The organism is Fontimonas sp. FW305-C-3 (assembly GCF_058783185.1).
Genome location: NZ_JBYSYK010000003.1, coordinates 569,536 through 627,206 on the forward strand (window position 1 = coordinate 569,536; position 57,671 = coordinate 627,206).

The 57,671-nt window shown below is 64.8% G+C and carries 47 protein-coding genes and 3 tRNA genes (2 of these 50 only partly in view); 18 read left to right on the top strand and 32 right to left on the bottom strand.

The window, feature by feature from the left end; translation table 11 throughout:
- The 8 genes from rseP to rpsB all read right to left on the bottom strand — a co-directional run.
- On the bottom strand, positions 1-161 hold the beginning of the coding sequence (gene rseP / locus AC3WUF_RS14105) for an RIP metalloprotease RseP (RefSeq protein WP_492426625.1). The gene continues 1,195 nt to the left of window position 1, outside the view; only the first 161 of its 1,356 coding nucleotides appear in the window; its start codon is at positions 159-161; its stop codon lies beyond the left edge, outside the window.
- On the bottom strand, positions 154-1,335 hold the full coding sequence (gene ispC, locus AC3WUF_RS14110; protein WP_492426627.1) for a 1-deoxy-D-xylulose-5-phosphate reductoisomerase: 1,182 nt from the start codon (positions 1,333-1,335) through the stop codon (positions 154-156). The genes rseP and ispC overlap by 8 nt, the downstream gene beginning before the upstream one ends.
- On the bottom strand, positions 1,335-2,171 hold the full coding sequence (locus tag AC3WUF_RS14115) for a phosphatidate cytidylyltransferase (RefSeq protein ID WP_492426629.1): 837 nt from the start codon (positions 2,169-2,171) through the stop codon (positions 1,335-1,337). The genes ispC and AC3WUF_RS14115 overlap by 1 nt, the downstream gene beginning before the upstream one ends.
- On the bottom strand, positions 2,171-2,890 hold the full coding sequence (gene uppS / locus AC3WUF_RS14120) for a polyprenyl diphosphate synthase (protein ID WP_492426631.1): 720 nt from the start codon (positions 2,888-2,890) through the stop codon (positions 2,171-2,173). The genes AC3WUF_RS14115 and uppS overlap by 1 nt, the downstream gene beginning before the upstream one ends.
- A 14-nt stretch (positions 2,891-2,904) precedes the next feature.
- Complete coding sequence (gene frr / locus AC3WUF_RS14125) at positions 2,905-3,462, bottom strand: ribosome recycling factor (protein ID WP_492426632.1); 558 nt, start codon at positions 3,460-3,462, stop codon at positions 2,905-2,907.
- A 43-nt stretch (positions 3,463-3,505) separates the two neighbouring features.
- Complete coding sequence (pyrH, locus tag AC3WUF_RS14130) at positions 3,506-4,228, bottom strand: UMP kinase (protein ID WP_492426634.1); 723 nt, start codon at positions 4,226-4,228, stop codon at positions 3,506-3,508.
- Positions 4,229-4,365: 137 nt separating this feature from the next.
- A complete protein-coding gene (tsf, locus tag AC3WUF_RS14135) occupies positions 4,366-5,409 on the bottom strand; it encodes a translation elongation factor Ts (protein ID WP_492426636.1) in 1,044 nt (347 codons plus the stop codon).
- Positions 5,410-5,412: 3 nt separating this feature from the next.
- Positions 5,413-6,249: a 30S ribosomal protein S2 gene (gene rpsB, locus AC3WUF_RS14140; protein ID WP_492426638.1), complete on the bottom strand. Its 837-nt coding sequence runs from the start codon at positions 6,247-6,249 to the stop codon at positions 5,413-5,415.
- 168 nt (positions 6,250-6,417) lie between these two features.
- On the opposite strand from rpsB, the gene map reads away from it, so the two are divergent.
- From map to AC3WUF_RS14165, 5 genes are all read left to right on the top strand, one after another.
- Positions 6,418-7,200, top strand: a complete 783-nt coding sequence (gene map, locus AC3WUF_RS14145) for a type I methionyl aminopeptidase (protein WP_492426640.1) — start codon at positions 6,418-6,420, stop codon at positions 7,198-7,200.
- A 79-nt stretch (positions 7,201-7,279) separates the two neighbouring features.
- Positions 7,280-9,964: a [protein-PII] uridylyltransferase gene (gene glnD, locus AC3WUF_RS14150; RefSeq protein WP_492426642.1), complete on the top strand. Its 2,685-nt coding sequence runs from the start codon at positions 7,280-7,282 to the stop codon at positions 9,962-9,964.
- 41 nt (positions 9,965-10,005) lie between these two features.
- Complete coding sequence (dapD, locus tag AC3WUF_RS14155; RefSeq protein WP_492426644.1) at positions 10,006-10,821, top strand: 2,3,4,5-tetrahydropyridine-2,6-dicarboxylate N-succinyltransferase; 816 nt, start codon at positions 10,006-10,008, stop codon at positions 10,819-10,821.
- Positions 10,821-11,945, top strand: a complete 1,125-nt coding sequence (gene dapE, locus AC3WUF_RS14160) for a succinyl-diaminopimelate desuccinylase (RefSeq protein ID WP_492426646.1) — start codon at positions 10,821-10,823, stop codon at positions 11,943-11,945. The genes dapD and dapE overlap by 1 nt, the downstream gene beginning before the upstream one ends.
- A gap of 13 nt (positions 11,946-11,958) precedes the next feature.
- A complete protein-coding gene (locus AC3WUF_RS14165) occupies positions 11,959-12,948 on the top strand; it encodes a YheT family hydrolase (protein ID WP_492426648.1) in 990 nt (329 codons plus the stop codon).
- A gap of 55 nt (positions 12,949-13,003) precedes the next feature.
- Here AC3WUF_RS14165 and AC3WUF_RS14170 read toward each other — a convergent pair whose 3' ends face one another.
- A complete protein-coding gene (locus AC3WUF_RS14170; RefSeq protein WP_492426650.1) occupies positions 13,004-13,891 on the bottom strand; it encodes a fructose bisphosphate aldolase in 888 nt (295 codons plus the stop codon).
- A gap of 138 nt (positions 13,892-14,029) precedes the next feature.
- Between AC3WUF_RS14170 and AC3WUF_RS14175 the strand changes: the two genes are divergently transcribed.
- The 8 genes from AC3WUF_RS14175 (at position 14,030) to AC3WUF_RS14210 (ending at position 22,724) form a co-directional block, all read left to right on the top strand.
- Positions 14,030-14,117 (top strand) — tRNA-Ser (locus tag AC3WUF_RS14175).
- A 96-nt stretch (positions 14,118-14,213) separates the two neighbouring features.
- Positions 14,214-14,289, top strand: a tRNA-Thr gene (locus AC3WUF_RS14180).
- A gap of 322 nt (positions 14,290-14,611) precedes the next feature.
- Positions 14,612-15,166, top strand: coding sequence for a GspH/FimT family pseudopilin (locus tag AC3WUF_RS14185; RefSeq protein WP_492426652.1), 555 nt, complete (start codon positions 14,612-14,614; stop codon positions 15,164-15,166).
- The gene (gene pilV / locus AC3WUF_RS14190; protein WP_492426654.1) at positions 15,144-15,611 is read left to right on the top strand and encodes a type IV pilus modification protein PilV; all 468 of its coding nucleotides are present in this window, start codon (positions 15,144-15,146) and stop codon (positions 15,609-15,611) included. The genes AC3WUF_RS14185 and pilV overlap by 23 nt, the downstream gene beginning before the upstream one ends.
- The gene (locus AC3WUF_RS14195; protein ID WP_492426656.1) at positions 15,608-16,654 is read left to right on the top strand and encodes a PilW family protein; all 1,047 of its coding nucleotides are present in this window, start codon (positions 15,608-15,610) and stop codon (positions 16,652-16,654) included. Before pilV ends, AC3WUF_RS14195 begins: the two co-directional genes overlap by 4 nt.
- 58 nt (positions 16,655-16,712) lie before the next feature.
- Positions 16,713-17,237: a pilus assembly PilX family protein gene (locus AC3WUF_RS14200; RefSeq protein ID WP_492426658.1), complete on the top strand. Its 525-nt coding sequence runs from the start codon at positions 16,713-16,715 to the stop codon at positions 17,235-17,237.
- 49 nt (positions 17,238-17,286) lie between these two features.
- A complete protein-coding gene (locus tag AC3WUF_RS14205) occupies positions 17,287-22,227 on the top strand; it encodes a pilus assembly protein (RefSeq protein WP_492426660.1) in 4,941 nt (1,646 codons plus the stop codon).
- 5 nt (positions 22,228-22,232) lie between these two features.
- Entirely contained in the window at positions 22,233-22,724 is a 492-nt protein-coding gene (locus tag AC3WUF_RS14210; protein WP_492426662.1) for a type IV pilin protein, read from the top strand.
- Between the two features lie 4 nt (positions 22,725-22,728).
- Here the strand turns inward: AC3WUF_RS14210 and AC3WUF_RS14215 are convergent, their stop codons facing one another.
- From AC3WUF_RS14215 to murJ, 6 genes are all read right to left on the bottom strand, one after another.
- Positions 22,729-23,295 (bottom strand): GspH/FimT family pseudopilin, encoded by a 567-nt coding sequence (locus AC3WUF_RS14215; protein WP_492426664.1) that lies wholly within the window; start codon positions 23,293-23,295, stop codon positions 22,729-22,731.
- Between the two features lie 105 nt (positions 23,296-23,400).
- Complete coding sequence (gene ispH, locus AC3WUF_RS14220; RefSeq protein ID WP_492426666.1) at positions 23,401-24,366, bottom strand: 4-hydroxy-3-methylbut-2-enyl diphosphate reductase; 966 nt, start codon at positions 24,364-24,366, stop codon at positions 23,401-23,403.
- The gene (lspA, locus tag AC3WUF_RS14225) at positions 24,366-24,863 is read right to left on the bottom strand and encodes a signal peptidase II (protein WP_492426668.1); all 498 of its coding nucleotides are present in this window, start codon (positions 24,861-24,863) and stop codon (positions 24,366-24,368) included. Before lspA ends, ispH begins: the two co-directional genes overlap by 1 nt.
- A gap of 43 nt (positions 24,864-24,906) precedes the next feature.
- A complete protein-coding gene (gene ileS / locus AC3WUF_RS14230) occupies positions 24,907-27,720 on the bottom strand; it encodes an isoleucine--tRNA ligase (protein ID WP_492426670.1) in 2,814 nt (937 codons plus the stop codon).
- Positions 27,721-27,768: 48 nt separating this feature from the next.
- Positions 27,769-28,713, bottom strand: a complete 945-nt coding sequence (locus AC3WUF_RS14235) for a bifunctional riboflavin kinase/FAD synthetase (protein WP_492426672.1) — start codon at positions 28,711-28,713, stop codon at positions 27,769-27,771.
- A 7-nt stretch (positions 28,714-28,720) separates the two neighbouring features.
- Entirely contained in the window at positions 28,721-30,271 is a 1,551-nt protein-coding gene (gene murJ, locus AC3WUF_RS14240; RefSeq protein WP_492426674.1) for a murein biosynthesis integral membrane protein MurJ, read from the bottom strand.
- Between the two features lie 191 nt (positions 30,272-30,462).
- On the opposite strand from murJ, the gene rpsT reads away from it, so the two are divergent.
- A complete protein-coding gene (gene rpsT, locus AC3WUF_RS14245; protein WP_492426676.1) occupies positions 30,463-30,726 on the top strand; it encodes a 30S ribosomal protein S20 in 264 nt (87 codons plus the stop codon).
- A gap of 344 nt (positions 30,727-31,070) precedes the next feature.
- The gene (locus AC3WUF_RS14250; RefSeq protein ID WP_492426678.1) at positions 31,071-33,719 is read left to right on the top strand and encodes a TonB-dependent receptor plug domain-containing protein; all 2,649 of its coding nucleotides are present in this window, start codon (positions 31,071-31,073) and stop codon (positions 33,717-33,719) included.
- 62 nt (positions 33,720-33,781) lie between these two features.
- Here AC3WUF_RS14250 and proB read toward each other — a convergent pair whose 3' ends face one another.
- From proB to rplU, 4 genes are all read right to left on the bottom strand, one after another.
- Positions 33,782-34,912 carry a glutamate 5-kinase gene (gene proB, locus AC3WUF_RS14255; protein ID WP_492426680.1) on the bottom strand — a complete coding sequence of 377 codons (1,131 nt, stop codon included), beginning with the start codon at positions 34,910-34,912 and terminating at the stop codon, positions 33,782-33,784.
- Between the two features lie 44 nt (positions 34,913-34,956).
- Positions 34,957-36,165, bottom strand: a complete 1,209-nt coding sequence (cgtA, locus tag AC3WUF_RS14260; RefSeq protein ID WP_492426682.1) for an Obg family GTPase CgtA — start codon at positions 36,163-36,165, stop codon at positions 34,957-34,959.
- 90 nt (positions 36,166-36,255) lie between these two features.
- Positions 36,256-36,513: a 50S ribosomal protein L27 gene (gene rpmA / locus AC3WUF_RS14265; RefSeq protein WP_492426684.1), complete on the bottom strand. Its 258-nt coding sequence runs from the start codon at positions 36,511-36,513 to the stop codon at positions 36,256-36,258.
- A 45-nt stretch (positions 36,514-36,558) separates the two neighbouring features.
- A complete protein-coding gene (gene rplU, locus AC3WUF_RS14270; RefSeq protein ID WP_492426686.1) occupies positions 36,559-36,873 on the bottom strand; it encodes a 50S ribosomal protein L21 in 315 nt (104 codons plus the stop codon).
- A 243-nt stretch (positions 36,874-37,116) separates the two neighbouring features.
- Here rplU and AC3WUF_RS14275 point away from each other — a divergent pair, with 243 nt between their 5' ends.
- Together AC3WUF_RS14275 and AC3WUF_RS14280 are read left to right on the top strand one after the other, a co-directional pair.
- Complete coding sequence (locus AC3WUF_RS14275) at positions 37,117-38,085, top strand: polyprenyl synthetase family protein (protein ID WP_492426688.1); 969 nt, start codon at positions 37,117-37,119, stop codon at positions 38,083-38,085.
- Between the two features lie 18 nt (positions 38,086-38,103).
- Positions 38,104-38,180, top strand: a tRNA-Pro gene (locus AC3WUF_RS14280).
- A 49-nt stretch (positions 38,181-38,229) separates the two neighbouring features.
- Here the strand turns inward: AC3WUF_RS14280 and greB are convergent.
- From greB to AC3WUF_RS14305, 5 genes are all read right to left on the bottom strand, one after another.
- Positions 38,230-38,733: a transcription elongation factor GreB gene (gene greB, locus AC3WUF_RS14285; RefSeq protein WP_492426690.1), complete on the bottom strand. Its 504-nt coding sequence runs from the start codon at positions 38,731-38,733 to the stop codon at positions 38,230-38,232.
- Positions 38,734-38,756: 23 nt separating this feature from the next.
- Positions 38,757-39,605, bottom strand: coding sequence for an SDR family oxidoreductase (locus tag AC3WUF_RS14290; RefSeq protein WP_492426692.1), 849 nt, complete (start codon positions 39,603-39,605; stop codon positions 38,757-38,759).
- An 86-nt stretch (positions 39,606-39,691) separates the two neighbouring features.
- Positions 39,692-42,406 (bottom strand): MMPL family transporter, encoded by a 2,715-nt coding sequence (locus tag AC3WUF_RS14295; protein ID WP_492426694.1) that lies wholly within the window; start codon positions 42,404-42,406, stop codon positions 39,692-39,694.
- Positions 42,407-42,409: 3 nt separating this feature from the next.
- Positions 42,410-43,204: an outer membrane lipoprotein-sorting protein gene (locus tag AC3WUF_RS14300; protein WP_492426696.1), complete on the bottom strand. Its 795-nt coding sequence runs from the start codon at positions 43,202-43,204 to the stop codon at positions 42,410-42,412.
- A gap of 36 nt (positions 43,205-43,240) precedes the next feature.
- Positions 43,241-46,513, bottom strand: coding sequence for an adenylate/guanylate cyclase domain-containing protein (locus AC3WUF_RS14305; RefSeq protein WP_492426698.1), 3,273 nt, complete (start codon positions 46,511-46,513; stop codon positions 43,241-43,243).
- Positions 46,514-46,689: 176 nt separating this feature from the next.
- Between AC3WUF_RS14305 and AC3WUF_RS14310 the strand changes: the two genes are divergently transcribed.
- Complete coding sequence (locus AC3WUF_RS14310; RefSeq protein WP_492426700.1) at positions 46,690-47,688, top strand: ketopantoate reductase family protein; 999 nt, start codon at positions 46,690-46,692, stop codon at positions 47,686-47,688.
- 105 nt (positions 47,689-47,793) lie between these two features.
- On the opposite strand, the gene gor is transcribed toward AC3WUF_RS14310, so the two are convergent.
- The 8 genes from gor to fadB form a co-directional block, all read right to left on the bottom strand.
- Positions 47,794-49,173 carry a glutathione-disulfide reductase gene (gene gor / locus AC3WUF_RS14315; RefSeq protein WP_492426702.1) on the bottom strand — a complete coding sequence of 460 codons (1,380 nt, stop codon included), beginning with the start codon at positions 49,171-49,173 and terminating at the stop codon, positions 47,794-47,796.
- Between the two features lie 36 nt (positions 49,174-49,209).
- Positions 49,210-51,195, bottom strand: a complete 1,986-nt coding sequence (locus AC3WUF_RS14320; RefSeq protein WP_492426704.1) for a DEAD/DEAH box helicase — start codon at positions 51,193-51,195, stop codon at positions 49,210-49,212.
- A 199-nt stretch (positions 51,196-51,394) separates the two neighbouring features.
- On the bottom strand, positions 51,395-52,024 hold the full coding sequence (locus tag AC3WUF_RS14325) for a PqiC family protein (RefSeq protein ID WP_492426706.1): 630 nt from the start codon (positions 52,022-52,024) through the stop codon (positions 51,395-51,397).
- The gene (locus AC3WUF_RS14330) at positions 52,021-53,736 is read right to left on the bottom strand and encodes a PqiB family protein (RefSeq protein WP_492426708.1); all 1,716 of its coding nucleotides are present in this window, start codon (positions 53,734-53,736) and stop codon (positions 52,021-52,023) included. Before AC3WUF_RS14330 ends, AC3WUF_RS14325 begins: the two co-directional genes overlap by 4 nt.
- Positions 53,733-54,383 (bottom strand): paraquat-inducible protein A, encoded by a 651-nt coding sequence (locus tag AC3WUF_RS14335; RefSeq protein ID WP_492426710.1) that lies wholly within the window; start codon positions 54,381-54,383, stop codon positions 53,733-53,735. Before AC3WUF_RS14335 ends, AC3WUF_RS14330 begins: the two co-directional genes overlap by 4 nt.
- Positions 54,380-54,946: a paraquat-inducible protein A gene (locus tag AC3WUF_RS14340; RefSeq protein WP_492426712.1), complete on the bottom strand. Its 567-nt coding sequence runs from the start codon at positions 54,944-54,946 to the stop codon at positions 54,380-54,382. The genes AC3WUF_RS14335 and AC3WUF_RS14340 overlap by 4 nt, the downstream gene beginning before the upstream one ends.
- A gap of 168 nt (positions 54,947-55,114) precedes the next feature.
- Positions 55,115-56,275, bottom strand: coding sequence for an acetyl-CoA C-acyltransferase FadA (gene fadA / locus AC3WUF_RS14345; RefSeq protein WP_492426713.1), 1,161 nt, complete (start codon positions 56,273-56,275; stop codon positions 55,115-55,117).
- A gap of 31 nt (positions 56,276-56,306) precedes the next feature.
- Positions 56,307-57,671, bottom strand: partial view of a fatty acid oxidation complex subunit alpha FadB gene (gene fadB / locus AC3WUF_RS14350; RefSeq protein WP_492426715.1) — the 3' portion only. The gene runs 786 nt beyond the window's last position; 1,365 of the gene's 2,151 nt are visible here — the last part of the coding sequence; its start codon lies beyond the right edge, outside the window — the gene reads right to left on this strand; its stop codon occupies positions 56,307-56,309.

The window sequence follows — 57,671 nt, forward strand, 5'->3', positions numbered from 1 at the left end:
CGGTCGCGCCGCGTCCACAGCGGGTTGCCGAAGCCGATCGAGAAACGCAGCACCTTGACGCCGCAGCGGCGCGCCACCCAGTAGTGGCCAAACTCGTGAAAGGCGACCAGCAGGCTGATCGCGACGACGAAGCCGGCGACGGACCACAGCAGGTCAAGCATGGATCAGTGCTCCCGCCGTGCGCCGTGCCCAGGCGTCGACAGCCAGAATCGCGGCGAGGTCTGCACCCTCCGCCAGCGATTCGCGTCCTGCCACGTCCAGCACTCGTTCAATCAATTCAGCAATCCCCGTATACGGCAAACGATCGCCCAGAAACGCTTCGACAGCCACTTCATTCGCCGCGTTCAATACATTCGGCGCATTGCCTCCGACCCGCAGCGCCTCGCGCGCCAGGCGCAGGCAGGGGAAACGCTGCAGGTCCGGCGCCTCGAAACGCAGGCGACCCAACGCGGCAAGATTCAGGCCAGCCACCCCGGAACTCCAGCGCTCCGGCCAGGCCAGCGCATGCGCGATCGGCACCCGCATATCCGATGCCCCCAGCTGGGCGAGCATCGAGCCGTCGGTGTATTCCACGATCGAGTGGATCACGCTTTCTGGATGGATGACGACCTCAAGCTGCGACTCGGGCACTGCATAGAGTACGCAGGCCTCGATCAGTTCCAGACCCTTGTTCATCATCGTCGCCGAATCGACCGAGATCTTCGGCCCCATGACCCAGTTCGGGTGGGCAACCGCCTGCGCCGGCGTCACTGCGGCCAGCTGCTCCAGCGGCGTCTCGCGGAACGGCCCGCCGGACGCGGTCAGGATCAGCTTGTGAACACCCTTAGGGGCGGCTCCGCAGCGGCTGCCGGGCGGCAGGCACTGGAAGATCGCGTTGTGCTCGGAATCGATCGGCAGCAAGGTCGCACCGTGCTTCGCGGCCTCGGCCATCAGCAGCGCGCCGGCCATCACCAGCGGCTCCTTGTTGGCGATCAGCACGCGTTTGCCGGCGCGCACCGCCGCCAGCGTCGGCAGCAGGCCGACCGCACCGACGATGGCCGACATCACCTGATCCGCCTCCGGCAGCGCCGCCAGCGTTGCCGCGGCATCCGCGCCGGCCAGCACTTCGGTCGCAATGCCGGCGGCGGTCAGCTGGCCGCGCAGGGTTGCGGCAGCCGTCTCGTCGGCCAGCGCGGCATAGGCGGGCCTGAATTCACTGCACTGGGCGAACAGGCCGTCGACATCGCGCTGCGCGCTCAGCGCCAGAACCTGCAGGCGGTCCGGATTGCAGCGGACCACATCGAGGGTGTTGCGCCCGATCGTTCCGGTTGCGCCGAGGACGACGAGCCTTTGCATCAGATTTTGAGCAGCCCCAGTCCCAGCGCCATGACCGGCGCCGCCGCGAGGACGCTGTCGAGGCGGTCGAGCATGCCGCCGTGACCCGGCAGGATCGCGCCGCTGTCCTTGACGCCGGCGTGGCGCTTGAACATCGACTCGGCCAAGTCGCCGACGATGCTCGCCGCCGCGGCCAGCATGGACAGCGCCAGCAGGCTGAGAATCTGCGCCATGCCCTGCAGCTTGAAGACGAACATGCCCGCCGTCAGCGCCCAGGCGCCGCACAGCAGCAGGCCGCCGATCGCACCTTCAATCGTCTTGCCCGGCGAGATCGCCGGCGCCAGCTTGTGCTTGCCCAGATTGCGGCCGGCCAGGAACGCGCCGGTATCGGCGGCAAACACCAGGAACAGCACGTACAGCAGCCGCAGCGCGCCGTCGGCATGGCCGTGAATCTGCGCCAGCGCGAGCATTGTCGAAACGATCAGCAACCAGCCGAGCAGCGCCATGCCCAGCGCCGGCGGCGGGTGACGCTGCAGGTTGCCGGGGAAGCCGCGAAAGATCGCCGGCGCCAGCAGCCACCACAGACAGGCCGCGCCGAGCAGCCACGGCAGCCAGGCGGCGCGCTCGGGCAGGAACCAGATCAGCGCCATCAGACCGGCGGTCAATGCCGCATAAAGGCCGCGCAAACCGGACGACAGCAGCGCATTGCCGTGGCGGATCAGGCCGGACCACTCCCAGGCGACGATGGCAGCAATCGCGGTGAACGCGGCATAGATGCCCAGCGGCGGCGCGTACCAGACCAGCGCCAGCAGCAGCGGCAGCAGCACCAGGGCGGTCAGGACGCGCTGAACAAGCACTATGCGGACTCCGGCACGCGGCCATAGCGACGCTCGCGCCCGGCGAACCAGCGCAATGCATCGGCCAGTGCGGCGTCGTCGAAATCGGGCCACAGGATGGGCGAGAAATACAGCTCGGTGTATGCCAGCTGCCACAGCAGGAAATTGCTGATGCGGCTTTCGCCGCCGGTGCGGATCAGCAGATCCGGATCCGGCAGATCGTGGGTATCCAGCGCGCCGTTGATGCTGTCGGCATCGATCGACAGGCCTGCGGCCGCGAGCCGGCGCGCCGCCTGCACCAGATCCCACTGCCCGCCGTAGCCCACCGCAATGACCAGCGTCAGCCGCGTGTTGTCCCGCGTCAACGCCTCGGCGCGCGCCATTTCCGCGCGCAGCTCGGGCGCGAAGTCGGAATGGTCGCCGATGAACCGCAAGCGCACCCCATTGCGATGCAACGTCGAAATCTCGCGGCCCAGCGTCGTGATGAACAGCTGCATCAGCAGCCGCACTTCGAGCTCCGGGCGTTTCCAGTTTTCCTGCGAGAACGCAAACAGCGTGACGACTTCGACGCCGGCATTGCCGACGGCGCGGATGATCTTGCGCGCGGCGCGCAAACCGGCGCGATGGCCGGCGGAGCGCGCCTTGCCCTGGCGCTGCGCCCAGCGGCCGTTGCCATCCATGATGATGGCAACGTGGCGCGGCACGTTGGTGTCGCGCGGTGAGGGCGGTTGCTGGGTCATTGGAATGGCGCTGCTTAAAGCTGCAGCAGATCCTTTTCCTTCGCGGCGGCGACCTTATCGACCTCGGCGACGAACTGATCGGTCAGCTTCTGGATCTCGGCTTCGCCGCGCTTGACGTCGTCGGCGCTGATCGTCTTGGCCTTCTCCAGGTCCTTGACCGCCTGATTGGCATCGCGACGCACATTGCGGATCGCCACCTTGGCGGTCTCGGCCTCGTTGCGCACGACCTTGCCCAGATCGCGGCGGCGCTCTTCGGTGAGCGGCGGGATGATAATGCGGATCACCGGGCCGTTGGTGTTCGGCGTCAGGCCGAGGTCCGAGATCATGATCGCCTTCTCGATCGGACCGACCATGCCCTTGTCCCAAGGCGTGATCGAGATCGTACGGGCGTCTTCGACGGTCACCTGCGCCGCCTGCGACAGCGGCACTTCGGAACCGTAGTAATCGACCTTGACGTGATCGAGCAGCGAGGCGTTGGCGCGGCCGGTGCGCAGCTTCATCAGCTCGGACTTGAGCGTCTCCACGCTCTTCTGCATGCGCTTGCTGGCGTCGTTCTTGATGTCGTTAAGCATTTCGAGTTTTCTCCGGGTGCGAAGCTGGCAAAGGGTCGCGCGATCAGACGTGGACGCGGGTGCCGATGCTGGCATCGCCATTGATGATTGCATGCAGCGCACCGGGGCGCTCCATGTCGTAGACGCGCAGCTGCATGCCGTGGTCGCGGCACAGCACCATGGCGGTCTGGTCCATGACGCCGAGTCGCTTCGACAGCGCCTCGTCGTAAGTCAGTTCGTCGTAGCGGCGTGCGGTCGGATCCTTCTTCGGATCGGCGGTGTAGACGCCGTCAACCTTGGTCGCCTTGAGCAGCAGGTCGGCGTTGATCTCGACGGCGCGCAGCGCGGCGGCCGAGTCGGTTGTGAAGAACGGATTGCCGGTGCCGGCCGAGAAGATCACGACGCGGCCCTTCTCGAGGTGGCGCACGGCCTTGCGGCGGATGTAGTCCTCGCAGACCTGATTGATGCGCAGCGCCGACTGCACGCGGACCGGGATGCCGATGCGCTCGATGGCATCCTGCAGCGCCAGACCGTTGATCACGGTCGCCAGCATGCCCATGTGGTCGCCGGTGATGCGGTCCATGCCGGAACGGGCCAGACCTTCGCCGCGGAAGATGTTGCCGCCGCCGACCACCAGCGCAACCTGCACGCCCTGATCGACGATGCCCTTGACCTCATTGGCCAGGAAGCTCATGACCTCGGGGGCGATGCCGAAATTGAGCGGGCCCATCAATGCTTCGCCGGAGAGTTTGAGCAGGATTCTCTGGTAAGCAGGTTTGGCGCTCATGGTCGCTCTGGCTCGTCAATGTGGGTTACTGGACCGGCCTGACGCCTGTGCAAACCAGCTGGCGTTTCGACCTTCACCTAAAAGAAGGCCCCGTTGTCCGGGGCCCTCAGCAACATACCGCTAAATGGTAACGCGATTCAGACCTTGATGCCTGCCTGCGCCATCACTTCCGCAGCAAAATCGACCTTCGCGCGCTCGATGCCCTCGCCGACGCCGAAGCGAACGAACTGGGCCACCTTGGCGCCTTTCTCCTTGAGCATCTGCTCGACGTTCTGGTCAGGATTCTTGACGAACGGCTGGCCCAGCAGCGTGTTCTCGGAGATGAACTTGGCGACCTTGCCGTCGATCATCTTGGCGAGAATCTCGGCCGGCTTGGCCTTGAAGCCGCCGCCGAGCTTCTTCTTGATCGTCGCGTACTCGTCGTCCCAGGTCTTCTTGTCGTCGGCGGACAGGCCATCGTAGGTGCCGTTCTGCTTCTCGGCATCCATTTCCTTGAGAAAACCGGCCAGCTTCTCGGACTCGGCCTTGGCGTCGGCCTGTTCCTGCGCCACCGTGGCCTCGATGATGCGACGCTCGTCGGCGATCGCCTCCGGCGAGAATTCGGCGGCGCTGAGGAAGCGCGGGCTCATCGCGGCGATGTGCATCGCCACGTCCTTGCCCGTCACCTCGTCGCCGGCTTCCAGCGCAACGATCACGCCGATCTTGTCGCCCTGGTGCATGTAGGTGACGATCGGGCCAGCGGCCTTCGGCACCACCAGGAAGCGACGGATCGTCATGTTCTCGCCAAGGCGGGCGACCATCCCGCGACGGGTTTCGTCGAGGGTCTCGGCGCCATCCTTGATGTTGGCGAGCGCGTCGATGTCGGCCGGCTTGTGGGCCAGCGCTGCAGCGGCGGCACGCTTCGCCAGATCGCGGAACTCATCGCCCTTGGCGACGAAGTCGGTTTCGCTGTTCAGCTCGGCGACGGCGACAGCCTGCGGACCGACGGCGAAGGCGAGCACGCCTTCGGCCGCGGTACGGCCAGCCTTCTTGTCGGCCTTGGCGGCACCGTCCATGCGCAGCTTTTCAGCGGCCTGGTCGAGATTGCCGTCGGTGGCCTCAAGCGCCTTCTTGCAGTCGCCCATACCGGCACCGGTACGGTCGCGCAGCTCCTTGACGAGGGCGGCGGTGATCTGCGCCATCAATTACTCCTTGGTCTGTTCAGCGGCGCCACGGCCGCCGCGGGAAGGCTTGCCGCCATCACGACCACCGTCGCGGCGCGGGCCAGCCGGACGCGGACGGCGCGGCGCAGCGCGCTCTTCGGTTTCCTCGACGAATTCCTCGGCGCGACCGGTGGTGTTGGTGCCACGGCCTTCGATGATGGAATCGGCGATGCACTGGGCATACACGCGGATCGCACGGGTGGCGTCGTCGTTGCCGGGGATCACGTAGTCGACCTGCGCCGGGTCGTTGTTGGTATCGACGACGGCGATGACCGGGATACCGAGCTTGCGGGCTTCGGCAATCGCGTTCTTCTCATAGCCGGTGTCGACGACGAACAGGCAGTCCGGCAGGCTCGGCATCTGCTTGATGCCGCCCAGCGACTTGCGCAGCTTCTCGATTTCGCGCGAGAAGTTCAGCTGTTCCTTCTTGGTCAGGCGGTTGATCGAACCGTCTTCCAGCTGCTTTTCCATCTCGATCAGGCGCTTGATCGAACCCTTGACCGTCTTGAAGTTGGTCAGGGTGCCGCCCAGCCAGCGCTGGTTGACGAAGGGCATGCCCGAACGCTTGGCTTCTTCTTCGACGGCATCGCGCGCAGCGCGCTTGGTGCCGACGAACAGCACGCGGCCGCCGCTGGCAGCGATCTTGCCGGCGAAGGAACAGGCGTCCTTCAGCAGCGGCAGGGTCTGCTCGAGATTGATGATGTGGATACGGTTACGATCGCCGAAGATGTATTCATTCATCTTCGGGTTCCAGTAGCGGGTGCGGTGTCCGAAATGGACGCCGGCTTCCAGCAACTGGCGCATAGTGACATTCGCCATGTTCAACTCCTTGGGTTTAGCTAACCGCGCCCTTGTGAGGATTCACCCAAGGGGGCGCGGATGGATTTTCAAAGGCTGGGCGATTGCCCGAATTGCCTTTGAAGGGCGCGCTTTATACCATAGCGACCCTTTGAAAACAATGAGATCAGGCGTTCCGACGCCTCACGAATGACCGTCACGATCAAAACCACTGAGCAGCAGCAGAAGATGCGCGAAGCCGGCGCTGCCGCGGCCGAGGTATTGGTCATGATCGAGCCGTATGTGAAGGCCGGCGTCAGTACCGAGGAGATCAACCGGATCTGCCACGAGTACATCGTCAATACCCAGGGCAACGTCCCCGCCCCGCTGGGTTACGGCGCGGCACCGGGCCGGGCGGCATTCCCGAAATCCGTCTGCACCTCGGTCAACCACGTGGTCTGCCACGGGATTCCGGGCGCCAAGGTTCTGAAGAAAGGCGACATCGTCAATATCGATGTCACGGTCATCAAGAACGGCTTCCACGGCGATACCAGCCGGATGTTCTATATCGGCGAGCCGAGCATCCTCGCCCGGCGCCTGTGCGAAACGACGCATGAGGCGATGATCGCCGGCATCAAGAAAGTCGCACCGGGCGTCCGCCTGGGCGATATTGGCCATGTGATTCAACAACATGCAGAACAGCGCGGCTTTTCGATCGTGCGCGAATACTGCGGTCACGGCATCGGCGAGATCTTCCACGAAGACCCGCAGGTCGTACATTACGGCCGCCCTGGCACGGGATTTGAATTGCAGGCCGGCATGACGTTCACGATCGAACCGATGGTCAATGCCGGCCGCGCCGAGGTGAAGTTGCTGCCGGACGCCTGGACCGTCGTCACCAAGGACCATTCGCTGTCCGCGCAGTTCGAGCACACCGTGCTGGTCACCCCGACCGGCTATGAAGTGCTGACCCTGCGCAACGGCGAGATGTAGCCCTACCCTGCACGCCCCGGCACTGGCGCCGTTCGCGCAGTTCCGCCCTGAAATCACGCGGTACTCTTATCAATCACCAATGGGCGCTGAAATCGACCTCGCTGAAGAAGAAGCGGCAGCCATCTTCAGCTCACCGCGCATCCGTTCGCACCTGGCGCAGGGCGGCTATTCGATCGCCGCATTCCGCGACACGCTGATCTGGGGCCGCGAACGGCTCTACAGCCTGTTCCACGACGGCGTGCCCGCCGACTCGCTGGTCCATGCGCGTGCTCATCTGGTCGACGAAGTGCTGCGCGCGGCCTGGCAGAAATTCCTGCCGCCGGGCACGACCGGCCTGACCCTGGCCGCCGTCGGCGGCTACGGCCGCGGCGAACTGCTGCCGCATTCGGACATCGACATCCTCGTCCTGCACAGTGGCGACGCGCTTGAACACCACCGCAAGGCGCTCGAAGCCCTGACGGCGTTCAGCTGGGACATCGGCCTGGAAGTCGGCCAGAGCGCGCGCACCGTCGAGGACTGCGTCGCCGAGGGCGGCAAGGACATCACCGTCATCACCAACCTGCTCGAGGCACGCCTGCTGATCGGCGACGAACAGCTGTTCCACGATATGCAGGCCGCACTCACGCCGGACAAGATCTGGCCGGTGCGCAGCTTCTTCGCCGCCAAGAAGAAGGAGCAGGCCGACCGTCATCGCAAGTACGACGACACCGGCTACAAGCTCGAGCCCAACGTCAAGGAAAGCCCGGGCGGCCTGCGCGACATCCACACGATCGCCTGGGTCACCAAGCGCCACTTCGGCGCGCAGACGCTGAGCGAGCTGCGCGAACGCGGCTTCCTGACCAAGCAGGAATGCGACGAGCTGTTCGCCGGCCAGGATTTCCTCTGGCGCGTGCGCTTTGCGCTGCACATGATCAGCGGCCGCCGCGAAGACCGCCTGCTGTTCGACAGCCAGATCAAGGTCGCGGAACTGTTTGGCTACGTCGACACCGATGCCAATCGCGCGGTCGAGCAGTTCATGCAGCTGTACTACCGCACGATCAAATCGCTGTCCTGCCTCAACGACATGCTGCTGCAGCTGTTCGAGGAAGCGATCCTGTTCCCCGACGCCGGCGAGCCGGAAGAGCTGAACGCGCGCTTCCAGATCCGCCACGGTTACCTCGAGGCGCGCGACGACGAGGTCTTCAAGCGCCATCCCTGGGCACTGCTCGAAGTCTTCCTGCTGATGCAGCAGAACCCGCGCACCGAGGGCATTCGCGCACAGACGCTGCGCATGATCCTGCGCGACGGCCGCCTGATGAACGAGGAAGCGCGCAACTCGGTCAAGGCGCGTGCGCTGTTCATGGAAATCTTCCGCGAAGGCCGCGGCCTGACGCGCAACCTGCGGCGCATGAACCGCTACGGCGTACTGGGTCACTACCTGCCGGCCTTCGGCAACATCGTCGGCCTGATGCAGTACGACCTGTTCCACACGCTGACCGTCGACGAGCACATCCTCTACGTGCTGCGCAATGCGCGACGATTCGCGATGACGCGCTTCCGCGACGAGCTGCCGTACTGCAATGAAGTCATGCGGCGCCTGACCAAGCCTGAGCTGCTGTACCTCGGCGCGCTGTGGCACGACATGGCCAAGGGCCGCGGCGGCGATCACTCCGAATTGGGCGCGAAGGAAGCCGAGCAGTTCTGCCTCGATCACGGCCTGTCGCATGCCGACGCCGCGCTGGTGGCATGGCTCGTCAGCAATCACCTGCTGATGTCGCTCACCGCGCAGAAGCAGGACATCACCGACAGCCGCGTCGTCGCCGACTTTGCGGCCAAGGTCGGCACCCGCCTGCGTCTCGATTACCTGTTCCTGCTGACCTGCGCCGATATCCGCGGCACCAATCCTGCCTTGTGGAATTCCTGGCGCGAGTCCCTGCTCAAGGATCTGTACCGCCAGACCTCGCGCATGCTCGAAGGCGATGTCGACCAGTCCACGCTCGAACAGGAGCGCGCCAGCGAATCGCGCGCCAAGGCGTTGGAGCTGCTGAAGGAGCGCAAGATCGATCCGGCACTCGCCGAGGCCGCGTGGAAGCGCTTCGACGCCGACTACTTCCTGCGCCACACGCCGGCCGAGCTGGCGTGGCAGATGCCGGCAATTGCCGGCGCGACCGAAGCGCAGCTGCCGCTGGTGATGGTCGACGCCGTCGACGGCCGCGGCACGACCGTGTTCGTCTACACGCGTGATCGCGACCACCTGTTCGGCCTGACCACCGGCGTGCTCGCGCGCCTGGGGCTGAACATTCTCGACGCGCGCCTGCATACGACCGACGACGGCTTCGTGCTCGATTCCTACATCGTGCTCGAAAACGACAACACGCCGATCAACTCGGCGATGCGCACCGAAGAGATCAGCACGGCACTGCGCAAGGTACTCAGCGATCCGGAAGTCTCGACCGTCGACGTCAACCGCCGCATGCCGCAGCGCCTGCGTCACTTCGATACGCCGACGCAGGTCTACTTCAGCCAGGACCAGGGACGCAGCCGCACCGTGCTCGAACTCGTCACCGCCGACCAGCCGGGTCTGCTGTCGCTGATCGGCCGCGTATTCCAGAAGCGCGGCATCCTGCTCAATGCCGCGAAGATCGCGACGATCGGCGAGCGCGCCGAGGACGTGTTCTACGTAACCGACCGCATGCACCGGCCGATCAGCGAGGAACGCGTTCTCGACGACCTGCGCGAGGTGCTGATCCGCACGCTCGACCGCAACGAATCGGCGCAGACCTGATCGCGCAACATCCGAACATCGACAACATACCTACAACAGACATGACTCAAGAAATTCAGCAGCGCATCGAAGCCGCCTGGGAAAACCGCGACAGCATCAACAAGTCCGACCTGCAGCTGCAGCAGGACGTGACCGCCGCCATCCAGTTGCTCGACGAAGGCAAGGCGCGTGTTGCCGAGCCGACCGCGAACGGCTGGCAGGTCAACCAGTGGCTGAAAAAAGCCGTGCTGCTGTACTTCCGCCTGCATGACAACGTACCAGTCGACATGGGTGGCCTGCTCGGCTATGACAAGGTGCCGCTGAAGTTCGCCAACTGGTCGGCTCACGAATTCGCTGCGCAAGGCGCGCGCGTCGTGCCGCCGGCCGCAGTGCGCAAGGGTGCCTACATCGCCCCCGGCGCGATCCTGATGCCGAGCTACGTCAACATCGGCGCCTACGTCGGCGCCGGCACGATGGTCGACACCTGGGCGACGGTCGGCTCCTGCGCGCAGATCGGTGCGAACTGCCATCTGTCCGGCGGCGTGGGCATCGGCGGCGTGCTTGAACCGCTGCAGGCTTCGCCGACGATCATTGAAGACGACTGCTTCATCGGTGCGCGGTCAGAGGTCGTCGAAGGCGTCGTCGTCGAGAAAGGCAGCGTGATCTCGATGGGCGTGTTCATCGGCCAGTCGACGCCGATCTACGACCGCGAGAACGACCGCATCCTCTACGGCCGCGTGCCGGCCGGCAGCGTCGTCGTTGCCGGCAGCCTGCCGAAGAACGAGCGCTATAGCCTGAACTGCGCGGTCATCGTCAAGACGGTCAACGAGCAGACGCGCAAGAAGGTCGGCATCAACGCCTTGCTGCGCGATCTTTGATGAGCAACGACGTCCTTGAGCTGACGCAGGCGCTGATCGCCCGGCCGTCGCTGACGCCGGACGATGCCGGTTGCTGCGAGCTGATTGCCCAGCGCCTGCAGGCCCGCGGCTTCGCGATCGAATACATCAACGCCGGCGGCGTCACCAACCTGTGGGCGACGCTCGGCAGCGGTGCTCCGCTGACGATCCTCGCGGGCCATACCGATGTCGTGCCGACCGGCCCCTTGAACGAATGGCTGACCCCGCCGTTCACGCCGACGATCCGCGACGGCCTGCTGTACGGCCGCGGTGCCGCCGACATGAAATCCGGCCTTGCCGCGATGATCTGCGCCGCCGAACGTCTCGTCGCCCAGCGACAGATCAAAGGCACCCTCGCCTTCCTGATCACCAGCGACGAGGAAGGCAGTGCGCGCCACGGCACGCGGCATGTCGTCGATGTGCTGCGCGCGCGCGGGCTCAAGCCAGACTTTGCGATTGTGGGCGAGGCGACGGCTTCCGTCGCACTCGGCGATCGCGTGACGATCGGCCGCCGCGGCTCGCTGGGCTGCAATCTGAAGATCATCGGCAAGCAGGGCCACGTTGCCTATCCGGAAAAGGCGCTGAATCCGGTGCACAGCGCCGCAACGGCGATCGCCGAACTGGTGTCGACGACCTGGGACGCCGGCAATGCGCACTTCCCGCCGACGTCGTTCCAGATCTCCAACTTCCACGCCGGCACCGGTGCGAACAACGTCATCCCGGGCCATGCGGAACTGATCTTCAATTTCCGCTACTCGACCGAGTCGAACGCCGAAGGACTCAAAGGCCGGGTCAGCGACATCCTCGACCGTCACGGCGTCGTCTACGAAGCGGACTGGTGGCACAGCGGCGAGCCGTTCCTGACGCTGCCCGGCGCACTGATCGATGCGGCGCTTGCATCGACGCAGGCCGTCACCGGTAATACGCCGGTGCTGTTCACTGGCGGCGGCACCTCGGACGGTCGCTTCATCGCGCCCTGGGGCGCGCAGGTCATCGAAGTGGGCCCGATCAACGACAGCATCCACAAGCTCAACGAGCACGTATTGGTCAGCGATCTGCCGCGTCTGTCGGCAATCTACGAAGGCATCCTCGACCGTCTGCTGTAAGCGATTCCAGGCCGTGATTACCGCACCCGACTTCAAGCCCGCCCGACTGATCCGCCATCCGCAGATCCAGTCGATCCTCGCGAGCAAGAGTCCGCAGCGCAAGCGTTGGCTCAAGGCCGGCAGCACGATGGAAGCCGCCGCGCAGTTTCACGAACTCGACGCCGGCGACGGCGTGCGCCTGACCGGTTATCTGTCACGCCAGGCGGAGCGGCCGCGCGGGCTGGCCGTGCTGATCCACGGCTGGGAAGGTCATCACAACTCGACCTACCTGTATTCGATGGCCTGCGCGCTGTTCGGCGTCGGCTACTCGGTGTTCCGCCTCAACCTGCGCGATCACGGCGGCAGCCATCACCTGAACCGCGAAGTGTTCCACTCCGCGCGCATCGATGAGGTCATCGGAGCGATCCGTGCCGTGCAGCAGCTGGAGCCGGCGCAGCCATTGTTCGTCATCGGCTTCTCGCTCGGCGGCAACTTCTCATTGCGCGTCGGTCTGCATGGGCCGGCCGGCGGTGTCATCCCGCAGCTGTCGATCGGCATCTGCCCGTCGATCAATCCGCGCGCGACGCTCACGGCGATCGACCAGGGTTCCGCCATGTTCCGCTGGTACTTCAAGAACAAGTGGCGGGCGACGGTCAACGCCAAGATCCAGGCCTGGCCGGACTATGCCGCCGCTGCGCAGAATTACCTCACCGCCAGTTCCATGCTCGACATCACCGCGCGTTTTGCCAGCGAGCAGACCGGCTACGCGGACATGGACAGCTATCTGCAGGCTTACACGATCACCAAGGATGCGCTGCTGGGCGCCGCCTCGCCGCTGGCAATCATCACGGCGGCCGACGACCCGGTGATCCCGATCGAGGATTTCGCCGGCCTGTCGGCGCAGGGCGCCTTGCGCGCGCTCGACATCACCGCCCACGGCGGCCACTGCGGCTTCATCGAGAGTCTGCAGCTACAGAGCTGGGCCGAGCGGCGTGTGCTGAACCTGCTCGAACAGCACGCCTAGAAACGCAAAAGGCCGCCCGCATCGCTGCGGACGGCCCTGATTCCCTGCAAACCGATCAGGTCAACGAGGCCTGATAGATGCCTTCGATCGCCGCATCCAGCGCCTTGTCGAACTCGGCTTCCGACATCTGCGCCGTCAGGCCTTCGGTCAGCGCACGGCTGAAGCTGGCGATCACACCCTTGTTCTTGGCGAGAATGACGTTGGAGTCCGCACGCGAATAGCCGCCGGACAGGGCCACCACGCGCGCCACCTTCGGATGCTTGACCAGCGCGTCGAACTTGCCGACCACTTCCGGCAAGGTCAGCTTGAGCATGACCGAGGTGCCGGCCGGCAGCGCGTCGAGACGCTTCAGCAGGCCAGCCACCAGCAGCTCTTCGATCTTCGCCTTATCCGGCGACTTGATCGACACCTCCGGCTCGATGATCGGCATCAGGCCGGCATTGAAAATCTGCTGGCCGACTTCGAACTGCTGATCCAGAACGGCATCGACGCCCTTCTGATTGGCTTCGTCGATCACCGAGCGCATCTTGGTGCCGAAAATGCCCTTGGCGCGCGCGCGCGCCAGCAGCTCGCCCAAGCCCGGGTTCGGCTTCATCAGCTGCACGCCGTCGGCGGCGGCGGCCAGGCCCTTGTCGATCTTCAGGAAAGGCACCACGCCCTTCTTCTTCCACAGGTAGTCGGCAGCCGGCAAGCCGTCGAACTCGCGATCCATGGTCATTTCGAACAGGATGGCGCCGAGCACGCGCTGGCCGCTGAATGCCGGGCTGCCGACGATGCGGGCACGCATGGCGTGGACCAGATCGAACATCTGCGCTTCACCGCTGTAAGCGGACTCTTCGACGCCGTAAAGCTTGAGCGCCTTCGGCGTGCTGCCGCCGCTCTGATCCAGCGCGGCGATGAAGCCCTGGCCCTTGGCGACCTTGGCCAGTTGTTCCTGATTCATTCATGCACTCCTTTAAATGCGCGTGGATTTCGAGCTGCAATTTGGCGCGGGATGGTATCAGGATGTCCGCTGCGAATACATGGATTTGGGCGGACTCGGACGGCTGCGCGCAGCGCTTTCCGGTAAAATTCCACGCTCGGAGAGATGGCAGAGTGGTCGATTGCGGCGGTCTTGAAAACCGCTGAACCGCAAGGTTCCGGGGGTTCGAATCCCTCTCTCTCCGCCACATTCCAGAACCAGCCCCTTGAACGGGGCTTTTTCTTTCCAGATCAGCGAAAAGGAATTGTCGCGACCGCCCCCGATCCCTATAATGCGCGCCCCTGCCGGGATAGCTCAGTCGGTAGAGCGACTGATTCGTAATCAGTAGGTCGGAGGTTCGATTCCTCTTTCCGGCACCAGCTTCAAATCTGTCGAAAAGCCCGCCTTCACGGCGGGCTTTTTTGTGCCCTAATCGAAGTTACCTGCACTACTGCATGTCAGATCGGTAATATCGCGTGAGTTATTGATCTGACGCACAAATACAGCATGCAAAGGCGGCGGGACCTGTGCTAGCTTGTAACTTCAGCGGGATAGCTTGGGGGCTAGACAAGGATGTCGATTCTGCGACGGTGGGGGCCATATCTGGCCGGCGGTCCTAAGGTTTTGTGTCGTCCATCGGAAACGCTGGCGTCTTTTCTGCGGAACTGACGCATTCTGATGCCGCGCAAAAGGATTCCTGGAATGAACTCTGGGCAGGGTTTCACGCTGATCGAACTCGTCGTCACGCTTGCCGTGGCCGGCGTTCTGATCAGTGTCGCGGTTCCCAGCTATCGCAATCTGGTCATTTCCAATCGCCTGTCAGCAACCGCCAATGATTATGTGGCCGCGCTGTCGGAGGCTCGGCTCGAAGCCATCCGGCGAAACGTAAACATTCAATTCTGCGGAACCAGCGGCAACGGCAGCGACACGCTCGGTGCCGGATGCGACACCGCCGGTGGCGAGATTGCATCGCTGGATAACGATGGCGATATTCTCGTCAGCCGCACCAGCCCAACCGTTCGCGCCAACCTGACGCTGGCCAGCGTCGAGGCGCTGCGTTACAGCGGCCAGGGGATCGCGCGCTCCGCAAGCAGCGGCGGCGCCCCCTACTCCGGGCTGGTGGTCGATCTGGCGTCCGATCAGATCAGCAACGGCAATCGCCGATGCATCTATTTAGCCACCGGCAGCAGTATTACGACCTGCACCGTCACCAATGCCGAAACCTGCCCTGCCAATGAACCGACCCCCTGCCAGTAATCTGCGCCGTCAGCGCGGCGTCGGACTGATCGAGGTTCTGGTCGCAGTGCTGATCTTGTCGATCGGCCTGCTCGGTATCGCCTGGGTCCAAACACGGGCGCTCTCCAACAACAACAGCTCGATGGCACGCTCAATGGCCGTCGTCGCCAGCTACAGCATCCTCGATGCCATGCGCGCAGACCTCGCCGGCGCCACGGCGGGGAGCTACAACGGCGAGATCACGGCTGAAGCCTGCCCTACAGGCGGGGCCAATATCGCCGCCACCCAGATCAACAACTGGTGCAGGGAGCTCGCCGCAACCCTCGGCGCGTCGGCGGACACTAAAGGGAATATCCAGTGCGCCAATACGGGCATCTGCACAATCACGATCACGTTCAACGACAGCCGTGTCGGCGAAACGCTCGGCAGCGATGCCCAGACGGTCGTTACCCAGGCCATGCTATGAGCCGCTCCCAGCCCAAGAGTTCGCAACGCGGTTTCAGCCTGATCGAACTCATGATCGCGCTGGTGCTCGGGCTGGTCATCATCGGCGGCGCCATAACTGTGTTTCTTTCGAACAAGCAGTCCTACCGATCCAACAACGCACTGAGCCAGGTTCAGGAAGGCTCACGCATCAGCTTCGAACTGATGGCGCGCGATATCCGCCAGGCGGGACTGACCGGCTGCGGCAACTTAGGCCGGGTCGCCAGCGTCCTCAACAACGGCCCCAGCAATGACAGCAACGGCGATGGGAACCTGACCAACGATGATGACTGGTGGGGAAACTTCGCCAATTCTGTACGAGGCTACGACAACAACGATGCCGATCCTGCCGTCGACTTCGGCAGCGACACCGCCGAGCGGGTCGCCGGCACGGATTCGATACAGCTCATCGGCATCATCGGCTCGGGGTTGAGCATCAGAACCCATAACGCCGCTACGATGCAGATTGCGTTGAACGAACCGGCGGCCAATCTCGCGATGGGCGACATCGTCATCATCTGCGACCCGATCAGCGCCTCGATCGCGCAGATCACCGCCTACAACGCGGGAACCGCCACCCTCACCCTGAGCAATGCCGGCACGGCCACCCCCGGCAACTGCTCGCAAGGGCTTGGATTTCCGGCCACCTGCATCAGTGCCGCCGGCAACCAGTACACCTTCGGTGCCAACTCGCAGATCGGCCAGATGTCCGCTGCGGACTGGTACGTCGGCAACAATGTTCAGGGCGGCACGTCGCTCTATCAGATGGCCGTGCGCAACAACGCCGGTGCGGTCACAGCGGTTGCGCAGGAAATGATCCGCAACGTATCCAACCTGCAGATCCAGTATCTGGTCGGCAACAACTATGTGAGCGCCAATGCCGTGACCGCCGCCCAATGGCCCGGCGTGAGCGCCATCCGCGTGACGCTGACGGTTCAGGGTAACGAACAGTTCACCGGCACGGATGGTCAACCCCTTTCGCGCCAGCTCACTGCGTCGATCGCGCTGCGCAACCGGGTGCCGTGACATGACTCTCGCAACGAAGCCGGCAAGCATGCATAGACAGATCGCCAAGCAGCGCGGCATGGCGCTCGCCATCGCGCTGATTCTGCTGGTTGTGGTCACGCTGATCGGCCTGGCGGCCGTGCGCAGCACCACATCTCAGCAGAAAATGACAGCCAACTTCTACGATCGCGAACTGGCCTTCCAGAATGCCGAGGCCGCCTTGCGCGTCGGCGCCCTGGCGATCCGCGCCGGCGGCATCAATATCCGCAACTGTGGTCAGGGCGGCGTACCGTGCAGAGCAAACCCCTTTGCCGATCCGAACCTCAACGTGACGTTCATCAACACCGTCATCGGGCAGGGCGCAGGAATGCAGTACACCAAAGGGGCTAACGTCGCGACTCAGCCACAGTACGTGGTCGAGAACATGGGCCTGTTCGCCAATCCGCAGCTCAATAACGGCTTCGATCAGACCGCGAACTCTGCCCAGTACGGCGCCCAGGGCACCGCATTGCAGACCATCAATTATCGCGTCACTGCGCGCAGCGGCAATCCTGCCGATGTCGGCGAGCGCGCAGTCGTAGTTTTGCAGGCCATGTACCGGTAGTCGCCTCGACACAGCCGTCTTCGGAACCCGAACGATGAACGCAAGAACGATGAGCAACAAATCCCGACAGATTCCGGCCAAGGCCGTCCGTCGCTGGGCAGGGCTGGCCGCGTTGGCGGCGCTGTTCTCGATGTCGCTCGGCAGTGCCGCGGTCGACATCGACCAGTCGCCGCTGACAGTCCGCACGGCTCTGCCGCCGAACATCGTGCTGCTGCTCGACGACTCGCTGTCGATGCCCAACAGCGTCATGCCGGACGAGCCGACGTCGACGACGGCCGACGCGCTCATCAGTTCGAGCATCAACGGCGTTTACTACAACCCCTCGAGCACCTACCAGCCGCCCTACAATGCCGACGGCACAACACGGTATCCGGACGCCTCGTTCTCCGCAGCTCCGCTCGACGGATTCGGCGCAACGGTTGCGACAACCGACACAGCCAACATCGCCGGCTACAACACCGCGTACAAGACCCTCAACATCGCGACCGACCAGTGCTCGGTCTTCACCGCGCAGCTGGCGAACAACTCGCTCTGCTTCCCACCGCAGCGTCCTGCCGTTACCCACACGTTCCAGATCAGCACGCCCAACACGCTGAGCACGACCCTGGTGAACGCGGTCTGCACCTCGCCTGCCACGGCTGATTTTTCCAACTCGGCCAATCTGGGTCAGTGCGTCACGACGACTTACGCAGCACCGACCTGCCCTTCCGGTTACGCCATCACCGCCGCCGGCACCAGCAGCGTCAGGTGCGTGGCCAACGTCCAGACGCCCAGCTGCACGACGCACGGAACGGGATACAGCTTCAACAGTGCAACCGGCTTGTGCCAGAAGAAGACGACTGCCGATCCGACCTGCTCTGCCGGCGCCCGCCAGAATACCGGTGCCACCAACGTCACCTGCTTCGCCAACCCGACGCCGGTCTGCCCCACGAGCAGCCCCACAGGTACCTTGCTGACGGCCGACGACGGCAATTTGACGGGAAATCAGAAGGGTATGTGCAGGAGAGGCAACGGCAGAACGACCTCCTGCAACGCTGGCTCCGGCACCTACAGCAGCACCTGCTACGCCGATCCTCCGTGCCCCACGGGATACACCCTCAACAAGTACACCAGCAACAGCACTGCGCCGGCTTGCGAGCTGACCAGCACGACCTTACTTCAGTGCAACACGTCGGGCGGCTACGTCGCGGATTTCGCGAACTCGGCGAATCCCGGCAAGTGCGTGCTGACCGAAACCCGGACGCCGACCTGCACGGCACCGCTGACTCTGGTCGGTTCGAGCTGCACGCTCGCACCCTCGCCGATCACGCCCAATTGCGATACCGCCTCCGGCTTCACGCCCGACTTCACGAACTCGTCCGGCCAGTGCAAGAAGCGCTCGGTCACGCCGAGCGCGCTGGTCTGTCCGACCACTCCGGCACCGCCCGCCGGCAGTACCTATCAGTTCGTCGCTGACACCCTCGGCACGGCAACGCCGAAGTGTCAGGCCTCGACGCCGAATCCGCCCAAGTACCGTTCGCTGTTCGTCTACTCCGTCAAGGAATCCGACGGCAGCTACACGCGCCACTACGTCGGCGCGCCGACCGAAGTCACGCCAACGCTGCCGGCCACCTGCGACGGCGTCGGCACCAACGACGTCAACTACCCCGCCTGTCTGGCCAACTACCCGACGCCCGGCACCTGCACCAACATCACCGGCAGCCCGTCGACGAATCTGACGATCAGCGAACCGGCATGGACGACCGGCTTCCCGGCCGCCCGCTGCCACGATACTGCGGAAGTGCGCCAGAACGTCGCGAATTGGTTCTCGTACTACCGCACGCGCATCATGCTCGCCAAGAGCGGTCTGATGAACGCCTTCGCAGACCTAGACCCGACGATCCGCTTCGGCTTCGGCGCCATCAACGGCGACTTCACGCGTAACGCTGCCACGCAGAACCAGGCCACCTCGAGCTCGAACGGCACCAACCTGCCGACTCCGAAGACCACGGACACCAGCAACAATCGTCCCGAAATCGCGATGGTCAAGTCGTTCGGCAGCGGCGCGTCCGGAACACACAAGGCGGCGTTCTGGGAATGGACCCGCCGTGTTGTCGCCGCAGGATCGACGCCGCTACGCGCCTCGCTCGAAGCGGCCGGCAAGTACTACCAGACCGACCAGCCCTGGCTCACCGATCTCAACAACGCCAACGGCGGCAAGCTGTCCTGCCGTCAGTCGTATACGATCCTGACCACCGACGGTTACTGGAATACCGACACGACGTCGATCTCCAGCTACTCCGGCAACCTGGACGGCGGCCCCTCCGAGACGACCGTCGCGACGGTTGGTCGTCCCGACCTCGTGTCCTGCCCTTCGGGACACACGCTGCAGACGATCGACAACGACGGCCATAGCCTGAGCAACAACCAGAAGGGTCTGTGCAGAAAGGGCACCGGCAAGGACACCAGCAGCGGCACGGGGTGCAGCAGCGGCTCTACATTCCGCTCGCAGTGCTTCATCAACAATGCGACCTGCCCTACGGCCAACCCGGCCTGGACCTATAACCGTCACACCAGCGACAGCACGCCGCCGCAGTGCGAACGTCAGGAGTCGGTCAGCAACAGCGTCACGAACACCGGCCCGAACGGCCTGCAGTACATCTACGTGGCGACGCCGCCGTACTCGGACAGCTATTCGAACACGCTGGCCGACATCGCGATGTACTACTGGCTGACCGACCTCAAGCCGGACGTCGGTAATACCGTCGGCCTGACCAACAACGTACCGACCAGCGCCGAGGATCCTGCGTTCTGGCAACACATGACGACGTTCACGGTCGGCCTGTTCGGCCAGGACTTCTCGCTGCCCGGCATCGCGCCGAGCGGCACCAGCGCGGCGCAGATCTTCAGCTGGGCGATCAACGGTGGAACTCCTGCTTCATTCGCCTGGCCGCCGATCACCGGCTCCGGTGCTACCGACGCCAACAAGATCACCGATCTGGTGCACGCCGCGGTCAACGGTCATGGCGGTTTCTATGCCGCCAATACCCCGGAGGCCTTCGCCAGCGGTCTGCAGGATGCGCTACGGCGCGTAACCGACCGTGTCGGTACCGGCGCGAGCCTTGCGGCCAACAGCACCAAGCTGCAGTCCGGCACGACGACCTATCAGGCGCTCTACTACAGCGGCAAATGGAAGGGCGATCTCAAGGCGCTCGAAGTCGATCCGAACACCGGCGCCATCGGCACTTCGCAGGAATGGTCTGTCGTCAGCGCGCTGCCGGCATGGGGCAGCCGCAACATCAAGACCTACAATCCGAACGGCGCCTCGGCGGCAGAGAAGTTCCCGGCTTTCAACGATCCGGCGACGCTGTCTGCGGCCCAGAAGAGCGCTCTCGGCGCCGACGCCGCCGCACAGCTGAGGGTCATCAGCTATCTGCGCGGCGACTCGACCAACGAGCAGCGCAATACTGGCGGCATCTATCGCACGCGCGAAACTCCGATGGGCGATATCGTCAACTCACAGCCGGTGTATGTCGGCTCGCCAAGTTCGACGGTCTATGCCGGCAAGGACTTCGAAGGCTCCGACGAATACGCTGGCTTTGCCGGCGACCAGGCGGGCCGCGACGCGCTGCTGTGGGTGGCCGCCAATGACGGCATGCTGCATGCCTTCAACACGACGACCGGCACGGAAACCTTCGCGTTCATGCCCAACGCTGTGATCCTGAATGGCATCAAGAATCTGTCGAGTCCGGCCTACGGCGGCAACTCTGTGCCGCATCAGTTCTACAACGACGGTGAAATCACGGTCGCCGATGCCTATCTCGACAACGAATGGAAGACCGTGCTGGTGGGCACGACCGGTCGTGGACCGGCGAAGGCAATCTACGCGCTCGACATCACTGACCCGGCGGCACCGACGCTGCTCTGGGAGCGTGCGGCCGGCGACGGCCTGACCGGCAGCGGCAGCATCGGACAGGTCGTCGGCAAACCAGTCATCGCCCAGACCGGTGCCGGCGTCTGGTCGGTCCTCGTCGGCAACGGCTACAACAGCCCGAACAACACGGCGGCGCTGCTGCAGTTCGAACTCGGCGCCGGCACGCTCACCGTTCATCAGGCGGGGACCGCCGTCAACAATGGGCTCGCCCCGCCGGCAGTCTGGATCGCCACCGCAAGCAACGCCATCAGCACGCAGGCTTACGCCGGCGATCTGAGGGGAACGGTCTGGTCCTTCGATCTGAGCGACAGCGACAGTGACGGCGCTCCGCTGTTCGCCACTCAGAGTACCAATCAGCCGATCACCGGCGGCATGCTGGCCGGCAAGGATCCGGCCACGGGTAACGTGTGGATATTCTTCGGCACCGGTCGATACCTGACCCAGGACGACCTTGAACTCGACACCATGCAGACCTGGTACGGCCTGATCGTGCAGGCGGGCGCCGGCGAACCGACGAATCTGGTCAGCAATCTCGCCAACGGCCGCAGCGCGCTGATCGAGCGGACGATCCTGGACGAGACCGCACCGAACGCGTCGGCCGATCCCCCAACCCTGGGCGCTCGTGAGATCGAGGAAGAGGAGGCCGGAGATATGGACGGCGCATCCGGCTGGTACATGGACCTGAAGGTCGGCACTTCCTTGCGCGGCGAGCGCATGGTCACGCCGAACCAGTTCCAGGCCAACCTGCTGCTCGGCACGAGCCGCATTCCCGGCGAAGGCAGCGACCCCTGCAATCCGTCCGGCGACGGTTGGATCATGGCGATCAATCCGTTCACGGGCGGAGCGCCCAGCAGCCTGTTCTTCGATCTGGATGGCGACGGCGAGTTCACCGATGACGACAAGATCAACGGCGCGATCACTGCGGGCATCGGCTTCACGTCGATTCCGAACAACCCGATCTTCGTCGGCAATGTCATGTTGACCAGCTTCGACAACGCCACGACCAGCAGCATTCTCACTGCCGGCGCTGCAGGCACTCCGCAGCGCATGTCCTGGCGCGAGTTGGTGGAACAATGAACCCGATGATCGTTTCCAATAGCCCGCAGATCGCTACCCGCATGTCGCCGCGCCGGCATGCGGGAGGCTTCTCGCTGATCGAACTGATGGTGGCCGTGCTGATCATGGGCATCCTGGCTTCCATCGCCTATCCCACGTATCTGAATTCAGTCACGCGCGCGCATCGTGCCGCCGCCGAAGCTTGTCTGGCGAACTACACGACGTACATGGAGCGCTACTACACGACGAACATGCGCTACGACCAGACGGTTCCTGGCGGCGCCATGATGACGACGGCTGTACTGCAGGGCCTCAACCTCGACTGTGCATCCGATCAGAACACCGGCCAACACTACAGCTACAGCTTCCCCGAAGACATGCCAACCGCAACGGAATACACGATCCAGGCGGTGCCGATCGGAACTCAAGCGACGCGTGATGCCGGTTGCGGCACGCTGACGATGACCCATACCGGTGAGCGTGGGGCCGGCCCCGACGGCGTCGACAAGTGCTGGTAAGTGTTCACGGCCTCAGTGTCTGACACTGAGGCTTGAAGCCGTGCTGCTCGGTTACAACCCTGCCGCTGCCGATCAATACTAGGTCGTTAGCATTCGGGGCAATATCGGCGGCTGCACAGACGCGCAATCTGCCCATCGCCAAGGCGCCGGATGCAGTGCGCGCGAAGCCGCTGGGGCGGAACACAACGGCCCGCTTGAACGGGCCGTTTGCCGACAGCGAGATGGCGTTAGACGCTTCGAGTCTACCCTCCGCGACCACGGTTTCGCCCGGGTCGAAACGGCCGTCACGATCGTCGTCGACGAAAACCAGCCATTCGCGCAGCGCCCAGTCGCGATGACAGCCGCCCGTCGGATTTCCGGCGCAGAGGGTCACCGCTACATTGCGCACAATGGCGAGGTGGCGTGCTTGCGCCATCGTGGACAGCAACTCATTGGTCGTCGTCGCTAGTTCATTGCGCGCAACGATGCGACCGAATGCCGGCACTCCCAACGCAGCAGTCATGGACAGCACGGCCAGCACACAGAGCAACTCAAGCAGTGTCATGCCGCGCGGATGAGGACGGTCGTTCACGATCGCCCTCCCGGCGATGTCCGTCTTGTTGTCCCATCCTAGAGTTGCTGTTTGTTACTCAGCAATATCGACACCGGTGCAGCAGGCGTCGACGGCGAGCGCGACTCAGGAGCGTGTCGGCTGCTTGCCCTGCATGGCGCGACGCAGCGCCGGCGGCAACGAGAACACGACGTTCTCCGGCCGGCCGCTCAGTTCGACGGCTTTTCCGCCGCCGATGGTTTCGATTCTGCGCACGACTTCGCGCACCAGCACTTCCGGCGCCGATGCGCCTGCGGTGACGCCGATCCGCTGGCGATTCGTGAACCATTCGTCGCGAATGTCCTGCGCACCGTCGATCAGATACGCCGGCACGCCGCGCTGCTCGGCGAGTTCGCGCAGGCGGTTGGAATTGGAGCTGTTGCGCGAGCCGACGACGAGCACGACGTCGCAGCGCTCAGCGAGTTCCTTGACCGCATCCTGGCGGTTCTGCGTCGCGTAGCAGATGTCGTCCTTGCGCGGTCCGTGGATTTCCGGGAAGCGCGAGCGCAGCGCATCGATGACGCGCGCGGTGTCGTCCATCGACAGCGTGGTCTGTGTGACGAAGGCCATGCGCGCCGGATTCTGGATCGGCAGCGTGGCGACGTCCTCTGCAGTCTCGACCAGGTAGATTTTGCCGCCGTGAGTGTCGTCGAACTGGCCCATGGTGCCTTCGACTTCCGGGTGCCCGGCGTGGCCGATCAGCACGACCTCGCGACCTTCGCGGGCGTAGCGATGCACTTCGATGTGCACCTTGGTGACCAGCGGACAGGTCGCATCGAAGATCGTCAGACCGCGCGATTCGGCGGCCTCGCGCACGGCTTTGGACACACCGTGCGCGGAGAAGATGCAGGTGGCGCCGTCCGGAATCTCGTCGACTTCATCGACGAACACGGCACCCTTGGCGCGCAGGTTGTCGACCACGAAACGGTTGTGCACGACCTCATGGCGCACATAGATCGGCGCGCCCAGAGCTTCCAGGGCCCGTTCGACGATCTCGATCGCGCGGTCGACGCCGGCGCAGAATCCGCGGGGATTGGCGAGCAGAACTTCCATCAGGGTTTGACCGCACCTGCGGCGCGAGTTCGCTTGGCGTCGAGAATCATGTCGAGAATCAGCAGCGCAGTGCCGATCGAGATCGCCGTGTCGGCGACGTTGAACGCGGCGAAATGCCAGCTGCCGACGTAGAAATCGATGAAGTCGACGACATGCCCGCGGGTCACGCGATCAATGACATTACCCAGCGCGCCGCCCATGATCAGCGTCAGCGCGGTCGCGAGTATCGTCTGCCCGCGCGGATTGCGCCGCAGCCAGATCAGGATGCCGATGCTGACGACCGTGCCCAGCAGCACGAATACCGCCGGCGGTGCATTCGACATCATCGAAAACGCAGCGCCGGTGTTGCGCATGTGGACGAGGTTCAGATTCGGCAGCAGCGGCACGACGTCGAACCAGGCCAGCGAACGCACGACCAGCTGCTTGGTGATCTGGTCAAGCACGATGACGACGGCCGCCAGCCACAACAGATACACGTTTTTATATTGAAACGACATCAGCGGCTCTTGGGTTTCATGTCAGCAAGGATACTCCGCAACATCACAGGTAGCGTCTCGTCTCGCCGCTGCCATCGACATTGCTCACGCAGCGCAGGCACAGCGTCGGATGCTTCGCCTCGCTGCCGACATCGGCCCGCTGGTGCCAGCAGCGCTCGCACTTGGCGTGCTCGGAGGCGGCCGCCGCAATCCAGACGGTCGGGCCGGATTCGAGCTTGAACTCGACCGCATCGGCCGGACGCTGCGCTGCGTCGGCGAGCTTCGCTTCCGAGGTGATGAACCAGAAGCGCAGCTCGGCTTCGAGTTCACGCAGATCGCCCGCTAGACCGGCGTCGGCATACAGCGCCACCTTGGCGTTCAGGCCGGACCCGATCTGCCCGGCAACGCGCAGATCCTCGAGCACCTTCTTGACGCCTTCGCGCAGCTCGCACAGCTGTGCCCAGTTGATCGTGCCGGCGCTTGCCGCCGGCAGCGGATGCCAGCACTGCGAGAACACCGAAGCACTGCGATCACCCGGCAACATGCGCCAGATTTCGTCGGCGGTGTACGACAGGATCGGCGCGATCCAGCGCACCAGCGCTTCGCTGATGTGATACAGCGCGGTCTGCGCCGAGCGCCGGCCGACCGAACCGCGCGGCATCGTGTACAGACGATCCTTGAGCAGATCGAGATAACGGCCGCCGAGATCGACGACGCAATAGTTGTGCAGGCGGTGATAGACCGTGTGGAACTCGCGCCGGCCATAAGCCTCGCGCAGCTCTTCCTGCGTTCGCGAAGCTTCGCTGATCGCCCAGGCATCGACCGCAACCAGTTGCTCGACCGGCACCAGATCCTTCGCCGGATCGAAGCCATCGAGATTGCCGAGCAGGAAGCGCGCGGTGTTGCGGATGCGCCGGTAAGCATCGGCCATGCGCGCGAGCAGCTTGTCGGAGATCGCGATCTCGCCCGAGTAGTCGCTGGCCGCGACCCACAGACGCAGCACATCGGCGCCGAGCTTCTGCGTCACCTGCTGCGGCGACACGACGTTGCCTAGCGACTTCGACATCTTGCGGCCCTGCTCGTCGACCGTGAAGCCGTGCGTCAGCACCGCCTTGTACGGCGCCCTGCCCTGCATCGCGACGCTGGTCAGCAGCGACGACTGGAACCAGCCGCGATGCTGGTCGGAGCCTTCGAGATACATATCCGCCTGCGGCGCATGGCCGTCGACGATCGCCGCCGGATTCATCGAACGGAACGAGCACTGGTGGACCACGCCGGAATCGAACCAGACGTCGAGCGTGTCGGTGCAGGCCTCGTACTTCGCCGCATCCACGCCCCAGTCCTGCGGCGTCGAGCCGAACCAGGCTTCGAGGCCTCGTTCGGCGACGGCGTCGGCCACCTTCAGCAGCAGTGCTGCACTGTCCGGGTGCTTGTCCTGGGTCTGCTTGTCGATGAACAGCGCCAGCGGCACGCCCCAGGTGCGTTGGCGCGAAATGCACCAGTCCGGACGGCCGGCCACCATGTCGCGGATGCGGCTCTCGCCCCAAGCGGGAATCCATTGCGTCGCTTCGACCGCCGCCACCGCAGCGCCGCGCAGCCCGTTCTTGTCCATCGACACGAACCACTGCGGCGTGGCACGGAAAATCAACGGTGTCTTGTGACGCCAGCAATGCGGATAGCTGTGCGTGATCTGCGTGTGCTTGAGCAGCTTGCCGTCGGCCTGCAGGCGTTCGGTGACCAGCGGATCGGCCTTGCGCACGTGCTGGCCGCCGACGACCGGCGTCGCTTCGATGAACACGCCGCTGCTGGCCACCGGATTGTCGACCGGCAGCTGGTACTTCAGACCGGCCACGTAGTCTTCCTGGCCGTGCGCCGGTGCGGTATGCACCAGGCCGGTACCGGCATCGAGCGTGACGTGCTCGGCGAGAATCAGCGGCACCTGCCGCTGCGCGAACGGATGCTGCGCGCGCAAACCTTCAAGCGCGCTGCCCGCAGCGCGGCCGAGCAGCGTCGGTGTTTCCTTGAGCGCGGCGGACAGCACCTCGAGACGCTCGGCAGCCAGAACAACCCGCCCCGCGTTCGGATAATCGGCCAGCGCGTATTCGATCTCGGCGCCGGCCGCGATGGCCTGGTTGGCCGGCAGCGTCCAGGGCGTCGTGGTCCAGATCACGAAGCCGGCACCGGCAGCATCCTTCACGCCGAAAGCCTTCGCGACCGCGCCTGCGTCTACCGCGTCGAAGCGCACGTAGATCGATTCCGACTGCTTGTCCTGATATTCGACCTCTGCCTCAGCCAGCGACGAGCCGCAGTCCAGGCACCAGTGCACCGGCTTGAAGCCGCGCACGACATGGCCGTTGTCGACAATCCGTGCGAGCACGCGCAACTGCTCGGCCTCGAAGGCCGGGTTCATCGTCAGATAGGGACGCTCCCAGTCGGCCAGCACGCCAAGCCGCTTGAAGTCCTCGCGCTGGCGTTCAATCTGCTCGGCTGCGTACTCGCGGCACTTCTGGCGGAACGCCGGCGCGTCGAGCTTCTGCCCGACCTTGCCGAACTTCTTCTCGACCTGCAGCTCGATCGGCAGACCGTGGCAGTCCCAGCCCGGCACGAACGGCGCGTTGTGACCGTCAAGGCGCGCTGCCTTGACGACGATGTCCTTCAACACCTTGTTGACCGCGTGCCCGATGTGAATATCGCCGTTCGCGTACGGCGGGCCATCGACGAACCAGAACGGCGCACGCGACGCAGTGTCCTGCATCACGGCGGCATAGGTGCCTTCCTGCTCCCAGCGCGCGAGCATTTCCGGCTCGCGCTTGGACAGGTTGGCCTGCATCGCAAACTCGGTCTGCGGCAGGTTGATCGTGGATTTGTAGTCGGTCACGGCAGGCTGAAGGGGGTATGAGATCTGAAGACGCAAAAAAGCGTCGAATTATGCTCGTTGCGAGGAGAAAAAGGCCAATGCATCGGCCTTGTCGCGCTGCATCTGCACCGCCAGCGCGTCCAGCGAGTCGAAGCGCTCTTCCGGCCGCAGGAACTGGCGGAAGCGCACCTCGACCGTCTTGCCGTACAGATCCGGGCTGCCATGCAGCACGTGGGTCTCCAGCAGGCAGCGCGTCAGCCCCAGCGTCGGCCGCACGCCCAGATTCGCGACGCCAGGCTGCGCGACACCGCCGTCCGGCCCCAGCACGGTCAGCTCGACGACGTAGATGCCGTGGCGCAGCGCCGGCTGACGCTGCATGTAGACGTTGGCGGTCGGCATGTTCAGCGTGCGCCCCAGGCGCAGGCCGGACTTGACCCGTCCGACCATCCGGTACGGCCGGCCGAGCAGGCGCGCGGCGCAGTCCAGATCGGCACGCGCGAGTGCCTCACGGATCAGCGTGGAACTGGCGCGCACCCCGTCGCTGAGCACGCTGCCGAGCGCGGCAATCTCGAAACCCTGCTGGCGGCCTTCGCATTCCAGCAGCGCCAGATCGCCGGCGCGTTTGGCGCCAAAGCGGAAATCGTCGCCGACGATCAGGGCACGGATGCCCAGACGGTCGACCAGCGCCTCGCGAACGAAGGCGGTGGGGTCGTAGGCGGCGAAGCGGCGATCGAAGCGCTGGATCACCCAGCGGTCGACGCCCAGCCGCTGCAGGTCGAGGAACTTGCTGCGCAGCGTGCTGATCCGCGCACAGCTGGACTTGGCGAAATACTCGCGCGGGCTCGGTTCGAAGCTCAGCAGGGTTGCCGGCACCTCCAGCTGGCGCGCGCGTTCAATGGTCGCCGCGATCAACGCCTGATGGCCCAGATGCACGCCGTCGAAGTTGCCGATCGTCAGCACACAGCCTTGGGCGGTGCCCGGCCTGACGTTGTGCAATCCGCGGATCAGCTCCATCGCCGTCTCAGACCTCGCCGCGCCGGAAATGCCGCGGACGCAGACCGAGCAGCAGCAGGCTGCCAAAGTAAGCCACGGCCGCCAGACTGACCGTGATGCCGACCCGCAGCGCGCGATCCGCCGCGCTGTGGCTGAGCCAGGTTTCCACATTGCCGGCAAAGCCGACCAGCATTGCCGCCATCGCCGCATTCGCCAGCAGCAGACGCACGGCAAACACCGACCAGCCCGGCTGCGGCACGTAGGCGCCGTCGCGGCGCAAGCGGCGCAGCAGCAGCAAGGCGTTGATCCAGGCCGACGTCGAGGTGGCCGCGGCAAGGCCGGCATGCGCGGCCGACCAGTCGTAGATCTTCGCCAGCGTGAACACCGTCAGGCTCATCACCATGCCGCAGCACAGCGCGGTGATGCCGTAACGCACCGGCACGCGGGTTTCCTGGCGCGCGTAGAAGCCCGGCACCAGCACCTTGACCAGCGAGAAGCCCATGAAGCCGGCGGCGTAGGCCCACAGCGCGTACATCGTCATGCGCGTGTCGTGGTCGCCGAATTCGCCGTGGCCGAACAGCGTCGCCACCAACGGGCCGGCGAACAGCAGCAGACCCAAGGCCGCTGGCACGCCAACCAGCAGGATCACGCGCAGCGCCCAGTCCAGCGTCTGCGAGAACGCGCCGCTGTCCTGCGTCGAATGCTGCGCCGACAGCGCCGGCAGGATCACCGTGCCGACCGCGATGCTGAAGATGCCGAGCGGAAACTCCATCAGGCGATCGGCGTAGTACAGCCAGCTCACCGAACCATCGCCGAGAAAGCTGGCCAGCGCGGAATCCAGCAGCAGGCTGATCTGCGCGACCGACGAGCCGATCAGCACCGGAATCATCAGACTGATGATCCGCCGCACGCGCGAATCGCGCCAACCCCAGCGCGGCCAGGGCAGCAGGCGCCGGCGCAGCAGCGACGGCAACTGGAAAGCGAACTGCAGGATGCCGGCCACGAACACCGCGTAGGCCAGCACCTGCACCGAGTCTTCCTGGATGAAAGCCGAGGCAATCAGGCACAGGTTGAGGATCACCGGCGTGAACGCCGGCACCGCGAACTCGCCGTAGCTGTTGAGCACACCGGACGCGAGCGCGGTCAGCGAGATGAACATCAGGTACGGGAAGGTCCAGCGCAGCAGTTCGGCGCCGAGCGCATGCTTGGCCGGGTCCGCGCCGAAGCCCGGCGCAAAGACCCAGATCAGCAGCGGCGCCGCGACGCAGCCCACCAGGGTGATCAGCGCCAGTGCCGCGGACAAGGTGCCCATGACGACACCGACCAGTTCGCGCGCCTGTTCGTGAGTGCCGTTGGTGCGGGTTTCGGTGAAAACCGGCACGAAGGCCTGCGAGAATGCGCCCTCGGCGAACATGCGGCGGCCGAAGTTGGGAATCTTCAGCGCAATCAGGAAGGCGTCCATCGCCGCGCCGGCGCCAAAAACGTTGGCAAACATCACGTCGCGGACAAAACCGAGCACGCGCGACAGCAGGGTCATCGCCGCGACGACACCGGAAGACTTGAGCAGGGACGCTGACATAGCCGCGCAGTCTAACCGCAGCGCCCCCGCCCCGCTCCCCGGAAATCGCGCAATTCGCGTGGCTTTTCAGCTGGTTCCGTCCGCAGCCGACGATTGACAATCTGCGCGGAGCTGACGATAATCCGCCCCCTTTTTCGACGACATCCGGTCGCCGAAGCAGTCATCAAGCAAAATTCTTCAGGAGTTGTCCCTTGGCCAATATCGCCAGCGCAAAGAAGCGCGCCCGTCAAGCTATCAAGCGCCGCGCCCAAAATGTCGCCCAGCGTTCGATGGTCCGCACCACCATCAAGAAGGTCGTCAAGGCCCTCGAGACCAAGGACAAGGCTGCCGCCGTTGCCGCCTACGCTGAAATGGTCCCGGTCATCGACCGTTACGCGACCAAGGGCATGATCCACAAGAACAAGGCCGCCCGTCACAAGTCGCGCCTGTCGGAACAGATCAAGGCACTCGGCTAAGCGCCGCTTGCCGCTGCAAAACAACGGGCTTCGGCCCGTTTTTTTGTGCCCGTCGCCCGGCAATCGCGCCGCGGGTAGATTTACCTCAATCGCCCGGGAATCAGGGCAAACCCTCTACCGCCGTCCGATTGCTGTCAGTAGGATGCCCGCGGGGCTGTAGGACAGATGCGGTGTGGGACCGCTTCCGGACTTCCGGGTCTGCCTGCAGCAAAAACTGGTTCGCAACGCGAACGTTTTGTTAGGGGGGCTCTCGTATGTCGTCTGTTCGGCACTCTGCGCGCTTGCGCGGACTTTCTTTGACCGCCATCGCGAGTGGTATCGCCGCGGTCTGCAGTTTCCAGGTCATGGCACAGCAAGCCGCCCCTGCGGCGGATGCATTGTTTGCCGAGCCGACCGAACCGGAAGTGATTGCGGTCCAGCCGCTGCGCGCCGGCAAGGCCGCCGAGGGCAAGGATGACGCGACCGCGCTGGACTCGATCGAAGTCACCGGCTCGCGCCTGAGCCGCGCCGATTTTGAAGGCGCCCTGCCGGTCACCGTGATCAACCGCGACGACATCGCCGCCACCGGCAAGATCTCGATCGCCGATGCGCTGCGCAGCTCGACCTTCAACAGCTTCGGTTCGTACACCTCCGTGTCCGGCAGCACCGGCCAGGGTCAATCGGTCGCATCGCTGCGCGGATTGGGCTCGAATCGCACGCTGGTACTGGTGGATGGCCGCCGCATCGCGACCTCGCCGTCGCTGCAGGGTGCGGGCGTCGATCTCAACACGATTCCGCTGGCGGCCGTCGAGCGCATCGAAGTGCTGTCCGACGGCGCTTCCGCGGTCTACGGTTCGGACGCCATCGGCGGCGTCATCAACGTGATCCTGCGCAAGGATTTCAGCGGCGTCGAACTGTCGGCCGGCATGGGCCGTCCGGACAACGCCGGCGGCGACGAGAACGACATCTCAATGGTCGCGGGCATCTCGAACGGCGACAGCCGCATGCTGTTCGGCGCCTCGTATACCGACCGCGCGCCAATCTATCTGCGCGATCGCGATTTCTCGCGGGCACGCGTCGGCACACCGAACGCCCAGGGCATCTACAACTTCTCCGAAACCAGCGGCATCAGCGGCTTCGGCAACACGATCCTGAGCGCCGACGAAACCCAGACCTTCGCCGTCGGCGACGCCGGTTGCCCGCAGGACCAGGGCTTCTACCGGATGGTCGACGACGTCGGCAACTTCACCGGCATCCAGGGCGGCGCGATGTGCGGTTTCGACTTCTCGCAGTTCGCAGCCGACACGACCAAGCTGTCGACCAAATCGCTGTTCGTGAAGTACGGCTACGACATCAACCTTGACCTGAGCTTCGACATCACCGCGACTTACGCGCAGTCGGACAGCTTCGGCCGCTTCGCACAGGCGCCGGACCTGCTGGAAGTCCCGGGCGATGCTCCGACCAATCCCTTCGGTCAGGACGTCTTGGTGTTTCATCGCTTCGCGCCGTTAGGCACGCGTGACAACACGAATCAGTCCGGCGTGCTGAGCATCCTGCCGGTACTGCGTTACAGCTTCGACGATTCGGATATCGAAGTCGGCGCGCGCATCAGCCGCTTCCGCTTCACCGACACCGGCAACGGTTACCTGCTGCGCTCGGTGGCCCGCGCCGCCGCGGCCGATGGCAGCTACAACCCGTTCGACTTCTCGAATCCGGGTACTGAAGACACGCTCAACTCGATGAAGGTTACGACCAGCCGCAACGGTCTGACCGAATATCGCGAGGCCTTCAGCACGCTGCGCATGCCCCTGTTCGAGATCGCCAATGGCGTGGTCGACAGCGCCGTGGGCGTCGAGTACCGCAAGGAACGCTACTTCGACAAGTACGATTCCCAGTCGGAAGCCGGCACCGTCGGCGGCTCGTCGGGCAACTCGTCCAGCGGCAGCCGCAACGCCTATGCCGTGTTCGGTGAAGTGGTGGTGCCAGTGCTGCAGACGCTGGAGTTCGACGTCGCTGCCCGCTACGACCATTACTCGGACGCCGCCGGTGGCGCGTTCAGCCCGAAGGTTTCGGTGCGCTGGCAGGCGATGGACAACCTGACCGTCCGCGGCTCGGCCGGCAAGGGCTTCCGCGCGCCGCTGCTCAGCGAGCTGAATGCGAAGGACGCGTTCAGCGCCGAAAGCGCCCGCGACCTGGTCAGCTGCCGCGCGGCTACGCCGCCGGTGCCGGATGCGCAGTGCGCCGAAGCGCAGTACGACACGTTCATCAAGGCCAATCCGGCGCTCGATCCGGAAACCTCGACGCAGTTCGGCCTCGGCATCGCGATGCAGCCGACGGACTGGGCGTCCTTCACGCTCGACTACTACAACATCGAGATCAAGGATTCGCTGACGACCTACACCGCGCAGAGCCTGATCTTCCGCGAGCTGCTGGGCCAGGAGCTGCCGGAGAACACCGCGGTCAATCGCACCGACACCGGCCGCATCGACTCGATCGAGACGACGACGGACAACATCGCGCTGATCTCGACGCAGGGTCTCGACCTGTTGCTCAACACGGAATTCGGTTTCGACGGCTGGGGCGTGATCAAGCCCACCCTCGCGGCCACTTATGTGCTGAGCTACAAGGAAGACGACGGTGTGCTGCCGAACCGCGAGAAGATCGAAGATCCGGGTTATCCGGAATATCGTCTGACGGCGTCGCTGCCGTGGGTCATCGAATCCTTCACGACGACCTGGAACACGACGTTCATTCCGTCGACCGCCGCCGCCACCGATCCGGGCGATCCGGACCCGCTGGCGCTGCGCCAGTCCGGCCATGTCGCCTCGAACACGGTGCATGACGTCCAGCTGAAGTGGGATTCGCCGTGGAACGGTTCGCTGGTCTTCGGCATCCGCGACGTCTTCGATCGCGGCGTCTCGACGAACTTCAACCTGACCAGCCCGTTCTACGATCAGACCCTGTATGAGCCGGTCGGCCGCATGCCGTATGCGCGCATCATCCAGCGCTTCTGAGCAGAACGCAGAAACAGAAAAGGGGCCGAAAGGCCCCTTTTCTTTACGCGACGACTTCGCAATCAGCCGCTGAGCACCAGATTGTCGCGGTGAATCATCTCTGGTTCGCCGGGGCCGCCGAGGCGCTGCATCAGTTCGTCCGACTTGGCGCCAGCGATCTTGCGCGCATCGTCGGCGTCGTAATTGCACAGGCCGCGCGCCACTTCGCGCCCCTGAGCATCCACGCAGGTGACCAGATCGCCGCGCAGGAAATCGCCGTCGATGCCGCGCACGCCGACCGGCAGCAGGCTGCGGCCACGCTCGCGCAGCACCTGGGCGGCGCCGTCGTCGAGCAGCAGACGTCCGCGCACTTGTAGCTGGCCGGCAATCCAGCGCTTGCGCGCCGCCATGACGCCTTGAGCGGGCTGCAGCAGGGTGCCGACCGCCTCGCCGCGCTGAATGCGCGCGAGCACGTCCGGCAGGCGGCCGTGGGCGATCACTGTCGCTGCGCCGGAACGCGCCGCGGTGTAGGCGGCGACGAGCTTGGTGCGCATGCCGCCGCGGCCAAGTTCACCCTTGCTCTCGCCGGCCATGGCCATCAAGCGGGTGTCCGTAAGTGGCGCTTCGCTGACCAGCTTGGCCTCGGGATTGGTGCGCGGATCGCTGTCGAACAGGCCGTCCTGGTCGGTCAGGATCACCAGCAGGTCGGCCTGAATCAGGTTGGCGGTCAGCGCGCCGAGGGTGTCGTTATCGCCCAGGCGGATTTCATCGGTGGCGACCGTGTCGTTCTCGTTGACAACCGGCACCGCGCCAAATTCGAGCAGCGCCTTGAGCGTTCCCTGCGCGTTCAGATAGCGCGCGCGGTCGGCAACATCTTCATGTGTCAGAAGGACCTGCGCTGCTTTTGTATTGTGCTTGTTGAACTCGGTCTCGTAGGCGCGGACCAGGCCCATCTGGCCGACGGCGGCGGCGGCCTGCAGGTCATGAATGATCGCCGGGCGCTTCTTCAGGCCCAGGCGCGCCATGCCTTCAGCGACCGCGCCGGACGACACCAGTACCACCTGGATGCCCGCGGCGCGCAGGCGCGAGATCTGTTCGCACCAATCGGCAATCGCGACCTGGTCCAGGCCCGCGCCCTTGGCGGTGACCAGCGAACTGCCGACTTTGATGACCCAGCGGCGACCTTCGGACAGTTTGGAACGTGCGTCACTCATGGGGATGCTGCCGGCATGGCGCCGGCTATCGAATGGTTCTGGGTTTAATCGCGGGGCCGCTTCGGCGGCGCTTGACGACGCTTCTTGGTGCTCGCCGTGATCGCGCGGCCAAGGTCCTTGTTCGGCACTTCTTCGCCCTGCTTGCGACGCGCCACCGGTGCGCGGCGCGGCTTCTTCACCGGCGCGGCGGCGGCCAGCGCGGCGATCTCGGCGTCCTTGGCCGCCAGTTCGGCGGCAGCAGCCTCGACCTTGGCCTCGACCCAGGTCATCGCCGCTTCGCAAAGTTCATCGCAGCCGCGGCGGGTGGCCGCGGAAATCGCGAACCAGCGACCTTTCCAGCGCAGCTTCTTGAGCGTCTTCTCGATCAGCTTTTGAGATTCGGCCTCGGTCATGACATCGATCTTGTTGAAGACCAGCCATTGCTCTTTCTGCGCCAGTTCGGCGCTGAAGGCCTTCAACTCGCCGTTGATCGTCTTGATGTTCTCGACGATGTCGCTTTCATCTGGCGGCAGGATGTCGACCAGATGCAGCATCAGGCGCGTGCGCTGCAGATGCTTGAGGAAACGGATGCCCAGACCGGCGCCATCGGCGGCGCCTTCGATCAGGCCGGGGATGTCGACCATGACGAACGAGCGCGACATGCCGAGCGACACCACGCCCGGCTGCGGATACAGCGTCGTAAACGGATAATCGGCGATCTTCGGCCGTGCCGCCGACGCCGACGCCAGCAGCGTCGACTTGCCGGCGTTCGGCAGACCGAGCAGGCCGACGTCCGCCATCAGCGACAGCTCTAGGCGCAGCTCACGCAGGTCGCCCGGCTCGCCCTTGGTGCACTTGTACGGCGTGCGGTTGATCGAGGACTTGAAGTGCGGATTGCCGAGGCCGCGCGCGCCGCCCTTGGCGACCTTGATGCGCTGGTTCGGCCGCATCAGTTCGCCGATCAGCTCATCGGTGCCCGCATCGAAGATGCGCGTGCCGAGCGGCATGCGGATTTCCAGATCTTCGCCGCCGGCGCCGTTGCAGTTCGAACCCTGCCCGGTAACGCCCGATGCGGCGCGGAATTTACGCGTGTAACGGAAATCCGCGAGCGTGTTGAGATTGGCTTCGGAGACAGCCCAGACGCTACCGCCTTCGCCGCCGTCGCCGCCGTCCGGTCCTCCGAACGGGATGTATTTCAGGCGCAGGAAGCTGATGCAGCCGTTGCCGCCCTTGCCTCCCTCGACCAGAATTTTTGCTTCGTCGACAAACTTCACTTCAAGGCCACTCAGAAATCCAACACAGCAATCGTGCAACAGACAAAAAAGCCCCGGGAGTCCGGGGCTTTTTGTCGATCAACTCGCGGATCAGGCCGGAACCACGTCCACGTGCAGCTTGTTGTTGGCGCCGCGCTTGCGGAACGTCACCGTGCCTTCAACCAGGGCGAACAGCGTGTGATCGCGGCCGAGGCCGACATTCACGCCCGGGCGGTACGTCGTGCCACGCTGGCGGATGATGATGTTGCCCGGAATCACGTTCTCGCCGCCGAACTTCTTGACGCCAAGTCGCTTGCTCTCTGAATCGCGGCCGTTACGAGTACTGCCGCCTGCTTTTTTATGTGCCATTTCGCTTAACTCCTGATTCTGGTCTGGTCTTGGGAATCGAGCGCTTTAGGCGCCGACGATTTCGGAGATCTTCACTTCCGTGAAGTTCTGGCGATGGCCCATTTCCTTGTGATAGTGCTTGCGGCGACGGTGCTTGACGATGCGCACCTTCTCACCACGGCCGTGCGAGATCACCTCGGCCTTGACGGCAGCGCCTGCAACCTTCGGCGCGCCAACCTTGAGTGCGTCGCCATTGGCGATCATCAGCACTTCGTCGAAAGAGACCGTGCTGCCGACTTCGGCAACCAGGCTTTCGACCTTGAGGGTCAGACCCTGAACCACTTTGTACTGCTTACCACCCGTCTTGATCACGGCGTACATGTTAAAACTCCAAGCTGAACAACGATCTAATTTTAGTTGTAAGCCGCGGCGGTACAGCCACCCGGCCCAAATGAAGCGCGCAATTGTAGGGACAGGCCCTGCCCGCGTCAATGTTTACCCACAGGCTGTCCACTGCCGGCAGGCGCGGCCCGCAGCCCTGGCCAAGTCCATGCATTCAAAACGAAACCTTCGGGCAAAACCTTAATTGACTCCACCCGGACAGCCCCCTAGCATCCCGCCGCGATGAAACTCCAAGACATTCTCTCCCCGATCGCCGGCGACATGCAGCGGGTCGACGCCACGATCCGCAGCCGTTTGCACTCGGAAGTGGCACTAATCAACGAAATTGGCGCCCATATCGTGTCGGCCGGCGGCAAGCGCCTGCGCCCGGCCCTGGTCCTGCTCAGCGCCCGGGCGCTGGGCTGCGGCACCGACGAGGCGATCCTGCATGCTGCAACGATCGAGTTCATCCACACCGCCACCCTGCTGCACGACGACGTGGTCGACGAGTCCGGCCTGCGCCGCGGCCTGAAGACCGCTAACGCGGTCTGGGGTAATGCCGGCGCGGTCCTGGCGGGCGACTTTGTCTACTCGCGCAGCTTCCAGATGATGGTCGACAGCGGCCGCATGGAAGTCATGCGCATCATGGCCGACACCACCAACGCCATCGCCGAGGGTGAGGTGCTGCAGCTGCTCAACGCTGGCGATGCAGCCGTCGACGAGGCGCGCTACCTGCGCGTCATCGAGCTCAAGACGGCCCGCCTGTTCGAAGGCGGCTGCCGGCTCGGCGCCGTCGCTGCCGACCAGCCCCAGGCCGTCCAGGACGCCCTGGGCCGTTATGGCCACCACCTGGGCATCGCTTTCCAGCTGGTCGACGACCTGCTCGACTACATCGCCGACCCCGCCGTCAGCGGCAAGAACATCGGCACCGACCTTGCCGAAGGCAAGCCGACCCTGCCCCTGATCCATGCCATGAAGACCGGAAATGCCGCGCAAAGCGCGCTGATCGGTCAGGCAATTCGCGAGGGCCGCGTCGATCAGCTCAAGGAAGTGATGGAAATTGTTGAATCCACCGGAGCGATTCCTTACACTCGCGCCCTCGCTGAACGGCACAGCCGCGAAGCGACCGAGGCTTTAAGCGAAATTCCCGTTTCGGCTTACAAGACCGCCTTGGTTGATCTGGCCCGCTACAACGCGAATCGCGCGGCGTAAGCCAGTCAAAGCAACAAGCGGGGTGTAGCTCAGTTTGGTAGAGCGCTTGCTTCGGGAGCAAGAGGCCGTAGGTTCGAATCCTATCACCCCGACCAACCGCGTCATCGAAAAGCCCGGCCAGCGCCGGGCTTTTTGCGTTGTGGGCTATGCGGCGTCGTAACTGACGCCAATGATCTCGATGAGCTGCACGCCGCCCGGCAGATGCACGGTGATCTGGTCGCCTTCCGATTTGCCGAGCAGGCCGCGTGCGACTGGCGAGTCGATGCTGATGCGGCCGGCCTGCGCATCGGTCTCGTCGGCGCCGACGATGCAATAGCGCCGCGTGTCGCCCTGCTCGTCGGCAATCTCGACCCAAGCACCGAAGTAGACCTTGCCGTCGCTGCGCGGGCGCACGTCGACGACGGTGACCTCCTGTAGCCGCGTCGTCAGGTATTTCAGCCGCGCATCGATTTCGCGCAGTTCCTTCTTGCGGTACTGGTATTCGGCGTTCTCGCTGCGGTCGCCTTCGGCGGCAGCCGCCGTCAAGGCGCGTACGACCTCGGGCCGGCGCTCGCGCCAGAGGTGATCGAACTCCGTCTTCAGGCGCGCATGCCCCGCCGCGGTGATGTGCGGCGAGGACTTCTCCGGTGGCGGACGCCAGCGCGACATGCCAGGGCAGGAATCGGCCGGGCTCAGCCCATCTTCAGCAGATCGTCCGGCAGGAAGAAGTCCGGCGCGAGATCCTTGTCCGGTGTGCCCGGCACGGCGGCGTACTTGGAGAAATCGGTAACACCGGCTTCGCGCAGCACAACATCATCGACACAGAACTGGCCGCTGAATTCGCGTGAGGGTTTGCAGAGGATCACATGTGCGGCATCGGCCATGATCTCGGCGGTGCGCGACTTCTTCATGACCATGTCGCCGCCGACCATCTGCACCGCGGCAGTCGCGATCGTCGTGTGCGGCCACAGCGAGTTGGCGGCGATGCCGTCCTTACGGAACTCCTCGGCCCAGCCGAGCGTGCACAGGCTCATGCCGTACTTGGCCATCGAGTACGCCACATGCGGCGCAAACCAGCGCGGGCGCATCTCCAGCGGCGGCGACAGCGTCAGGATGTGCGGATTGGCGGCCTTCTTCAGATGCGGAATACAGACACGGCCCGTGAGGTACGTGCCGCGCGCGTTGATCCCGTTCATCAGGTCATAGCGCTTCATGTCGGTATGCAGCGTGCCAGTCAGGCCGATCGCGCTGGCGTTGTTGACGAGGATGTCGATGCCGCCGAAGGTCTCGACGGTCTTCGCGACCGCCGCCTTGACCTGCTCCTCGTCGCGAATGTCGCAGAGGATCGGCAGGCCCTTGCCGCCCGCTGCATCGATCTCCTGCGCGGAGCTGTAGATCGTGCCGGGCAGTTTCGGATGCGGTTCCGCGGTCTTCGCAGCGATCGCGACGTTGGCGCCGTCGCGCGCGGCGCGCAGCGCAATCGCCAGACCGATACCGCGCGATCCGCCGGTGATGAACAGCGTCTTTCCCTTGAGGCTCATGGGCGATCCTGAATGTCCTGAAATGAGGGTCAAAGCCTAGCCGTTGAGGACCGGGCTCGCATCAACAATCTGCATTGCTGATGCCGCTACAGCATCGCCGTCGCACGCGCCAGCCGCTCGGCCTGGATACGGTTGAGGTTGCGGTAGATCACCGCAGCGATGCGCGGATAGCGGATACGCAGGCGTTCGAGATCCTGCGAATCGAAGCGCAGCAGGCGCACGGCGGAGATCGTGTCGACATTCGCGGTACGGCGCTGGCCGAAGTAGCCGGCCTCGCCCATCACGCCGCCGCGCTGTACCGTCGACAGGATCTTGTTTTCACCATTGCGCTCGACCGAAGCCTGCAAGGTGCCGTCGACGACGACGTAGATGTCGCGCGCGTAGTCGCCCTGCTGGATCACCCGCGTACCCGCTTCGTGCTTTTCGAGCCGCGACACCAGCGCGAAGATGCGCGCCTGACGCAGCGAGAGGCCGGAGAACAGCGGGATCGTATGCTGCGGCGACTGCCCAAGATCGAGGCGGACAATATCCCACAGCGTGACGATGCGCAGCTTGGAGCCGAGCGCCGGGGTCAACAGCAGATCGGCGGCCCAGGCGATGATCATCGTGAACGCCGCCAGCGCGCCAAACTGCACCTGGTTCTGCAGCTCGCTGCCGGTGAACACCATGAAGCCGGCCACCAGCGCGAGCATCGTGAACGTCACCGGCCGCATGACCGTCACCAACGCGCTCTTGATGGCCGCTTTCTCGCTGGCCTTGGCGCGCGCATCGACGTTGAAGCGTGTCAGGAAGTGAATCGTGTCGTCGACGGCAATGCCGAGCACGACGCAGGCGATCAGGCTGGTCGTCGGATTGAGCGTGATGTCGAACAGGCCGAGCACGGCGAAGTACAGGCCGACCGGCAACAGGTTCGGCAGCATCGCCAGCAGCGCGGAGCGCGCCGACGTGAACATCAGCGCCAGCATTGCCCAGATCGCCGTCGACGCAATCAGCAGCGAACTGAGCTGTCCGGAAGCGATCTCGTTGACCGTGCGGGTCGCCAGCACCGGACTGCCGGTCACACGGCCGTTGAGCGGCGGCGTCATGAGCCGCAGGCGGCTCTCGGTACGCTGGACGAAATCGGCGATCGGAATCGAGCCGTCGACGTTGATGCGCACGGCGATCAGCGCCGTGCGGAAGCGTGAATCGATGACGCGGCGAATCTCGTCGCTGCCGCCGAAGATCAGCAGCTGCTTGATCGCGGTTGCGTTGTCCGGGATCCGGTATTGCTTCGGATCGCCGTCGTTGAGATTGCGATTGATCAGCTTGAGATGATCGACGTAGGAAACCGCCGCACCGACTTCGGGCTGCTGACGCAGCCAGTCCTGCAGCTGGTCGATCTCGCGGATCAGTGCCGGATCGGTCAGTGCATCGTTGACGTAGGTCTCGATGACGATCGACACCAGATTCGCGCCGTTGAACGCGCTGTTGATCGCCTCGTAGTCGACGCGCACTTCCGCATCGGCGTGGAAACCCTTGATGTACTCGGTGCCGACGCGAATCTTGCTGATCAGGTACAGATCGACCGGAATCGACAGCACGGCGATCGCGATGATCCAGTTGCGCCATTTGAGGTCGAACAGCGCGATCTTGCGTGCCTTGCGGGCAAAGAACGCTTCACCCGTAGCCCGTAGCTGCCGCTTCGGTCCGAGGTAGGTCAGGATCGACGGCAGAAACAGCAGGCACAGGAACGTCGAGTACATCACGCCCAGCGACGACAGCACGCCGAACTGCTGGATCGCCGGCAGCGAGCCGGGCAGCAGCGCCAGGAAGCCGGCGATCGTCGTCGCGGTTGACAGCATCAGCGCGGCACCGATGCGGCGGATCACGCGCTCCAGGCGCACGAACGTCGTCTCGCTGTGCCGCGCTTCGTAGAACTCGGCGAGCACATGCACCGTGTACGACAGACAGATCGTCGTCACCAGCGGCGGCACGATCGCCGTGACCAGGTTGATCGACAGATCGAGCACGACGGCGCTCGCCATCGTCCACAGCTGAGACAGGGCGATTGCGGTCGTTGCCCACAGCACCGCGCGGACGCTGCGATAGGCGAAAAGCAGCATGACGACGACTAGCGCAAAAATCGCCGGCATCGTGAACGCCAGCGTGCGCAGGATCGCGTCAGTGGTTGCCGCCTTGATCACCGGACTGCCGGTGATCCAGACCTGTTCCGCACCGGTGATCTCTTGCGCCAGGGCACGAATCTGCCCGGTGTAGTTCTCCGCTCGAAACTCGTTCTCGTCGATGCTGTTCAGCGACAGCGCAAACGCCGCGACCTTGCCGTCCGCCGACACCAGCGCGTCGCGATACATCGGATTGTCGCGAATCTGCTCGGCAAAGCCCGCCACCGAAGCCGGATTGCTGCGCGCCTGTGCGGCGAAGGTGCTCAGATCGATGCCGAAGTCGTCGGCGACCGGATTCTGCGCCGTCGCGATCGAGATGACCTGGCTGATGCCCGGCAACTCGCGCAGACGCCGCGAGAGCTGGTCGATCTTCTCGATGTTCTCGGCGCTGTAGACCGTGTCGAAACGCAGCGCGAGCAGAATCGGATCGGTCTCGCCGAACTGCTCGCGTACCCGGTCGAACAGCGCACGGTCCTCGTCGGTCGCCGGCAGCAGTCGCTCCAGCGACGGATCGACCTGCAGGCGGATTTTTCCGGTGTGATGATCAACCAGCGTCAACGCTGCCGCGATCGAGATCAGCGCGGTCAGCAGCAGAATCGGCAGCGGATGCGCCGCCAGCCAGTTGATCAGGCGCTGCATGGGCTAGCCCCCGACGTAGAAAGTGCTGGGATTGAAATAGCGGCCGGACAGGCTGATGTCGCTGCTGAGACCCACGATGCGGATGCGCGTCTTCGAGCCCAGGCCCAGGTCGCTCATCAAGGCCTCGCCGGCATACCAGATCGCGCCGGCCTGACGCAGCGACTTCGGGTCGACATCGAAGCGCTTGCGCACGGTCGTGCCTTCGGTGAAATCGGCGCGCAGACCGACGCAGGTCTGCTGATCGACCCACAGCTTCACATTGGAAAACCGCGACTGTCCGGCGGCCGCATCCGGCTTGACCTGGACGATATAAACCTTGCGGCCGGCCAGATCGCCCTCGCCTTCCAGCGTGCTGTGGCCATCGGTGAATGCGTTGTTGAGCTGACGCAGATCGCTGTAGGAAATATCGGTGCCCCACAGCGTGCCTTCGGCGTCGGCGCCGGTCACGCGCCTGACCTTGTTGAGCGCCGGCACGTAGATGTACTTCTCGTCACCGCCTTCCTTTTCGCGCAGCAGGTAGGCGGCACCTGCCATGTCGGTCGGCGCCGAGATCTTCATCATCGCACGCAGCTTTTCTTCCTCGCGCACCGCATGCAGACGCCCGCGCAACTCGCGGATGCCGCCGGCACGGTCGGTCGCGGTAAGGTCGAATTCCTTGATCTGGACGGATTTCGGGATATTGGCCCGCATGCAGGCGTTGACCTCTTCCATCGTCTTTGCCTGAGCGGCCGCAGCCGGCAGCAGCGTCAAGGCCATCGCCCACAACAGACGCCGAGCGCCCGTGCTCAAACTGGTCATGCGTGCCGCCCCCATGGTTTTAGACCCTTTAGGTTTTCAGACCCTTTCTCGGACCGATTCTGACACTGTTACCGATCGGCGTGCGCGACGTTCTGCCAAGGACTTGGCATAGGCATCGGCACCGATCTCCTTGAAACTCCGCAGAGCCCGCTGCTCGGCCTGCTCGCGGTCCTGCGGCCGCAACGCCCAGTGCGCATGGGCCATATGCAGCCACGGCCGGTAGCCCTCGGCGCCGGTGAAGTCGATCAGCGCCTCCATCTGCGCAAGTCCAACCGCGGCCTCGGCGCGCCGCGCAGCGGTCGCCGGCAGGCGCAGCCAGACCAGCCAGGCCACCAGCTCCCAGGACTTCGCACCGACGGTCAGCGCGCTGTCGCGTGCCGCGCGGGCCAGCGTCTCGGCGCGCTCGACGTTGCCGCAGCCCAGCTCCGCGGTGGCCAGCAGCGAAAGCACATTGGCTTCGAACTGGTAGGCGTTGGCGCCCTTGACCACCAGCGGCAACACCTCGGTCAGCACTTCGCGCGCCTCGCTGTAACGCCGGTTGAGGCAGAGCGCCAAGCCGTAGCCGCGTAATGCAAAGGCACGGAAGAACGCGCTGCCGAACTTCTCCGCCTGCTCGACGGCGTGCATGGCCGCCGGCAGCGCCGCCGCCAGATCGCCATTGAACGACGCGAGATCGACCAGGCCGACATGCATCCAGCTGGCGGCCTTGCCGTGCTGCTGCGCGTAATGCAGCGCCTCGTGCAGATGGTCCGAGGAATCCGCGAGCCGCCCCAGCCAGGCCAGCGTCAGACCGTAGAAACCGCGCGACATGTAGTTTTCGTCGTCGACCGGGCGCCGGCTCCAGTCGCTACCGGCGATATCGAGAATCTCGACGATGCGTCGCACCTGGCCGGCGGAGTTGTAGGTCTGCAGCACAGCGAGGCGGAAGCGGTTGATCAGCGGCGCCATACCGTTGTTCATGCACAGCTCGATCGCCTCGCCATGGATGCGCTGCCCGGCGTCGACTTCACCGCGATGCAGCAGATCGCTGCCGTAGGAAATCAGCAGCTCAATCTCGCAGGCGACTTCGCCGCAGGCCTCGGCCATCGCGCGGGCTTCGGCGTAAACCCGATCGGTCTCGCTTTCGCTGATCGTCGTGAACTGCGCCAGACGGATCACGCCGGCGCGGGCAGCGATGCGTGCGCGCCCGACCTCGGGGCTGTCCGGCGCGCGATCGTAGTTCGCCAGGGCGCGCTGAAACTGATCCTGCGTCAGCGCGATGTTCTGCGTCAGCGCCCAGCGCGTCGCGATCAGGTTCCAGCGCCCGGCATGCGCCCACTCGTTGCTGCGTTGCCAGTGGTCGGCAATGCGCAGCGCGATCTCGCCCGGCTGTTCGGCTGCCTCCGGATGACGCGACTCCAGAATTGCCGCCAGCCTTGCGTGCACGGTGCGGCGATGCGCCTCAAGCTGCGTGCGGTACGTGACCTCCTGCACCAGCGGATGGCAGAACGCGTAGCGCTGCTCGTCGCGGTGATGAACGAAGCCGAGTTCCTCGAGCGCTGCCAGATCCTGCTCGACGAGGGCTTCGCTTTCGCCGTTCAAGGTCGCCAGCAGGTCGATGTCGAAATCCTGTCCGATCACCGCCGCGGACTGCAGACGCCCACGCAGCCGGTCCGGCAGGCGATCGACGCGCGCCGCCAGCAGCGCCTGCACGCTATCGGGCAACGGCCATTCCTGGATCGCGCGCACCATGCGCCATTCGCGCGGCCGGCCCTGCAACCATCCGCCTTCGGCCAGCGCCAGGACCGCCTCTTCGACGAAGAACGGATTGCCGCCGGCGCGCTGCGCGAGGCTCTGCACCAGCGGCTGGGCGGACGCATGGCTGCCGAGCAGATTGCGGGCGAGCTGTTCGAGGTGTTCGGCCTGCAGCGCGGAAACCATGATCGATTCATCGATCAGCGGCTGCAGCCAGTCGCTCGCATAGTCCGGGCGGAAATTGACCAGCAACAGGCAGCGATGATTGCGCACATGCGTCATCAGGCGCTGCAGGAATTCCTCGGTCGCGCTGTCTGCGAAATGCAGATCCTCGACCAGCAGAACCTGCGGGCGAAGACCGGTGGAGAACTCGTCGCAAGGCAGATATTCCGCCAGGCGTTCCATCATCTGCTCGGAAGCCGGCGTCCCCTGCGCGCTCGTGTCGCGCGCTTCGGCAATCCCCAGAAAATCGAAGACATGCGGCAGCACTGCCGCGTTCGCCTGATCTTCAAGCAACAAGGCGCCGGCAATCCAGCGCCGCGCCTCCGGCGCCGTGGCGTTGTCCGGCACGCCGAGTTTCGCGCGCAACAGCTGGCGGATCGGGAACATCGGCACGCGCGCCGCGTAAGGCACGCCGGTGGCGCGCAACACATCGACGCCAGACCGCGCGCAGGCATTCGCGAACTCATGACACAGGCGCGATTTGCCGATGCCGGCATTGCCGACGACGGCGACAACCTGGCCGCTGCCATTGCGCACCTGATCCATCGCCGCGAGCAGTTGCTGCAACTCATGCTCGCGACCGATGAACGGAGAACCGGAGCGCGCCAGACTGCGATCGAGCCGGGTACGCAGGCCCTGGCTGTTCTCCAGCTCGAAAACCTCGACCGGCTGGTCGAGCCCCGCAACCTGGGTCTGCCCCAGCGGGCGCAGGCGGAAATACCCTTCAAGCAGCGCCGCGGTGTCGCGCGAAAGATAGATTCGCCCCGGCTCGCAGATGTGCTCCATGCGCGCGGCGAGATTGACCGTCGGTCCCTGTGCGGTGTAATCGCTGCGCAGTCCGTCGCCGATGCGGCCGACCACGACTTCGCCGCTGTTGAGGCCGACGCGCATCGAGAGATTGAGGCTATGCTTGAGGCGAAGATCGTCGGCGAAGCGGCGCACCTCGGACTGCATCTCCAGCGCCGCCCGCGCCGCGAACTGGGCGTGATCCTCCAGCGCGCGCGGCGCACCGAACAGCGCCATGATGCCGTCGCCGGTGTACTGGTTGAGCGTGCCTTCATACTCGTGGACGACGCGCGACAGGATGCCGAAAAAGCCGTCGAGCACTTCGTGCCACAGCTCGGCGCCGGCCTGCTCCGCCAATTGCGTCGAACCCTTGATGTCGGCAAACAGCACCGTCACGCGCTTGCGCTCGCCCTGCACCGTGGCCGGCTGAGCCAGGGTTTCCTGCAGATGCCGCGGGGTGTAGCTGCGCTGCGTCTCGCCAAGGCGGGTGCCGCATTGATTGCAGAACCGCGCGCCGGCGGCATTGCCCGCCCCGCAGTCGCCGCAATTCAGAATGCCGTCACTCATCGTCCACTCGGAGATTTGCCTGGGAGCCCGCCCGGAAAGCCTGATACCGAAGTATCCATTGTGCGCCGTCGCGCGCCAATGACCCGGCGGGTAAAGAACGTGAAGCGGGCCTCGGTTTGACTGAACCCTGGTCCCTGGTCCACGGTGGCGGCCCAACGGATGACTAAGAACGATCCATGATGCTCATCGTCGGTGCCGGTGCGGTCGGCACCATCCTGACCGCCTACCTGAGCAATGTCGGGCGCGAACCCCTGCAGCTCTATACCCGCGCCAAGGACCTGGCGACCTTGCAGGGGCTGGCTGAAGTCCGCGTCGAGCAGGCCGGCAGCGGACGCCCGCCCATCCTCGCGCCACGGCCGGCCCTGACCCAGTCGCTCGCGCTGGACGGCATCGATTACCTGTTGATCTGCGTCAAATTCCCCCAGCTCGAAGGGCTGCTGGACCAGCTGGGCGATATTCCCGCCGGGACGACGATCGTCTCGACACTGAACGGCATCAGCGCATTGCGGCGCATCCGCGCGCGCTATCCGAGGACCCGGGTCGTGCCGATGTCGGTGATGTTCAACGGCCAGCTGCTGGCGCCGCTGCATGCGCAGCTGACGACGCGCCCTTCCGCGCTGATCGGCAGCGATGATCCGCGGCTGCTGGCGGCATTCCGCGGCGGCGGTATGCAGGTCACGCAGGTCGCCGGCGAATCGGCGGCCTGGGGCAAGCTGCTGATCAACCTGGCCAACGCGATCTGCGCGCTGACGCACACGACGTTCAAGGATCTGTTCACCCGCCGCGAGCTGCGCGTCACCTATGCCGCGGTTGCCGGCGAAGCGGTTGACCTGCTGGAACGCGCCGGCATTGCCTACAAGCTGCCGATGCCGATCCCGTTCTCGGTCTACAAGAAACTGCTGACCGGCAACACGCCGCTGCTGTGGTGGATCGCGCGGATCAAGAACGGCCTGAATGAAGGCGCCTACCCGTCGATGGTTTCCGACATCGCCAACGGCCGGCTGACCGAGGTTGATCAGCTCAATGGCGAGATCGTGCATGTCGGCCAGGAACACCAGTTGCCGACACCGCTCAACCAGAAAATTGTCGAGCTGGTGCATCGGATGGAGGCAGCGGGTCAGCCACCGCCGTACCTGAAGCCATCGGAGTTGCTGGCGTCGCTAGGGCTGAAATAGCGCTCGGGCTTCGATTTCTCAGCATCCGTAGCCCGGGTGCAACCCGGGGGCTGAGCTGAGCAGAACGCGCATCCCGGGTTTCACCCGGGCTACTTTGGATGCGCCTCAGGCTCGCCGATGCTGCTGCGCCGGCTTGCTCATCGTGACCCACTCTTCGGCCGCCGTCGGATGCACGGCAAGCGTGGCGTCCAGATCGCGCTTGGTCGCGCCCATGCGGATCGCGATCGCCAGCAGCTGCATCATCTCGCCGGCGTCGTTGCCGATCATGTGGGCGCCGAGCACCTTGTTGCTGTCGGCGTCGACGACCAGCTTCATCAGTTCGCGTTCGCCGCGTCCGCTGAGCGTCGCCTTGAGCGGACGGAAGCTCGCGCGATAGATGTCGACGTTGGCATGCTGCTCGCGCGCCTTCTGCTCGGTCAGACCGACGGTGCCCAGCTCCGGCGTCGTGAAGACCGCGGTCGGGACCAGCGAATGATCGAAGGCCGTCGGCTTGCCGCCGAACTCGGTATCCGCGAACGCATGGCCTTCGCGGATCGCCACCGGCGTCAGGTTGACGCGATCGGTGACGTCGCCGACCGCGAACACACCGGCGGCCATCGTGCGGGAATATTCGTCGACCGGAATGCTGCCGTTGCGGCCCAGCGTGATGCCGAGCGACTCCAGGCCCAGGCCTGCGGAGTTCGGCTGCCGGCCGATCGCGAAAAGCACACGCTCGGCAACGAGCTTTGAACCATCGTCCAATGTCAGCTGCGCCGCGGCATTCTCCTTGCCCTGCTCGATCGTGCGGATGCCCTGCCCGAGCACGATCTTCACGCCGCGCGCCTGCATCGCCTCGCGCAGATGCTGGCGCAACTCGTCGTCGAAGTTGCGCAGCAGTTCGTCGCCGCGATGAATCAGCGTGACTTCGGCGCCCAGGCCGTGCAACAGGCACGCAAACTCGACGGCGATGTAACCGCCGCCAACGACGACGACGCGCCGCGGCAGCTCCGGCAGATTGAACAGCTCGTTCGAGCTGATGATCGCGCCGCCCAGCGGGAAGCGGTCGTCGTTCTTCGGCGCGCCGCCCGTGGCGATGAGGATCTTTCCGGCGCGGATCGTCTTGCCGTCGGACAGACGGATCGCATGTGGCGCTTCGATGCGGGCGCGACTGCGGTGAAGGACGACCCCGGCCTTTTCCAGATTGCCGGCATAGATGCCTTCGAGGCGCGCGATCTCGCGATCCTTGTTGGCGATCAGGCTGGCCCAGTCGAAAGCCGGCTTTTCCAGCTGCCAGCCGAAACCGGCGGCGTCGGCAAACTCGTCCGCGAAGCGCGAGGCATAGACCATCAGCTTCTTCGGCACGCAGCCACGGATCACGCAGGTGCCGCCGAAGCGATACTCCTCGGCGATGCCGACGCGGGCGCCGTGATTGGCGGCGATCCGCGCGGCGCGAACCCCGCCGGAGCCGCCACCGATGACGAAGAGATCGTAGTCGTCAGCTGCCATCGTTCATGCCCTCGCCGTACCCTTGCCGCGTTGGCCTCAGCGCACCGGCTTGGATTTTCGCGGCCGTTCGCTGGATGGCGGCTTACCCGCACCGACGCCCATCGGCTTCGAGAAAGACTTGCCGCCCGGCTTGTGCGGCGGCTTGCTGCCCGGCGTGAACGGTCGCGGCGCCGGACGCCTTGCCGGCGCTTCGCTGGCTGCCGCCTCGCCAACGCGGCTGATGCGCAGCTGCTTGCCCGAGACCCAGACCTTCTGCAGGTCCTTGAAGATCGCCTTGGGCATGCCCTGAGGCAGATCGATGTGACTGTAGTCGTCGAAGATCTCGATGCGGCCGATGTACTGGCTGTCGATGCCCGCCTCGTTGGCGATCGCACCGACCAGGTTGCCCGGCTTGACGCCATGCTGGTTGCCGACCTCGACGCGGTAGGTTTCCTTGTCGGCATCGTCCGATTTCGCGCGCGGACGCGGCGCTTCGCTGGCGACATGCTCGGACTCGGAACGCAGCGGCGGCCGCGAACGCGCCGGCGGGCGCTCCTGCGGACGCTCTTCGCTGAAGCTCTCGCGCTGCGGCCGCGCACTGCGCTGCGGACGCTCGTCGGCATATGACTCGCGACTCGGCCGCGACTCGCGGGGCTCACGGAACTCGCGCGGCTCGAAGGAAGCGCTGGACGGACGCCCGCCCTCTTCGAGCAGCAGCGGCTCGCCGCCGCGCTGCATGCAGGCCAGTGCGGCGGCAATGTCGAGGATCGACGTCGTGTTTTCCTGCGCCAGCTGGCCGAGTACGCCCTGGAACTGCAGCAGCGCCGAACGGTTGGCGTTGTCCTGCAAGGTCTGCGTGATGCGCTCCTTGAAGCGCGCGATGCGCTGGGCGTTGACCAGATCCGCACTCGGCAGCGGCATCGATTCGATCGGCTGACGCGTTGCGCGCTCGATCGCGCGCAGCAGATGACGTTCGCGCGGCGCGATGAACAGGATCGCCTCGCCGCTGCGCCCGGCGCGGCCGGTGCGGCCGATGCGATGCACGTAAGACTCGGTATCGGTCGGCACGTCGTAGTTGACGACGTGGCTGACGCGCTCGACGTCGAGACCGCGTGCGGCGACGTCGGTCGCGACCAGGATATTCACCGTACCGTCGCGCAGGCGCGCGACGATGCGCTCGCGCTGCGCCTGCTGGACGTCGCCGTTGAGCGCTGCGGCGTCCAGGCCGCGCGCCTGCAGCTTGGTCGCCAGATCCTCGGTCGCGAGCTTGGTGCGCGCGAAGATGATCATCGCCTCGAAAGGCTCGGCTTCGAGGATGCGCGTCAGCGCGTCGAGCTTGTTGGTGCCGCTGACAAGCCAGTAGCGCTGGCGGATGTTGGCCGCCGTCGTTGTCTTGGCCTTGATCGTGATCTCGGCCGGATTGTTCAAATGGGTCTGCGCGATCTTGCGGATCACCGCCGGCATCGTCGCCGAGAACAGCGCGATCTGGCGCTGCGGCGGCGTCTGACTGAGGATCCATTCGATATCGTCGATGAATCCCATGCGCAGCATCTCGTCGGCCTCGTCGAGCACCAGATGGCGCAAGCCGTCGAGGCGCAGCGTGCCGCGCTTGATGTGGTCGACAACGCGGCCTGGCGTGCCGACGACGATGTGCACGCCGCGGCGCAGCGCCTTGAGCTGCGGATCGTAGCTCTGGCCGCCGTAGATCGGCAGCACGTGGAAGCCGGGCATGCTCGACGCGTACCGCTGGAAGGCCTCGGCTACCTGCAGCGCGAGTTCGCGCGTGGGTGCCAGCACCAGCGCCTGCGGTGCGGACTGCCGCAGATCGAGCTTCGCGAGGATCGGCAATGCGAACGCGGCGGTCTTGCCGGTACCGGTCTGCGCCTGGCCGAGTACATCGCGGCCTTCGAGCAGCGGTGGAATGGTGGCGGCCTGGATCGGCGAAGGCGCCTCGTAACCGAGGCTGGAAATGGCGGCAAGCAGGGTTTCCGGCAACCCCAGCGAAGCAAAGTCGGGGGCGGAATCGGGCACAGAACTAGACATGGATATCATCCAGGATGGTCACTAAATGACCATCGCAAACAGGGGCTATTTCGCCCCTGGCGCAGTGTGCACTGAGGGCGCTCAAGCCCACAGTCTGACGAATTCGGCGCCAGCTTGCATGTCGCAACCGTCAAAAACAGCCTGTTTTCAGAGCCTTTTTAGCCTCGGCCCGCTACGCAATGCTGCAGCGCAATAAAAATTATCCGATGACCGCACCGGCGCAGCTGCCGACCCCGGATTTGCGCAAATCGCGCACGCCGGCGGCGATTTCCGCGCCCAGCGCCTGCACCGCCCGCTGATAGCCGGCGACCAGCGCGTCGTAATCCGAGCCGACCGGCTGGCTGATCTGCGTTGTGCAGGTCAGGGTACGGGAGGGTGCGGTATCGCTGGCTCCCTGGCTGATGCTCCAGGTCGCACCGACGACCGTCTGCTGCCCGGGCCAAGCCTCGAAACGGCTGACGTTGACCTTGACCTTCAGCACCGGCAGCCCGTCGGCGGCGGTGAGGCGATAGACGTCGGCGACGCCCAGCGTGGCGCTGAGCTGTTCGGACAGCGCGGTACGGATTTCACGATGCAGCGGCGCGGCCCATTGGCGCGACTCGAGCAGCGCCAGCTCCCCCGGCCCGCGGCGAACCACCAGCTGCGGTACGTCGACCTGCGACGGCACGCTAACCGGCATGACCTCGATCGCGAAATCGCCAGCGCCCGACACCGACCGCGGCTGCGCCGCCTGCAAGGTGTAATAGACCGTCGGCGGAGCGCTGGCGCAGGCGCCGGCCAAAGCGGCGGCAAGCAACAGGGTCAGACGCGAAACACGGTGGCGGATCACGGGGCCTTCTCCGGATTGGGCGCGGATGGATCGGCTGCGGGTGGCGGTGTCGCGGCCGGCACGATGATGTCATCGTCGCCGGCACGCCGGCCGCGGATCAGTGATTCCGGGTGCCGCTGCAGATAGTCGGCAAGCGCGCGCAACGAACGCCCGGCCTGTTCGAGTTCGCCTAGGGTCTGCCGCAGATCCTGCTGCAGGCCCGCATCGCCGGCGAGCAGGCCGCTGTTGGCCGCGTCGATCGCGCGTCGCGCCGCGGACAGCGTCTTGGTCGCTTCCGGCGTCAGCTCGCCGTCGAGACGCTTGATGAGCGCATCGGTGCTCGCGAGCGTGTCGCGCAGGTTGCTGCCGATATCGCCGAACGGCACGTTGCTGATTTCCTCGACGATGCTCGCAATCTGCGTCTGCAGCTGGGCAAGGCTGCCCGGCTCGGTCGGAATGCCGAGCATCTGCTCGTCCGCCATCGGCGCCAGGCTCTTCTTGCTCGGTTTGGCGACCATGTCGAGTGCGACGTACAGCTGGCCGGTCAGCAGATTGCCGCTGCGCAGCTGCGCGCGCAGGCCCGAGCTGACCAGACCGGACAACAGCTCGCGATCGCTGAGCTTGGCATTGGCCGAAGACGCCGCCAGCGTCTCGTAGCCGCGCCCGAGGCGGCGTGGATAGATCGTCGCGAACACATTGCCGACGAAGCGCTTGCCCTCGGCGTCGTACTCGAGCTCCAGCATGTCGACCTGGCCCAGTTCGACGCCGCGGAAATCGATGGGTGCGCCCTCCGTCAGCCCACGCAGCGATTCCGAGAAGCGCATCGCGATGCGCAGCGGCGGACCGGACGGCCGCTCCAGCGCGTCCTTGCGGTCCTTGTGCAGCCAGTAGCGCGTACCGGGCGGCGCCGGCGTGCCGCCTTCGTCGGTGGCAAACGCAATGCCGCCGGCGACAACACTGGCCAGAGATTCGGTATTGAGCTGCAGGCCGCTCGCGCCGATCGACAGATCGACGCCGCTGGCGTTCCAGAAATGCGACTTGTCGGTCACGAACTTGTCGTAGGGCGCGTCGACGAAAATCTGGATCGTCACCGTGTGGCCCTTGGTATCCAGCTCGTAGGCACCGACGCGGCCGACCGCAATGCGCCGGAAGTAGATCGGCGAACCCTGCCCCAGAGAACCCAGATTGGTGCTGTTCAGCACGAAGCTGGTGCCCTTGCTGTCGCGCGTCACCGCCGGCGGCGCGTCGAGGCCTACGAACTGACGTCGTTCGACTTCGGATTCGCCGGCATCCATGCTCAGGTAGGCGCCGGACAACAGCGTATCGAGACCCGACACGCCGCCGGTGTCCACGCGCGGCCGCACGATCCAGAACCGCGTGTCGTCGACCGCCAGACCTTCGGCACTGCGATCAAGCTCGACGCGCACGACGGCCGACTGCAGGTCTTCGCTGAGCGAAATGCCTTTGACCTTGCCGACCAGCACATCCTTGTAGCGCACCTCGGTGATGCCGGCCTCAAGACCGCTGGCGGACTTGAAGCTGATTTCGATGTCGACGCCGGCGTTGAGCAGCGAGCGCACCGCCAGCGCAATCGCAACCAGCGCCGCGACGAGTGGCACCATCCACACCAGCGCCGGCTTCCAGCGCCCGGGTGCGCCGAGCTGCGGTGACGGCAGGCGATCCGGATTCCAGCCCGGCGGCAAGGATGGATCGGGCGTGCTCGGCGTGCTCACTGCGTACTCCCCTTCTGCTTGTCTTCGTTCTGATCCGGATCATCCCACATCAGGCGCGGATCGAAACTCTTGGACGCCAGCATCGTCAGCACGACGACGACGGCGAACGCAACGATGCCGCTACCCGGATGAATCGACGCCAGGTTGCCGAATGGCAGCGCCGCCACCAGCAGGGCGACGACGAATACGTCGAGCATCGACCAATAGCCGATGAATTCGATCGCCCGATACAACTGCGTGCGTTGCATGCGGCTCCAGCTGGATCCGCGCTGCGCAGACAGCAGCAGTACGGCCAGCACCAGAATCTTCAGGATCGGCACCAGGATACTGGCGATGAAGACGATCACCGCAATCTCCGGCGTCCCCGCAGTCCACAGCGTCACGATGCCGCTGAGAATCGTGTCCGAGCGGTCGCGCAGCAAGGTTTCGGTGCGCATCATCGGCAGCAGGTTCGCCGGCAGATACAAGATGGCCGCGGCGATCAGGAACGCCCAGCTGCGCGCCAGGCTGTTCGGCTTGCGCGATGCAACCCGCGCCTGGCAACGCTGGCAGCGCAGGCGCACGCGCTGCGCAGACGGCAGCCGATGCACGGCGCCGCAGCTCGCGCAGGCGACAATCCCCAGGCTGCGTGCGGTCGGCGCGTTCATGCGTCGCATTCCTCGGCACATTCCCAGATCTCATGCAGGCTGAACGTCAGCAGCACCGTCAGCGTGATGGTCAGGCCCGCGACGCAGTACAGCCCCGCTCCTACTGTCAGATCGAAGTCCTTCGCCAGCTTGACCGAGGTGACGAGCACACCGACCAGGAAGACTTCGACCATGCTCCAGGGCCGCGCATGGCGCAGCGCACGCATCGCGATCGCGAAATGCCGCGGCACCCGGCCGGCGCGCAGCGGCACGACGATGTAGAGATACAGCAGCAGCTGAACCAGCGGCAGGCCCAGCAGGCAGACCGCCACTGCCACGGCGACCAGGCCGATACCGGCGTCGTAACTCTGCAGGATGGCGTCCCAGACCGTCGGGCTGGCGACGGCCTTGCCGAGTTTGACGAACACGATCGGCAGGACATTGATCAGCACGAACAGAATCAGGCTGGCCACCGTCACCGCCAGCATCAGATCGAGATTGACCCGGCGCCCGCGGTACAGCTCGCAGCCGCAGCGCGCGCAGCGCGCGACTTCGCCCGTGGCCAGCGACCGCCGTTCGTACACGGCGTCGCAGTCTTCACAGATTGAAAGCGGGCTATGCATTTCTTCGATTGGGGGGAGCGATTGAATCCCGACAGAGTTTAGCCGGGAACTCGGCGGCCTCACCAACGAAGAAGGCCGGGCATTGCCCGGCCTTCTTGTGCACAACAACCATCGGCAACGATCAGGCGATCAGTTGAGGCGCTCCAGCACCGTCGCCACGCCCTGGCCCATGCCAATACACATCGTCGCAACGCCGAACTGCGCGTTCTGCTCCTGCAGAACGTGCGCCAGCGCACCGGTGATGCGGGCACCCGAGCAACCCAGCGGGTGGCCGAGCGAGATCGCGCCGCCCTTGATGTTGACGCGGTCCATGCGCTCGAGCAGCTTGAGATCCTTCATGACCGCCAGCGACTGCGCGGCAAAGGCTTCGTTCAGCTCGAAGTAGTCAATGTTGTCGATCGACAGACCGGCGCGCTTGAGCGCCTTCTGCGTCGCCGGCACCGGGCCGATGCCCATGATCGACGGATTGCAGCCGGCAGCGGCGACGCTGACGATGCGCGCCATCGGCTTGAAGCCGAGCGCCTTGGCCTTCTCGGCCGACATTAGCAGCGTGCAGGACGCACCGTCCGAGATCGCCGAGCTGTTGCCGGCGGTGACGCTGCCCTTCGGATTGAAGGCCGGCTTGAGCTTGGCCAAATCCGCGAGGTTGGCGTCCGGACGCACGACTTCGTCGAAGTCGACGAAGATCGGCGCACCGTTGGCGTCATGGCCCTGGATGCCGACCATCTCGTTCTTGAACTTGCCGTCCTTCCAGGCCTTGTAGGCCTTCTGGTGCGAAGCCAGCGCAAACTCGTCCTGCTTCTCGCGCGACACCTGATGGGTCTGCGTCAGCATTTCGGCGGTCAGGCCCATCATCGCCGCGGCCTTGGCCTGAGTCACCGACAGTCCCGGATCGCCGTCGAAGCCGTGGGTCATCGCGATGTGGCCCATGTGTTCGACACCACCGCATAGGTAGACATCACCGATGCCAGCCTTGATCGAGGCCATCGCGATGTGGATCGCGCTCATCGACGAGCCGCACAGGCGGTTGACGGTCTGACCCGGCACCGTGTTCGGCAGGCCGGCCTTGAGCGACACGTTACGCGCGATGTTGAAGCCCTGCTCCAGGGTCTGCTGCACGCAGCCCCAGACCACGTCCTCGATATCGGCCGGCTTGAGCGCGGCGTTGCGCGTCATGATGGCCTTGATCAGTTCGGCCGACAGGTCTTCGGCGCGGACATTGCGGAAAGCGCCGCCCTTGGAGCGGCCCATCGGGGTGCGGACCGCATCAACAATGACAACTTCAGTCATTTCAAATCTCCGGAATTCTTGAGAGCGGCCATTACTTCGGGAAGTACAGCGAGCCGTCGGCCGCCATCTTCTTCATCGACTCGGTCGGCTCATAGAGCTTGCCGAGCTGCGCGTACTTGGCGCACTTCTCGAGGATGGTCTTCATGCCGATCGTATCGGCGTACTTCAGCGCCCCGCCGCGGAACGGCGGGAAACCGACGCCGTAGACCAGGCCCATGTCGGCCTCGGCCGCGGATTCGACGATGCCTTCGTCGAGGCAGCGCACCGTCTCGATGATCATCGGCAGCATCAAGCGGTCGACGATCTCCTCTTCGGAGAACTCCTTCTTGCCGTTCGGCTGCACCGAGCCGATCAGCTCGGCGGTCTGCGGATCGATGACCTTCTTCGGCTTGCCCTTCGGATCGGTCTCGTACTTGTAGTAGCCGATGCCGTTCTTCTGGCCATAACGCTTGGCTTCGTACATCACGTCGAGCGAGGACTTGAATTCCTTGTTCGACATGCGGTCCGGATAACCTTCCGCAAGCACGTCACCGACGTGGTGCGAGGTGTCGATGCCGACGACGTCCTGCAGATAGGCCGGACCCATCGGCCAGCCGAAGGTCTCCATCACCTTGTCGATCTGCTGGTAGTCGCCGCCGTCGCGCAGCAGCATCGACCAGCCGCCGAAGTAAGGGAACAGGATGCGGTTGACCAGGAAGCCCGGGCAGTTCTTGACGACGATCGGCGTCTTGCCCATCGAAGCGGCGTAGGCGGCGATCGTCGCGATCGCTTCCTTCGAGGTCTTCTCGCCGTAGATCACTTCGACCAGCGGCATGCGATGCACCGGATTGAAGAAGTGCATGCCGAGGAAGTTTTCCGGCTTCTTGACCGCGGTCGCCAGATCGTCGATCGAGATCGACGAGGTGTTCGACGCGATGATCACGCCGTCCTTGCTCAGGCCCTCGACTTCGGCGAGCACCGCCTTCTTGATCTTCGGATTCTCGACGACGGCTTCGACGATGACATCGACGTTCTTGAAGTCGCCGTAGTTCAGCGTCGGGCGAATCATCGCCAGCGTCTTGCCGGCGGCTTCCGGCGTCAGCTTCTTGCCGACCATCTTCGACAGCAGCTTGTTCGCCTCATTCATGCCCAGGTCCAGCGCCTTGTCGGCGATGTCCTTCATGATGATCGGCGTGCCCTTCGACGCGCTCTGGTAAGCGATGCCGCCACCCATGATGCCGGCGCCGAGCACGGCCGCCTGGTCGATCTTCTTGCCGGCCTTGATGTAGCCCTTGGCCTTCTTCTTGAGGAACTGGTCGTTGAGGAAGATGCCGATCAGCGCATCGGCCACCGAGGTCTTGGCGACCTTGGCAAAGCCGGCACCTTCGATCTTCAGTGCTTCATCGCGCGACTTCGA

What these genes read in the sequence shown, in the direction of transcription:
- proB (WP_492426680.1), bottom strand. Translation starts at nt 34,912, where the DNA reads ATGAGTGACGCACGTTCCAAACTGTCCGAAGGTCGCCGCTGGGTCATC.
- AC3WUF_RS14290 (WP_492426692.1), bottom strand. Translation starts at nt 39,605, where the DNA reads ATGAGCCTCAAGGGAAAGACGCTGTTCATCACCGGCGGATCGCGCGGT.
- AC3WUF_RS14205 (WP_492426660.1), top strand. Translation starts at nt 17,287, where the DNA reads ATGAGCAACAAATCCCGACAGATTCCGGCCAAGGCCGTCCGTCGCTGG.
- AC3WUF_RS14170 (WP_492426650.1), bottom strand. Translation starts at nt 13,891, where the DNA reads ATGAATCAGGAACAACTGGCCAAGGTCGCCAAGGGCCAGGGCTTCATC.
- ispH (WP_492426666.1), bottom strand. Translation starts at nt 24,366, where the DNA reads ATGGAAGTTCTGCTCGCCAATCCCCGCGGATTCTGCGCCGGCGTCGAC.
- rplU (WP_492426686.1), bottom strand. Translation starts at nt 36,873, where the DNA reads ATGTACGCCGTGATCAAGACGGGTGGTAAGCAGTACAAAGTGGTTCAG.
- pilV (WP_492426654.1), top strand. Translation starts at nt 15,144, where the DNA reads ATGAACCGACCCCCTGCCAGTAATCTGCGCCGTCAGCGCGGCGTCGGA.
- rpsB (WP_492426638.1), bottom strand. Translation starts at nt 6,249, where the DNA reads ATGGCGAATGTCACTATGCGCCAGTTGCTGGAAGCCGGCGTCCATTTC.
- AC3WUF_RS14250 (WP_492426678.1), top strand. Translation starts at nt 31,071, where the DNA reads ATGGCACAGCAAGCCGCCCCTGCGGCGGATGCATTGTTTGCCGAGCCG.
- AC3WUF_RS14320 (WP_492426704.1), bottom strand. Translation starts at nt 51,195, where the DNA reads ATGTCTAGTTCTGTGCCCGATTCCGCCCCCGACTTTGCTTCGCTGGGG.
- lspA (WP_492426668.1), bottom strand. Translation starts at nt 24,863, where the DNA reads ATGTCGTTTCAATATAAAAACGTGTATCTGTTGTGGCTGGCGGCCGTC.
- murJ (WP_492426674.1), bottom strand. Translation starts at nt 30,271, where the DNA reads ATGTCAGCGTCCCTGCTCAAGTCTTCCGGTGTCGTCGCGGCGATGACC.
- pyrH (WP_492426634.1), bottom strand. Translation starts at nt 4,228, where the DNA reads ATGAGCGCCAAACCTGCTTACCAGAGAATCCTGCTCAAACTCTCCGGC.
- AC3WUF_RS14235 (WP_492426672.1), bottom strand. Translation starts at nt 28,713, where the DNA reads ATGGAGCTGATCCGCGGATTGCACAACGTCAGGCCGGGCACCGCCCAA.
- AC3WUF_RS14295 (WP_492426694.1), bottom strand. Translation starts at nt 42,406, where the DNA reads ATGCAGCGCCTGATCAACTGGCTGGCGGCGCATCCGCTGCCGATTCTG.
- dapE (WP_492426646.1), top strand. Translation starts at nt 10,821, where the DNA reads ATGAGCAACGACGTCCTTGAGCTGACGCAGGCGCTGATCGCCCGGCCG.
- AC3WUF_RS14275 (WP_492426688.1), top strand. Translation starts at nt 37,117, where the DNA reads ATGAAACTCCAAGACATTCTCTCCCCGATCGCCGGCGACATGCAGCGG.
- AC3WUF_RS14185 (WP_492426652.1), top strand. Translation starts at nt 14,612, where the DNA reads ATGAACTCTGGGCAGGGTTTCACGCTGATCGAACTCGTCGTCACGCTT.
- glnD (WP_492426642.1), top strand. Translation starts at nt 7,280, where the DNA reads ATGGGCGCTGAAATCGACCTCGCTGAAGAAGAAGCGGCAGCCATCTTC.
- AC3WUF_RS14200 (WP_492426658.1), top strand. Translation starts at nt 16,713, where the DNA reads ATGGCGCTCGCCATCGCGCTGATTCTGCTGGTTGTGGTCACGCTGATC.
- uppS (WP_492426631.1), bottom strand. Translation starts at nt 2,890, where the DNA reads ATGACCCAGCAACCGCCCTCACCGCGCGACACCAACGTGCCGCGCCAC.
- gor (WP_492426702.1), bottom strand. Translation starts at nt 49,173, where the DNA reads ATGGCAGCTGACGACTACGATCTCTTCGTCATCGGTGGCGGCTCCGGC.
- tsf (WP_492426636.1), bottom strand. Translation starts at nt 5,409, where the DNA reads ATGGCGCAGATCACCGCCGCCCTCGTCAAGGAGCTGCGCGACCGTACC.
- AC3WUF_RS14310 (WP_492426700.1), top strand. Translation starts at nt 46,690, where the DNA reads ATGATGCTCATCGTCGGTGCCGGTGCGGTCGGCACCATCCTGACCGCC.
- ispC (WP_492426627.1), bottom strand. Translation starts at nt 1,335, where the DNA reads ATGCAAAGGCTCGTCGTCCTCGGCGCAACCGGAACGATCGGGCGCAAC.
- AC3WUF_RS14305 (WP_492426698.1), bottom strand. Translation starts at nt 46,513, where the DNA reads ATGAGTGACGGCATTCTGAATTGCGGCGACTGCGGGGCGGGCAATGCC.
- rpmA (WP_492426684.1), bottom strand. Translation starts at nt 36,513, where the DNA reads ATGGCACATAAAAAAGCAGGCGGCAGTACTCGTAACGGCCGCGATTCA.
- greB (WP_492426690.1), bottom strand. Translation starts at nt 38,733, where the DNA reads ATGTCGCGCTGGCGTCCGCCACCGGAGAAGTCCTCGCCGCACATCACC.
- frr (WP_492426632.1), bottom strand. Translation starts at nt 3,462, where the DNA reads ATGCTTAACGACATCAAGAACGACGCCAGCAAGCGCATGCAGAAGAGC.
- AC3WUF_RS14335 (WP_492426710.1), bottom strand. Translation starts at nt 54,383, where the DNA reads ATGAACGCGCCGACCGCACGCAGCCTGGGGATTGTCGCCTGCGCGAGC.
- fadA (WP_492426713.1), bottom strand. Translation starts at nt 56,275, where the DNA reads ATGACTGAAGTTGTCATTGTTGATGCGGTCCGCACCCCGATGGGCCGC.
- dapD (WP_492426644.1), top strand. Translation starts at nt 10,006, where the DNA reads ATGACTCAAGAAATTCAGCAGCGCATCGAAGCCGCCTGGGAAAACCGC.
- AC3WUF_RS14210 (WP_492426662.1), top strand. Translation starts at nt 22,233, where the DNA reads ATGATCGTTTCCAATAGCCCGCAGATCGCTACCCGCATGTCGCCGCGC.
- map (WP_492426640.1), top strand. Translation starts at nt 6,418, where the DNA reads ATGACCGTCACGATCAAAACCACTGAGCAGCAGCAGAAGATGCGCGAA.
- AC3WUF_RS14300 (WP_492426696.1), bottom strand. Translation starts at nt 43,204, where the DNA reads ATGACCAGTTTGAGCACGGGCGCTCGGCGTCTGTTGTGGGCGATGGCC.
- AC3WUF_RS14195 (WP_492426656.1), top strand. Translation starts at nt 15,608, where the DNA reads ATGAGCCGCTCCCAGCCCAAGAGTTCGCAACGCGGTTTCAGCCTGATC.